General features: G+C 36.5%; 55 protein-coding genes and 1 riboswitch (2 of these 56 cut by a window edge). Of the genes, 10 read left to right on the top strand and 45 right to left on the bottom strand.

The genetic code is table 11. From position 1 onward, the window contains the following. A protein-coding gene (locus C7B89_RS03295; protein WP_048394306.1) for a GNAT family N-acetyltransferase crosses the window boundary here: on the top strand, positions 1 to 349 show its end. 455 nt of this gene lie to the left of the window's left edge; 349 of the gene's 804 nt are visible here — the last part of the coding sequence; the start codon falls outside the window, past its left edge; it ends in the stop codon at positions 347 to 349. 109 nt (positions 350 to 458) lie between these two features. Here C7B89_RS03295 and C7B89_RS03290 read toward each other — a convergent pair whose 3' ends face one another. After that, positions 459 to 1,325 carry a MurR/RpiR family transcriptional regulator gene (locus C7B89_RS03290; RefSeq protein ID WP_103118902.1) on the bottom strand — a complete coding sequence of 289 codons (867 nt, stop codon included), beginning with the start codon at positions 1,323 to 1,325 and terminating at the stop codon, positions 459 to 461. Between the two features lie 316 nt (positions 1,326 to 1,641). After that, positions 1,642 to 2,871 (bottom strand): MFS transporter, encoded by a 1,230-nt coding sequence (locus C7B89_RS03285; RefSeq protein ID WP_115673157.1) that lies wholly within the window; start codon positions 2,869 to 2,871, stop codon positions 1,642 to 1,644. 204 nt (positions 2,872 to 3,075) lie between these two features. Here C7B89_RS03285 and thrC point away from each other — a divergent pair, with 204 nt between their 5' ends. The 3 genes from thrC (at position 3,076) to C7B89_RS03270 (ending at position 5,825) form a co-directional block, all read left to right on the top strand. Then, positions 3,076 to 4,128: a threonine synthase gene (gene thrC, locus C7B89_RS03280; protein WP_004231969.1), complete on the top strand. Its 1,053-nt coding sequence runs from the start codon at positions 3,076 to 3,078 to the stop codon at positions 4,126 to 4,128. Next, entirely contained in the window at positions 4,125 to 5,039 is a 915-nt protein-coding gene (thrB, locus tag C7B89_RS03275; RefSeq protein ID WP_115673156.1) for a homoserine kinase, read from the top strand. The genes thrC and thrB overlap by 4 nt, the downstream gene beginning before the upstream one ends. 99 nt (positions 5,040 to 5,138) lie before the next feature. Continuing rightward, positions 5,139 to 5,825, top strand: a complete 687-nt coding sequence (locus C7B89_RS03270; RefSeq protein WP_115673155.1) for an MtnX-like HAD-IB family phosphatase — start codon at positions 5,139 to 5,141, stop codon at positions 5,823 to 5,825. A 55-nt stretch (positions 5,826 to 5,880) separates the two neighbouring features. Here the strand turns inward: C7B89_RS03270 and zupT are convergent, their stop codons facing one another. The 8 genes from zupT to C7B89_RS03235 all read right to left on the bottom strand — a co-directional run bounded on the left by zupT (position 5,881) and on the right by C7B89_RS03235 (position 12,998). Continuing rightward, positions 5,881 to 6,690 carry a zinc transporter ZupT gene (zupT, locus tag C7B89_RS03265; protein WP_016992734.1) on the bottom strand — a complete coding sequence of 270 codons (810 nt, stop codon included), beginning with the start codon at positions 6,688 to 6,690 and terminating at the stop codon, positions 5,881 to 5,883. A gap of 158 nt (positions 6,691 to 6,848) precedes the next feature. Further along, positions 6,849 to 7,457 (bottom strand): phosphatase PAP2 family protein, encoded by a 609-nt coding sequence (locus tag C7B89_RS03260; protein WP_048394216.1) that lies wholly within the window; start codon positions 7,455 to 7,457, stop codon positions 6,849 to 6,851. An 85-nt stretch (positions 7,458 to 7,542) separates the two neighbouring features. Then, entirely contained in the window at positions 7,543 to 7,674 is a 132-nt protein-coding gene (locus tag C7B89_RS23385) for a hypothetical protein (protein WP_255349868.1), read from the bottom strand. A gap of 39 nt (positions 7,675 to 7,713) precedes the next feature. Next, positions 7,714 to 8,613 (bottom strand): hypothetical protein, encoded by a 900-nt coding sequence (locus tag C7B89_RS03255; protein ID WP_054549610.1) that lies wholly within the window; start codon positions 8,611 to 8,613, stop codon positions 7,714 to 7,716. A 422-nt stretch (positions 8,614 to 9,035) separates the two neighbouring features. Continuing rightward, positions 9,036 to 9,647 (bottom strand): response regulator transcription factor, encoded by a 612-nt coding sequence (locus tag C7B89_RS03250; protein WP_225341057.1) that lies wholly within the window; start codon positions 9,645 to 9,647, stop codon positions 9,036 to 9,038. Continuing rightward, positions 9,631 to 11,919: a sensor histidine kinase gene (locus C7B89_RS03245; RefSeq protein ID WP_231595687.1), complete on the bottom strand. Its 2,289-nt coding sequence runs from the start codon at positions 11,917 to 11,919 to the stop codon at positions 9,631 to 9,633. Before C7B89_RS03245 ends, C7B89_RS03250 begins: the two co-directional genes overlap by 17 nt. A 5-nt stretch (positions 11,920 to 11,924) precedes the next feature. Then, positions 11,925 to 12,083, bottom strand: coding sequence for a competence pheromone ComX (gene comX, locus C7B89_RS03240; RefSeq protein WP_054549612.1), 159 nt, complete (start codon positions 12,081 to 12,083; stop codon positions 11,925 to 11,927). 12 nt (positions 12,084 to 12,095) lie between these two features. Beyond that, a complete protein-coding gene (locus C7B89_RS03235; protein ID WP_066038010.1) occupies positions 12,096 to 12,998 on the bottom strand; it encodes a polyprenyl synthetase family protein in 903 nt (300 codons plus the stop codon). Positions 12,999 to 13,338: 340 nt separating this feature from the next. Between C7B89_RS03235 and C7B89_RS03230 the strand changes: the two genes are divergently transcribed. After that, positions 13,339 to 13,884 carry a hypothetical protein gene (locus C7B89_RS03230; protein ID WP_103118905.1) on the top strand — a complete coding sequence of 182 codons (546 nt, stop codon included), beginning with the start codon at positions 13,339 to 13,341 and terminating at the stop codon, positions 13,882 to 13,884. 652 nt (positions 13,885 to 14,536) lie between these two features. Here C7B89_RS03230 and C7B89_RS03220 read toward each other — a convergent pair. The 12 genes from C7B89_RS03220 to putP form a co-directional block, all read right to left on the bottom strand. Further along, positions 14,537 to 14,851, bottom strand: coding sequence for an antibiotic biosynthesis monooxygenase family protein (locus C7B89_RS03220; RefSeq protein WP_115673153.1), 315 nt, complete (start codon positions 14,849 to 14,851; stop codon positions 14,537 to 14,539). A gap of 1 nt (position 14,852) precedes the next feature. Further along, positions 14,853 to 15,878, bottom strand: a complete 1,026-nt coding sequence (locus C7B89_RS03215) for a siderophore ABC transporter substrate-binding protein (RefSeq protein WP_054549615.1) — start codon at positions 15,876 to 15,878, stop codon at positions 14,853 to 14,855. Positions 15,879 to 15,940: 62 nt separating this feature from the next. Next, positions 15,941 to 16,702 (bottom strand): iron ABC transporter ATP-binding protein, encoded by a 762-nt coding sequence (locus C7B89_RS03210; protein ID WP_048394201.1) that lies wholly within the window; start codon positions 16,700 to 16,702, stop codon positions 15,941 to 15,943. Then, complete coding sequence (locus C7B89_RS03205) at positions 16,699 to 17,652, bottom strand: iron chelate uptake ABC transporter family permease subunit (RefSeq protein ID WP_115673152.1); 954 nt, start codon at positions 17,650 to 17,652, stop codon at positions 16,699 to 16,701. Before C7B89_RS03205 ends, C7B89_RS03210 begins: the two co-directional genes overlap by 4 nt. Continuing rightward, a complete protein-coding gene (locus C7B89_RS03200) occupies positions 17,645 to 18,595 on the bottom strand; it encodes an ABC transporter permease (protein WP_048394199.1) in 951 nt (316 codons plus the stop codon). Before C7B89_RS03200 ends, C7B89_RS03205 begins: the two co-directional genes overlap by 8 nt. Positions 18,596 to 18,879: 284 nt before the next feature. Continuing rightward, complete coding sequence (locus tag C7B89_RS03195) at positions 18,880 to 19,932, bottom strand: YkvI family membrane protein (RefSeq protein ID WP_054549616.1); 1,053 nt, start codon at positions 19,930 to 19,932, stop codon at positions 18,880 to 18,882. Positions 19,933 to 19,982: 50 nt separating this feature from the next. Further along, positions 19,983 to 21,089, bottom strand: coding sequence for an o-succinylbenzoate synthase (gene menC, locus C7B89_RS03190; protein WP_115673151.1), 1,107 nt, complete (start codon positions 21,087 to 21,089; stop codon positions 19,983 to 19,985). Positions 21,090 to 21,110: 21 nt separating this feature from the next. Then, the gene (locus C7B89_RS03185; RefSeq protein ID WP_048394192.1) at positions 21,111 to 21,935 is read right to left on the bottom strand and encodes a GNAT family N-acetyltransferase; all 825 of its coding nucleotides are present in this window, start codon (positions 21,933 to 21,935) and stop codon (positions 21,111 to 21,113) included. Then, the gene (locus C7B89_RS03180) at positions 21,935 to 23,080 is read right to left on the bottom strand and encodes a M20 peptidase aminoacylase family protein (RefSeq protein WP_115673150.1); all 1,146 of its coding nucleotides are present in this window, start codon (positions 23,078 to 23,080) and stop codon (positions 21,935 to 21,937) included. The genes C7B89_RS03185 and C7B89_RS03180 overlap by 1 nt, the downstream gene beginning before the upstream one ends. Positions 23,081 to 23,284: 204 nt before the next feature. Then, entirely contained in the window at positions 23,285 to 24,772 is a 1,488-nt protein-coding gene (locus C7B89_RS03175; RefSeq protein ID WP_048394189.1) for a peptide MFS transporter, read from the bottom strand. Positions 24,773 to 25,172: 400 nt separating this feature from the next. Continuing rightward, entirely contained in the window at positions 25,173 to 26,459 is a 1,287-nt protein-coding gene (gene hflX, locus C7B89_RS03170) for a GTPase HflX (protein ID WP_048394188.1), read from the bottom strand. 133 nt (positions 26,460 to 26,592) lie between these two features. After that, a complete protein-coding gene (gene putP / locus C7B89_RS03165; protein WP_048394185.1) occupies positions 26,593 to 28,080 on the bottom strand; it encodes a sodium/proline symporter PutP in 1,488 nt (495 codons plus the stop codon). Positions 28,081 to 28,278: 198 nt separating this feature from the next. On the opposite strand from putP, the gene C7B89_RS03160 reads away from it, so the two are divergent. Further along, positions 28,279 to 29,439 carry a class I SAM-dependent methyltransferase gene (locus C7B89_RS03160; RefSeq protein WP_115673149.1) on the top strand — a complete coding sequence of 387 codons (1,161 nt, stop codon included), beginning with the start codon at positions 28,279 to 28,281 and terminating at the stop codon, positions 29,437 to 29,439. Positions 29,440 to 29,501: 62 nt separating this feature from the next. Here C7B89_RS03160 and C7B89_RS03155 read toward each other — a convergent pair whose 3' ends face one another. Next, the gene (locus C7B89_RS03155; RefSeq protein WP_115673148.1) at positions 29,502 to 30,821 is read right to left on the bottom strand and encodes an ABC transporter permease; all 1,320 of its coding nucleotides are present in this window, start codon (positions 30,819 to 30,821) and stop codon (positions 29,502 to 29,504) included. A 1-nt stretch (position 30,822) separates the two neighbouring features. After that, the gene (locus tag C7B89_RS03150) at positions 30,823 to 31,509 is read right to left on the bottom strand and encodes an ABC transporter ATP-binding protein (protein ID WP_048394180.1); all 687 of its coding nucleotides are present in this window, start codon (positions 31,507 to 31,509) and stop codon (positions 30,823 to 30,825) included. 424 nt (positions 31,510 to 31,933) lie between these two features. Here C7B89_RS03150 and C7B89_RS03145 point away from each other — a divergent pair, with 424 nt between their 5' ends. From C7B89_RS03145 to C7B89_RS03135, 3 genes are all read left to right on the top strand, one after another. Then, positions 31,934 to 32,554: a DUF47 domain-containing protein gene (locus C7B89_RS03145; RefSeq protein WP_004231927.1), complete on the top strand. Its 621-nt coding sequence runs from the start codon at positions 31,934 to 31,936 to the stop codon at positions 32,552 to 32,554. 21 nt (positions 32,555 to 32,575) lie between these two features. Beyond that, complete coding sequence (locus C7B89_RS03140; protein ID WP_004231925.1) at positions 32,576 to 33,592, top strand: inorganic phosphate transporter; 1,017 nt, start codon at positions 32,576 to 32,578, stop codon at positions 33,590 to 33,592. A 105-nt stretch (positions 33,593 to 33,697) separates the two neighbouring features. After that, positions 33,698 to 35,809, top strand: a complete 2,112-nt coding sequence (locus tag C7B89_RS03135) for an MMPL family transporter (protein ID WP_115673147.1) — start codon at positions 33,698 to 33,700, stop codon at positions 35,807 to 35,809. A gap of 45 nt (positions 35,810 to 35,854) precedes the next feature. Here the strand turns inward: C7B89_RS03135 and C7B89_RS03130 are convergent, their stop codons facing one another. From C7B89_RS03130 to C7B89_RS03035, 20 genes are all read right to left on the bottom strand, one after another. Continuing rightward, complete coding sequence (locus C7B89_RS03130) at positions 35,855 to 36,463, bottom strand: alpha/beta hydrolase (RefSeq protein ID WP_054549621.1); 609 nt, start codon at positions 36,461 to 36,463, stop codon at positions 35,855 to 35,857. 17 nt (positions 36,464 to 36,480) lie between these two features. Next, on the bottom strand, positions 36,481 to 36,672 hold the full coding sequence (locus tag C7B89_RS03125) for a hypothetical protein (RefSeq protein ID WP_004231917.1): 192 nt from the start codon (positions 36,670 to 36,672) through the stop codon (positions 36,481 to 36,483). A 22-nt stretch (positions 36,673 to 36,694) separates the two neighbouring features. After that, positions 36,695 to 37,159 (bottom strand): hypothetical protein, encoded by a 465-nt coding sequence (locus tag C7B89_RS03120; protein WP_004231915.1) that lies wholly within the window; start codon positions 37,157 to 37,159, stop codon positions 36,695 to 36,697. Positions 37,160 to 37,293: 134 nt separating this feature from the next. Continuing rightward, a complete protein-coding gene (locus tag C7B89_RS03115) occupies positions 37,294 to 37,917 on the bottom strand; it encodes an NUDIX hydrolase (RefSeq protein WP_054549622.1) in 624 nt (207 codons plus the stop codon). Positions 37,918 to 37,928: 11 nt separating this feature from the next. Continuing rightward, on the bottom strand, positions 37,929 to 39,020 hold the full coding sequence (locus C7B89_RS03110; protein WP_048394176.1) for an AI-2E family transporter: 1,092 nt from the start codon (positions 39,018 to 39,020) through the stop codon (positions 37,929 to 37,931). Positions 39,021 to 39,185: 165 nt separating this feature from the next. Continuing rightward, a complete protein-coding gene (locus C7B89_RS03105) occupies positions 39,186 to 40,883 on the bottom strand; it encodes a M3 family oligoendopeptidase (RefSeq protein ID WP_054549623.1) in 1,698 nt (565 codons plus the stop codon). Between the two features lie 141 nt (positions 40,884 to 41,024). Continuing rightward, the gene (locus tag C7B89_RS03100) at positions 41,025 to 41,600 is read right to left on the bottom strand and encodes a YdcF family protein (RefSeq protein ID WP_054549624.1); all 576 of its coding nucleotides are present in this window, start codon (positions 41,598 to 41,600) and stop codon (positions 41,025 to 41,027) included. Positions 41,601 to 41,677: 77 nt separating this feature from the next. Next, positions 41,678 to 43,420, bottom strand: coding sequence for a methyl-accepting chemotaxis protein (locus tag C7B89_RS03095; RefSeq protein ID WP_054549625.1), 1,743 nt, complete (start codon positions 43,418 to 43,420; stop codon positions 41,678 to 41,680). Positions 43,421 to 43,637: 217 nt separating this feature from the next. Next, a complete protein-coding gene (locus C7B89_RS03090; protein WP_054549626.1) occupies positions 43,638 to 45,386 on the bottom strand; it encodes a methyl-accepting chemotaxis protein in 1,749 nt (582 codons plus the stop codon). Positions 45,387 to 45,468: 82 nt separating this feature from the next. Further along, complete coding sequence (locus tag C7B89_RS03085) at positions 45,469 to 46,764, bottom strand: arsenic transporter (RefSeq protein WP_103118911.1); 1,296 nt, start codon at positions 46,762 to 46,764, stop codon at positions 45,469 to 45,471. 64 nt (positions 46,765 to 46,828) lie between these two features. Continuing rightward, positions 46,829 to 47,548, bottom strand: a complete 720-nt coding sequence (locus C7B89_RS03080; protein ID WP_004231899.1) for a YebC/PmpR family DNA-binding transcriptional regulator — start codon at positions 47,546 to 47,548, stop codon at positions 46,829 to 46,831. A 201-nt stretch (positions 47,549 to 47,749) separates the two neighbouring features. Further along, entirely contained in the window at positions 47,750 to 48,211 is a 462-nt protein-coding gene (locus C7B89_RS03075; protein WP_066037998.1) for a low molecular weight protein-tyrosine-phosphatase, read from the bottom strand. A gap of 60 nt (positions 48,212 to 48,271) precedes the next feature. Then, complete coding sequence (locus tag C7B89_RS03070; RefSeq protein WP_048394163.1) at positions 48,272 to 48,874, bottom strand: lysophospholipid acyltransferase family protein; 603 nt, start codon at positions 48,872 to 48,874, stop codon at positions 48,272 to 48,274. A gap of 79 nt (positions 48,875 to 48,953) precedes the next feature. Then, entirely contained in the window at positions 48,954 to 49,787 is an 834-nt protein-coding gene (locus tag C7B89_RS03065) for a putative RNA methyltransferase (RefSeq protein WP_115673146.1), read from the bottom strand. Between the two features lie 2 nt (positions 49,788 to 49,789). After that, positions 49,790 to 51,157: an MATE family efflux transporter gene (locus C7B89_RS03060; RefSeq protein WP_103118914.1), complete on the bottom strand. Its 1,368-nt coding sequence runs from the start codon at positions 51,155 to 51,157 to the stop codon at positions 49,790 to 49,792. 134 nt (positions 51,158 to 51,291) lie between these two features. Next, positions 51,292 to 52,059 (bottom strand): tyrosine-protein phosphatase, encoded by a 768-nt coding sequence (locus tag C7B89_RS03055; protein ID WP_048394158.1) that lies wholly within the window; start codon positions 52,057 to 52,059, stop codon positions 51,292 to 51,294. Between the two features lie 145 nt (positions 52,060 to 52,204). Continuing rightward, positions 52,205 to 53,155 carry an ABC transporter substrate-binding protein gene (locus C7B89_RS03050; protein WP_103118915.1) on the bottom strand — a complete coding sequence of 317 codons (951 nt, stop codon included), beginning with the start codon at positions 53,153 to 53,155 and terminating at the stop codon, positions 52,205 to 52,207. Then, positions 53,139 to 53,696: a hypothetical protein gene (locus tag C7B89_RS03045; protein WP_004231886.1), complete on the bottom strand. Its 558-nt coding sequence runs from the start codon at positions 53,694 to 53,696 to the stop codon at positions 53,139 to 53,141. The genes C7B89_RS03050 and C7B89_RS03045 overlap by 17 nt, the downstream gene beginning before the upstream one ends. A 158-nt stretch (positions 53,697 to 53,854) precedes the next feature. Continuing rightward, a riboswitch (cobalamin riboswitch) is annotated at positions 53,855 to 54,052 on the bottom strand. Positions 54,053 to 54,176: 124 nt separating this feature from the next. Then, positions 54,177 to 54,722 carry a glutathione peroxidase gene (locus C7B89_RS03040; protein WP_103118917.1) on the bottom strand — a complete coding sequence of 182 codons (546 nt, stop codon included), beginning with the start codon at positions 54,720 to 54,722 and terminating at the stop codon, positions 54,177 to 54,179. A gap of 80 nt (positions 54,723 to 54,802) precedes the next feature. Further along, positions 54,803 to 55,357: a hypothetical protein gene (locus C7B89_RS03035; RefSeq protein ID WP_054549633.1), complete on the bottom strand. Its 555-nt coding sequence runs from the start codon at positions 55,355 to 55,357 to the stop codon at positions 54,803 to 54,805. Between the two features lie 90 nt (positions 55,358 to 55,447). On the opposite strand from C7B89_RS03035, the gene ytvI reads away from it, so the two are divergent. Then, on the top strand, positions 55,448 to 56,506 hold the full coding sequence (ytvI, locus tag C7B89_RS03030) for a sporulation integral membrane protein YtvI (RefSeq protein ID WP_048394150.1): 1,059 nt from the start codon (positions 55,448 to 55,450) through the stop codon (positions 56,504 to 56,506). A 162-nt stretch (positions 56,507 to 56,668) separates the two neighbouring features. On the opposite strand, the gene C7B89_RS03025 is transcribed toward ytvI, so the two are convergent. Next, a protein-coding gene (locus C7B89_RS03025) for a C40 family peptidase (protein ID WP_004231877.1) crosses the window boundary here: on the bottom strand, positions 56,669 to 57,671 show its 3' portion. It continues 152 nt past the right edge of the window; only the last 1,003 of its 1,155 coding nucleotides appear in the window; the start codon falls outside the window, past its right edge — the gene reads right to left on this strand; its stop codon occupies positions 56,669 to 56,671.

Genomic DNA, 57,671 nt, shown 5'->3' with positions numbered 1-57,671 from the left:
GCAATTAAAAAACCGTACTATACTACTTTGTGTACTAAACGGAATTTTTGCGGGTTATGCGGTTATTCATGGATATAAACAATCTAAAGCTAGACATGTTGCCTCTATTCGTTTAGCTGTGAAAGAAGAGTATCAACAAAAAGGTATTGGCTCCGCACTGATGAAAGCTGTTGAAAGTTGGTCTAAACAACATGATATTTCCCGTTTAGAGTTATCTGTTATGGAGCATAACAATGTAGCTTTACACCTCTTTACAAAGCTAGGATTTCATCAGGAGGGCATTCGAAAAAATGCCATTAAATTAAATGATACTTATATTAATGAATATAGCTTGAGTAAAATTCTATAATTCACTTTTCCTAGATGTCTAAATACTATTTGGACATCTTTTTATATAGAAAATTTCAAAAAAATACGCATAGATAGTGTGTTTCAACAACTATCTATACGTAGTTACATTAAAATACCTGCTTTTCTCTAATAGCATCTAAGAATAATACATTACTTTCTACTTGCTCATACAATTGCTGATATTTATCATAGTGGTCTTTATCCTGGCTTATCATTTCCTCTATCAACGCATGCAAAAATGAAATCAAGACTGGGGCAATGTCTAGAGAAGAATGATTCTTGGTACCGAGGGTAAATAATGCACTGGCATATTCTCGAATAGGCGAAAATGCAGAACCTGTAATGGCAATAATTTTCACTTTCTTTACCTTTGCAATTTCAACAATCGTTTTAATATCCACAATCTGTTTATCAAAAGATAGTACAATTAAAGTCGTATGTTCGCCCATACTGTTTATTTGATTCACTAAATCATCTGAGTCTAAACGAAGCTGCTTAATATTAGCACGAAGTGTTTTCAATGTATTAGATAGCCAATTTGCAACAGATGCATTGTGACGAGTACCTAGAATATATATATTGTCTGCTTCATGCATCCATTTTGAGCATTTTTGGATCTGCTGATCGTTAATCAAATGAATTGTTTCTTGAATATTTTGGCTATCTCGTTGCATCACCTTACCAAAGCTAGAATTAGTCAGCTTCTTAGCAGTATATGTAGGCTGTAGATTTGCACCTACATCTTGAGACATAATAAAGCCTCTAACTTGCTCTTGTAGTTCTACATACCCTGACAAATCCATAGCATAACAAAATCGAATCACGGTTGATTCACTTACATTAGCCAATCTGCCAACCTCTGCTGCTCCATTAGCAATCACTGTTGTGGGATTATCCATTACAAATTGTGCTACTTTACGCTGGCCCTTTGACAGCCTTACAAACCTTTTCTTTATATCTTCATGAATACTCATTCCTAACAACCTTTCTTTCAATGACCTTATCACGAACGGGAGATTGTTTCCTACTGACTCAAAATTCGATTAAAAATACAGTATCACGATTACAATTTGAATACAATGACTTTTCTGAAAAATCTTCATCGCATTAACCTGCTAATAAAACAATTTGATTTACTCTTTAACCATTTTATATTGATTTGTCATTTTAACAAATAAATCAGTAAAATCGAATAAAAATTAATAAAAGCTCATTTTTATGTATTATTTAAGCGAAATCAGACAAAAATGTCCTGGATCAATTCTTTGATCCAGGACATTCTATTTCATACTATTCTAATTCAAGCTGCTTTGTTTCCTTACCAAGGAAGATGACCCCTACAACACCGATAATAATCGCTCCACAGAAAATGGCAAAGATAAAACCTATATCATAGCCTGCCGTTAATAAAAACCCAACGAGCAACGGCCCAAAAATACCACCAATTCGTCCAACCGCTGCTGCCATACCTGCACCTGTTCCACGTATAACCGATGGATATTGTTCGGGTGTATAAGCATATAATGCTCCCCAAGCCCCCAAGTTAAAGAAAGATAAAAGCATCCCTGAAGTTAGCAATACGGCTAAAGTATCTGCATTTCCAAAAATATAAGCACTCGCTGCAGTACCAATTAGATAGGAAACAAGGACAAATTTACGCCCAAACTTTTCTATAAACCAAGCGGCTGTAAAGTAACCTGGTAATTGAGCTAAAGTCATGATCAAAACATATTTAAAGCTTGTAATCATGTCAAAGCCCTTCCCTACCATCACACTTGGCAACCATAAAAACATGCCATAATACGAAAATACAACCGTAAACCATAATAGCCACAGCATAAATGTAGAACGAGCATACTTTTTTGACCAAACCTCTTTCATATTTTGACCAATGCTCCGTTTTTTCGCTTCTTCCTTCACCGTAAATTGAGGTGAATCTGGCAAATGCCAACGAAGATAAATAGCATAAAACGCTGGAAGTGCTGTTAGTATAAGGGCTACTCGCCATCCCCATGTGGGAATAACAAAATACGAAATAAGTGCCGCTATTAACCAACCTGCTGCCCAAAAGCTTTCAAGTAATACAACCACACGACCTCTTTCTTTGGCAGCCACACTTTCAGATACAAGTGTTGAAGCTACAGGCAATTCTCCTCCTAGCCCCATCCCTACTAAAAACCGTAAAATTAAAAATGCAGTTAATGTTGTTGTAAAAGCGGATAAACCACTTGCAATAGAAAAAAGGACAAGTGTCCACATAAATATTTGCTTGCGACCTACTTTATCAGCAAACACACCAAAAAAGAGAGCTCCTACAGCCATCCCGATAGAATTTATACTACCAATCCAACCAGATTGACTTGGTGATAGTCCCCACTCAGCGGCCAATGCTGCAATGACAAAGGATAATATACCAACGTCCATTGCATCGAAGAGCCACCCAACCCCCGCTACACCCAATAACTTATTTCTGGAAATGGATTGCTGAGGTTTCTTTGTTACTACTGTATTTATTGTCATTCTAACCACCTGTCTTTACACATGACTTTACATTACAAGATTACTATACAGTTGTTTCAAGAAAGTGACAAGTACTATTCAAATTACCGAATTGTTTCGACAATTAATGAAATGGTATTGAAATAATAGTGCTATTTGCGTTAAAATGTCTTTTATACAAAAACAACTGTTCTTTCTATAAGAACAAAAGGAGATCGTTACGTTATGTGGAAAGGCCTTATTGAAGAATATAAACAATTTTTACCCGTAACTGAAAATACACCTGCTTTAACTTTAAACGAAGGCAATACGCCTCTTATACATTTAGTGAATTTATCTAAGAAACTAGGCATTGAGCTTTACGGAAAAATTGAGGGTGCAAATCCAACTGGCTCATTTAAAGACCGAGGAATGGTATTTGCTGTTGCAAAAGCTATCGAGGATGGAAGTCAATGCGTTATTTGCGCTTCTACAGGAAACACTTCCGCTGCTGCGGCTGCCTATGCAACTCGTGCAGGCATCCAATCAATCGTTGTTATTCCAAAAGGTAAAGTTGCTCTTGGAAAGCTAGCACAGGCAACAATGTACGGGGCAAAGATCATTGAAATTGACGGAAACTTTGATGATGCACTCAATATCGTTCGCCAAGTAAGTGAAACGACACCAGTTGCACTTGTTAACTCTGTAAACCCATACCGTATCGAAGGTCAAAAAACAGCTTCGTTTGAAATCGTAGATGCCTTAGGTTCAGCCCCTGATTATTTGTGTATTCCAGTTGGGAACGCAGGTAATATTACTGCATATTGGAAAGGGTTTAAAGAATATCACGCTGCAAAAAATTGTGGTCTACCAAAAATGTATGGCTTTGAAGCTGAAGGTGCTGCAGCAATCGTTAAAGGTGAGCCAATTGCTAATCCTGAGACTGTAGCAACTGCCATTCGTATTGGCAATCCTGCGAGCTGGACATTGGCAGAAGCTGCTCGAGATGAATCTGGTGGTATCATTGATTCTGTTACAGATGAAGAAATTGTAGCAGCCTACAAATTAATCGCAAGTACAGAAGGCATTTTTGTTGAGCCTGGCTCTGCTGCTTCTTTAGCAGGTGTTATGAAATCTGTTGCAAATGGAAAAATCCCTCAAGGCGCCAAAGTTGTAACAATCTTTACAGGGAATGGCCTAAAAGATCCTGATACAGCCATGAATGTATCCACTGTAGAGGTCGTATCCCTTAAAAACGATGAAGAAGAAATTCGTGCATATATTGAGGGTGTACTATGAGTAAAATGTGGCAAATCTCAGTTCCTGGAAGCACAGCCAACTTAGGTCCAGGCTTTGATTCAATAGGACTTGGCTTGTCTCTTTACTTACGGCTTTCTGTTACCTTGCAAGAACAATGGGAAATTATTCATCTTGATGATAATGGTCCTAAAGAGTTTGAGCTTGAAGAACACTTACTATACGTCATTGCTAAAAAAACTGCAGATCTATATGGTCAACAGCTACCCGCTTGTCGTGTGGAGATGGCTAGTGAACTTCCATTGGCACGTGGACTTGGCAGCAGTGCAGCAGTTATTGTTGCAGGTATTGAGCTTGCTAACCAAGTCTGTGAGCTGGAATTAACAATTCAAGATAAACTCAATCTATCTTCACAAATTGAAGGACATCCAGATAACGCAACTGCTTCAGTTTTAGGAGGATTAACGATTTCTTCGATGGATAACAATGGCATAGTCGATACATTCCACATCAATGATATCGATGCCTCCTTTGTGGTATATGTACCAGATGTTGAATTAAAAACAAGCGAATCCCGTTCTGTTTTACCAGAGCAATTTAACCGTTCCTATGCTGTTCATGCCTCAGCAAATGCAAATATGTTAGCCGCTTCTTTAATGGCGCGAGATTTTGAACGTGCTGGGCGTTATATGGAGGAAGATTTATTCCATGAACCGTTTCGTGCAAAGCTAATTCCTGCTTATGAAGAAATTCGTATGGCTGCAAAATCGAACGGTGCATATGGTACTGCTCTAAGTGGCGCTGGACCAACAATGATTTCTATTATTCCTTCTGCTATTGCCTCTGACTTCGTTGAATTAATGAAAAAGCAATTCCCAGAGCATCAAATTATTTTAACAAATGCTGATGAACATGGTGTACAAGTCAATGAATGTGTGAAACGTCTACTTTAATAGTAGGCGTTTTTTCTTGAAAGCAAGATTGGATAAAACTAATATTATAGAAGTATAGAATTAAACTTTTTATACGCGCTTTCCTAAGGAGGAATTATTTTGAAACCCATTATATTCTGTGATTTCGATGGCACGATAACAGAAACAGATAACATCTTTTCACTTATGACTGAATTTGTACCAGAAGAATCTGAGAAAATTGCTCAAGCGATGATGGAACAAACCATTTCATTTAAAGATGGGCTATCAGCAATGTTTCACCTACTTTCTACTCATCAAAAAGATGAAGTCATTCAATACCTGATGGAGTCGGCAGTCATACGTGAGGGATTTGGTGATTTTGCCCGCTATGCTCAAAACAACGATATTCCATTTTATATTGTAAGTGGCGGAGTTGATTTTTTCATCGAGCCTTTAGTTGAAAAATTTGGTCCTTTTTCAGGCATTTACTGTAATAGAGCAGATTTCTCTGGTAAACAAATAGAATTGATCTACCCAAATAGCTGCGATGAGGAATGCGCTAAATACAGCACACAAGGATGCGGCTGCTGTAAACCAAGCGTAATGCGGAAGGTTGCCAAGGAGGATCATTATAAAATTGTAATTGGTGATTCTCTATCAGATTTTGAGGCAGCTAAACTAGCAGATATTGTTTTAGCTAGAGATCATCTTATCCAACGCTGTGAAGAGCTTCATGTTCCATATAGACCTTTTACCACATTTCATGATTGTCTAAAAATAGTACAAGAGCTAGTGGAGTCAAAAAAAGCTGTTGTTACACGCTAATAGAAAAAAGAAAAAGGAGCCACTTTTACAAAGATGTCTCCCTTTTCCTACTTACTTATGCTAATAATACTAAGCTAATGGCCATGACTGCCATTCCCCCTACTAGACCATACATCGACAAATGTGTTTCATCATATCTTTGTGCAGCCGGTAGCAATTCATCTAGTGAAATAAAGACCATTATCCCTGCAACCCCAGCGAAAACGATTCCAAACATGACATCTGTTAAAAAGGGCATAAGGAGCAAAAAAGCTACTAATGCACCTACAGGCTCTGCCAATCCTGATAAAAAGGATAATTTAAAGGCTTTCCTTCGATTACCTGTTGCAAAGAAAATAGGAACAGATACAGCAATGCCTTCTGGAATATTATGAATAGCAACTGCAATGGCAATAGCAATTCCTACATTCGGATCATTAATAGCTGACATAAATGTAGCGATCCCCTCAGGAAAATTATGAATGCCAATCGCCAGGGCTGTAAAAACGCCCATCTTCATCAAATGTTCTTCATTAACCTGTGGTTTGATGGCATTAACATCCTCTACCAGCTTTACTTCATGAGGATTAGTTGCCTTCGGAATGAATTTATCAATTAAGGCAATAAACAACATCCCACCGAAAAATCCAAGGATTGTCATCCAATAGCCATTAGTTGTACCTAATGCATTGGTTAAAGCATCTTTAGCTTTCACAAATATTTCTACAAGGGATACATAAATCATCACCCCTGCTGAAAACCCCAATGCTAATGATAAAAATTTTGTATTTGTTCTTGATGTAAAAAATGCTATTAAACTACCTACACCTGTTGCAAGTCCAGCAAACAGAGTTAATCCTAATGCCAGTAAAACATTTCCGTCCATACCCTTCTTCCTTTGCTCTTTTTCTTATTGTACTCATCTTAACGTAGAAGTTTCCTATACGCAATTCTTTTTTATGAGGCAAATATCATTCTTTACAATGTCTCGGTAAAATGTAAAAAAGCAGTATCTATCATAAGAAATAGATACTGCCTGTCTTTTTATTTATGATTAGATTGAAATAAACGTTTACGCCGTTCGTACCAAATGACACAAATGATAAACCAAGTATAGCCGATGCTCCAACCAGCAAGTACATCTGTAGCAAAATGTCGAGCTCCTGCAATACGTGATAAACCAATAAGCACCATTAAAATTGTTGCCCCAAGCCATAGAAGGATTTTACGTCCTTTACTACTATTCTCCGCTAAAATATAAGCAAGTGTAAATAAATAAAGTATACCAGTCATCGAATGTCCAGATGGAAAACTAAAGGATGTCAGTTGATCCTCAATTTCAGGTCGTGGACGCTGCTCCCATTTTTTTAGTAATTGGTTCAGAACGTTGCCTGCTGCAAAAGTTAGGACAACAAATAGCATACCTCGATAATTTTTTTCCTTCCAAGCTAAATACACCATTAAAACTACTGCAACAGCAACAACAAATTTAGGCTCACCTATATAATGAAAAATCTCAATAAATCGATTACCAAAAAAAAGCTCTGCCATCTTTGCATCAAATGTATTCATCAGCTGGCTTTGATAGGTGGCTCTTAATACAATAAAGACAATTAACGTTAAAACTGCTAATGGATATGCCCATTTTTTCATTTTTTCACCTCAAAAAACATTCATGCTATGTCCTTCACATCATAACACAAATAAATCTTTTCTGAATGAAATATAGGCCTTCATTTTAAGAAAGGTATACACCATTGACCTCTTGATAAATAGTGACTGATTCTTCTTCTGGTTTGTTAAAGTAATTGGAAACGGCCAATGCAACAATGAATAAAATGGCTACTATAGGTAGTATTCTTCTAAACATCCTAAACACTCCCTTATTCTTTTACTAGTCCACATTTGACTACTTAATTAGCACTGGATCAAAAAGCCAATCTTTTGGACCAAAGTTTGCATCCTTTTCTCCTCTAACCTCACGTGAAATACCATATTTTATAATAGTTTCTCTAAATCTTTTACTAAACAAAGTCTTTCTATATAGATATCTTCCATCATGACTACACTCGGCTGAGTAGAAAACATCCCCTTTTAAGTTTTCCAAATCTTCATGATGATAAATATCAGGACCATTAATGACACCATTTAAACCACAACTGCACGGAGGTTGCTCAGTTGCAAAGTATAATTTAACCCTGTCCTTACTACACTCAGGGAGCATTTGTATAGGAATAATTTGAAAAGCTGGCTGTTTGCCTTCTTCCGGACCTTGATGGATCACCTCTAAAAGCTCATAGCCTTCTAGTTTTTCTCTTTTCATTAATGATACTAGTTCCTCAGAAGCTACCCAATAACCATTTACATGCACTAAATGACGATCTTTCATCTGCGTAGTATCGATAACTATTGGTGATAACTGCTCTTTATCCATGAGCCCACAACACTTACAATGTGTACTCAAAGAAAATAGTGTCCCCTTATCTTCTAAGAACATTTCTGGTGAATTACCTGTTGAATTTAAAGTAAATAATGGTGCTCGTTCATACTCTAAATCTGAAAATTCAAAATAAAAACGTTCTCCAATTGAAACGATTCCAAATTCACGCTCTAATGACTCATATAAAGCTGTTACCTGCTCGTATGTTACATCTTCATTTAATGTAAAAATAGGATTAAATTTAGTTTTTAAGTTTCTTTTTCTCAATTCAGGCGCACCAATAGCAATACCATGACGATTATAAACGTTAATAACTTGATCTTGACTAGTTTCATCTATGGAAAACAAATTTTCAAGTTCTACTTTCACAATACACGCCTACCTTTATAAAGTTTTATGGTGAAGTATATTGACTAGCTAGTAACATTCTACAATCTACTAACGCTACTTTATTCATAGATAGTCAGGCTGCTTATTTAATAAAATGATTTATATATTACTCACTAAAGCAAATCTACTTAACCACTGTTAATTTAAGCGTACCAGTAGTTATACCGTTATTTCAACTTCGGGTTTACGCCAATTTTCTGGCGTGATTCAGACAAGTTTTTGGCGTGATTTGGCGGTTACAAAAAAACACCGCCACTTTTTTGGCGGTGTCTATCATATTTTATAGGTAATTTAGTACAGGGATATGGTTTTATTTTACTAAGGAAATATATAGGATATTTAATTCCCATAATGCCCCCTATTAATTGAAAAATATACCAACAGTATAACATAGAAATAGTTTAGAGTAAATTCATTCTCTCTGCAAGATTTACAGCTTCTGTTCGTGAATCTACATTTAACAAAGAAAAGAGTTGAGTTAAATATCTTTCCGTTGTACGTTGAGGAATATTTAATTCAATAGCGATAGCTTTATTTGTATGGCCCTCTGCAATGAGTCTTAGAATTTTCTTTTCCTTTTCATTTAAGTGAATATCTTTAGCACCTTGCAGTTTAAATTTATCATCCAGAAAATCTAAGAAATTTTTAGGTAAAACAATTTCACCGTTTGCAATTGCCCTTACTGTTCTTAATATTTGCTCTTTCGAAGCTGTTTTAGCTAAAATACCTTCTATTTTTCTTTCTAAAATGAGTGGATAATAATCCGTAATATCATCACCTGTGTAAAGAATAACTGAAGCATTTGACTGAATAGCCTTGATATTACGGGCTAGGTTAATTCCATTTTCTAATGGCATATTGATATCTATTAGATAGATATCGTACGGTTTATTCTTTATCCTTTGAATGACACAAGTTGCATCACTTTCCGTATCGATGATAATATCTTCATTCTCTTGAAATAAATTTTTAGTTCCCTCTAACACTATAGGGTGATCATCCACTATGAGCATCGTAATCAAGTGTTTCACTCCCTTCTTTCACCATGATTCTAATAAACATCCCTTCATTGATATTCGAGTCAATAGTAAATTGTCCGTTAAACGCTTTTACACGCTCCTGCATACCTTGAATGCCCATTGATTCGGCTACTATAATGTCCTCTACATTACAGCCTACACCATCATCTTTATAAATGATTTCGAAACCATCGTTCATTTCTTTTAAATGAATTTCAACTGATGCTGCATAAGAATGCTTCAACGCATTATTAAGTAACTCTTGGAATAAACGATAAATCATTAAATTCATACGCTCATCCTCTAAATAAAGGCGGTCAATGGTGTAAATAAGCACGAAGTTAGCTCTTTCTTGAACTTTCCGAATCAATTTTTCCAAAGCTGCATTTAAACCTAATGTATCTAATAACGGTGGTTTTAGGTTTTCACAATAAGTACGTAATTCATGTAAGGATGCAACCATTTGTTTATGAATTTTCGCAAGCTTTTCTTGAATATCAGTTGTATTTTTTGCATTTACTAGAACATCCACCTCGCGGGCTATATGAAGTTGCTCCTGTAAATTGGTGTCATGTAACTCTTGAGCTAACTGGTATTTTTCTTCTTCAAATCTTAGCCATAATAGCTTATTCAGCCATGGTAACTGACCATCATCAGCTTGCTTCATATGCTTTAGTTCCTCTAGCAGTTCTTCCACCATCTTGGTATTTTCAATAAAATTATTTACATATAATAAGAGCAGTTCAAGCCATAAAAGCTCCTCATCTTTTAAATGAATCGTATTATTATGCCCTAGCACTAAAGCTCTTTTAAAATGTGCATCCTGATGGAGGAATGCTATATAAACTTTGTCAATTTTGCGTATTTCACCTAATCTGATATCTTCCATTATGTCAGGATCTATCGTAATACTTTCACCAGCTATTGGTATGAATTCATTTTTGTCATAGTTATATGTTAAGACAAAAACATCCTCTAACTCCAGATGCATGGAAACCTCATAAGCAAATTTTTCTAAAAGTTCATCAATTTTAATTGTTTTCCCAATTTTATCTACGGCTGTATATAGCTGATGAATATAGTCACCCTTTGTGGAAAATAATATTTTCCGCTTGCGATAATCGACCTTCTCTTTTACGTAAAAAAGTATGACTAATGAAGAAAATGTAAAGAAAGATACCCCTGACATAACTGTCATGGTTAAATAACGCCCTGCAATAAAATATAGTCCCACTGTAAACCATACAGTAAAGATTAAAGAGAATATAACATAATAACGTAATCTTGTAATATGGTACTCAATATCAAATAATCTCTCTGCTAATTGCGTAAAAATAAAGCTAAAGGGTATAAGCAATAAAAATAATGAGCTTATCTCAGATGAAAGTATATACGTATGAAAAAAAATTTTAGGGAGTGCATATAAAAAAAGAAATGGTAGAAACGGAATTAATATACTATTTAATAAAATCTTCAACTGAGGTGAGCTGTACTTAAAATAGCTTATTAATAAAATACTAAGGATGATCACTAGGAGAATAAAGAAAATAGCCAATATAACATTGGAAAGAATATCATTTGAAGCAGGATAAATAGTACCCATACATCCTAATACAAAAGCTATGAAAGGAAGTATATAAAAGAGCTTGATATTATTTGTAAACACCCAATTTGTTTTCACAAATGAATAATAATTTCTCAAAAAATGTAACAGTATAACTAAACATAACAGCATACTACTTCGATTTACGATAATGCCAATCGTATCCATTCTACCAGAGACACCACTACTTACATAGGCCAAAGAAACCGTTAACATAAAAAGAATTAGTAAGTCAGCTAATTTTGTATTCCTTTGTTTGAAATGTAAATAAAACGCTATAAATAATGTTAATAAATAATAACAAGCTGGAATGATTAATACATAGATAAATTGTTGAGGGATATCCAAATGCTTAATATGTATATTGATTAGATCTCCATCGGGCTTCAGTATTGTTATTTCATTAGCAGATAAAATTTTAGATTTATATCTCAGTTGATTTAATTCGTTGATGGGTTCATGATCTACAGTTAAAATTGCATCACCAACAGAAATATTTTGACCCTCTGCCCAGTCTTTATAATAAAGTTGAGAAATGACCCATTTGTCATTCTCTTCTTCTACCCCAATCTGTATATAAGGCTCGCTATAATTCACATAATTTAAATAAAAACCAATAATTAAATAGAGAATTATAGCGGGCCAAAACAACTTACTTCGCAACTTTCTTAGTTCCAAATATCACTTTCTGTATTCATTTCACCGTTAAACGCTTCTAAAATTGCTGTTTGCTCTACAGATGAAACTCCAACTAATGAGGCTTTTTGATCTTTTAATAGTGCAACTAGGCTTGGATTTTGCTCTAAATATTGGATTACATTAATCATTCTTATCTCTCCTCATTTCAATAGTTTTTGTAGGTATTCTCTACCTACCTGATTTATAGCTACATTTTCCAGGTAATTCAATGCTTTAAATTTATAGACGTTTTTTATGGTAATGGCATAACGTATCGCCCCACCATTTGTCAACGCGTCTTCTGTTGCATTATTATCCAAATCTGTAACTATATCATTATTATAATAGCTAGAAACAGATTTTGAAACATCATTTTTCTGTGATAATAGATAAATAATAGGAAGAGAATACCTTTTATTTAGCAGATCATTTTTAGGACCCCACGCCTTTAAGCTTTGAATATCATTTTTAATTTGTTGGATGATCCCTATGTATTTCCCATATTCCTCTACTTCTTGAGATATTTCTCCTTTTGCAAGTACTTCGCCAACCAAGCAACCCATCGCTGTTAATGAGCCGGATTTCAAGGTAATCATTTTTACATAGGAATCTTCATCGCGACAACTATTTAGTAAGTCTAATTGCTGTCCATTTATACTTTTTAATGCGTATTCATCAACTAGCTTTATAGCCGCTCTTTTATGTTCAAAAGAGGTTTCATCTATTGTTTTAGATGCCATGACCAGCATAGCTAAAGCAACATTTAATGATAATTCAGGTGTTTTGTTCCAACTATAGTCTGAATCTTTATCCTGTAGATCATCAATAATATCAAAAGACAGTATTAAAAGTTCAATTGCAGCAGCTACCTTGTAGATATCTGGATTTATACTACTTGAAAATGCTTCATAATGCCAAAAACACATTTTACCAAAGGAAAAACCTACTGTTGTTTTTTCTTCTTTAAAGCTTTTTAGCATTAATTTTAGCTCTGGTCCAAGTAATAGCTCATTTTCTATAAGGATGTCTAATGATTCATTGATGCGCACATCTAAATCCTTCAATAGTCCTCTCTCCTATCTGGTGTATTACTAGATATTATATAGATTAGTGGGAATTAATACTAGTCACGCAATTATATAATACATTAAATACCATTAATTCCTTTATAAAGAGATAGACCGCCAAAAAATGGCGTTATTCATACAAACCACGCCAGATTTTTGCTAATTATTACTAAAAAAATGGCGGTAGAGAACCAAGTACCGCCATTAAAGTGGCGTAAACTTACCATTGAAATGGCGCTCTAACAGATGTTACGCTTAGATTAGCAATAAAATATATTTATAAAGTCAGGATAGATTGATGAACATGAAATCTTTTTGTACTGGGAGTGACTTAAAATTGAATGAAACTGTTTTCATACTTACGGCTACTTTTTCATGTAATATCTCTGTCTCAGCTGAAGAAATTACAATTAAACAGCCTAGCAATGATCAACGACGAATTGAACAAATTATTATTCAATCTGAAGTAAAAGCCTATCAAGATACACTGGCTGCATATAAAAATATTTCACCCTATTCAAAATATATTAGTGATATTCCTGGATTTGAGGATACATTTCAACAAAAAAGAGATTATTATATTGAGCAATATGGCATTATTAGAATATCAAACGAAAGTATTTCTACTATGTCATTAGTCAATCCTTTCACTTTTGGATTAAATATAGATTCCCCTATAGTGTATGTAACGCCACATGACACAATTATTAATGCAAGAGGGCTAGTAATAGCGGCTAATGCATCTAATAATAACAATCATTCTGATAGTTTGGATGAGCTCTGTAATACCAGTATCTCAGGCTTGTCCATTAATGAGAACACCATATCCTTTAATATGGATTCGACATTTAGTAAATGGAGAAAACCATCTATTACACATTAACCTATACCCCTAGCTAAGCAGGTCACACTGATTGTGACCTGCTTTTTGAGTAATAAAACGACATCTCTACATAGTGTTGATAAACAAAGCAATCAATAGCATTTTTATAAAAGATGAAAATGAATTTCCGTTGCAGGCTACTTGCTTTCCTGTAGGCGAGCGCCGAATCGCTTCCTCCGCTACTGCTCCGTTTAAAGTTTTGCCTGTCTCGCTATTCCATGGTAGTCCAGTAGCCCACCACTATAAACCGCTTTTTAGCAAAGGTATTCAAATAAAGTGAAGGTGTTCATTACTCTTTATGAAGAGGTGTTGTCACGCATCACTTCTCCACATTGAAAATAAGAGCTTATCCCCTCTAAGAATACAGATAATGGGCGATTTTATTACTATGCTACTATGAAAAAAGTCAAGACACTTTGCAGAATGGTTGATTGGAGAGGAGCCAGCGTCACTCCTAGGGGATTTAGCGTCACTGAGGAGACCCTGGAGCGAGCGCAAGTGAGTGAAGCGGCTCATCGGACGCCCCCTGGAAAGGACGCTGGCGGATCGGAAATCAACCCCTCACCTTGCTAAAAGGGCTTTTTCTGCTAGTGACATTCTTTTTTCAACAACAAGAAAAGGTGTCTCAATCTCTTGAGACACCTTTAGATGATTAACCTTTTACATAATAAACTTCTTGTCCGCTTTCAATGATATGATCAGGCTTCGGTTTACCTGCACTTGCCTTATGGCCTGCAATATGCTCAGGACTCTTCTCCCAATTTTTCCATGCTTCTTCTGATTTCCAACGAACCATCACTAGCACTTCTTCATCACCGCGGCGAACTTTCTTTACAAGTACCTGCTTATCAATAAAGCCAGGTTGTTGTTCAAGTAATGAGGGACCGTTTGGCTTAGCACCAAAACGTTCCACAACCTTATCCGAATTCCCTTCCGTCACAACAATACGTTTAATTTGTACAAACATATTAGTTGAACGCCTTTAATACATCTTCAGCTTTTTGTGTTTCTGATTGTAAACCGCCACCTGAAAGGTACCAAATTTCTGGATCTAAGTAGAATACTTTACCGTTTTTCACAGCGTTTGTTGCACTTACAATTTCGTTTTCAATTGCAGCTTTAGTACCTGATTCACCGTTTTCATTTACAACAGCGTCACGGTCAATAACGAATAAGATATCTGGGTTTTTCTCACGCACAAATTCAAAGCTTGCATTATCACCATGTGATTCGATTTTGAAGCCACTAGCTTCAGCTACAGCTTTTACACCATATACATCATGAATCACACCGAAACGTGAACCAGGACCGAATACTGATAATGAACCTTCACTACCTAAAACGATTAACGCTTTTTCTTCTGTTGCAGTAGCCTTAGCTTTTACTTCTTCTACTTTTGCTTCATATGCAGCAATTGCATCTGCCGCTTCTTTTTCTTTACCAAAGATTTTACCAGCTAATTCTGTATTAGCTTTGAATGACTCTAAGAAGTTAGTATTATCTACACCAATGTATACTGTAGGAGCAATTTTAGATAATTCAGCATAAGCTGCTGAAGCACGACCAGAGATGAAAATAATATCTGGGTTAATTTCAGATAATTTTTCATAATCAGGCTCGAATAATGTACCTGCGTTTACATAAGTACTATCTTTAAACTTACTTAAATACGCTGGTAATGAGTCTTGTACCACTGCTGTAGGATTAACGCCTAAAGCATCTAATGTATCTAAGAAACCATTATCAAAAACGACAACTTTTTCTGGCATTTTATCAAGTGTGACTTCTTCAAATGTTGTACTACCGTCACGACCTTCAACTGTGCTACCTGGAATTGTTAGTGGATATACTGATGATTCTTCATTTTGTTCCTCAGCTGGTTTGTCAGTTGAAGTACCTTTATCATCTTCTTTTGCTTCATCTTTCGAACCGCAAGCAGCTAATACTAATAGCATCATTGCCATTAATACCGTAAGTAATTTCCATTTTTTCATTGTGAAATTTCTCCTTTAATTAAATGATTTGATAGTTAGATGTTCATCATCTGGAACTATTTTTACGAATTAAAATAAACACAAATTCGACAACCATCCTGCTCTTGAACAGGAATATCCATATCATAAATTTCCTTCAATGCATGTGAGTTAATAATGTCATTTGTAGGACCATTTTTAACAACACGGCCATCTTTTAATGCAACAATATGGTCAGAGTAAACAGAAGCAAAATTAATATCGTGTAAAACGATAACCACTGTTTTGCCTAACTCATCAACCAACTTACGTAAAATCTTCATAATCTGGACAGAATGCTTCATATCTAAATTATTTAATGGTTCGTCCAGTAAGATATATTCAGTATCTTGGGCAATAACCATTGCGATAAATGCACGCTGACGTTGACCACCTGAAAGCTCATCTAAATAATTATGTTGCATATCTTCTAAATTCATATAGCGAATAGCTTCATCCACTTTTTCTTCGTCTTCAGGTTTTAAGTGTCCTTTTGAGTAAGGGAAACGGCCAAAAGATACAAGCTCACGAATCGTTAGACGAACATTCATAAAGTTTGATTGCTTTAAAATCGATACACGTTTAGCGAAATCATCTGATTTCCAGCTACGTACATCTGCCTTATCGAGTAGTACTTCGCCAGTATCTGCATTCAGTAAACGACTCACCATAGAAAGTAGCGTGGACTTCCCTGCACCATTCGGTCCAATAAACGATGTGATTTTTCCTGAGACAATATCAACACTTACATCTTGAACGACAGGTTTTTTACCAAAAAACTTTGTAATTTCTTTGACTTGTATCATCCTGCTGACCTACTTTCTCTTAATAATAAGTAGATGAAGTAAACCCCACCCACAAAATTAATAATGACACTCAGTGTAGTAGTGAAACTAAATACACGTTCAACCATCCACTGTCCACCGACTAAAGCTACAACACTCATTACACAGGAGCCAGTAATTAAGATGGAATGCTTGTATGTTCTGAAATACTGATATGATAAATTTGCAACGATTAAACCAAAGAACGTGATCGGACCAACAAGCGCTGTTGAAACAGCAATCAAAATTGAAGCTAAAATTAACATACGTTGTACCAGCTTATCGTAAGGTACACCTAAATTTATAGCTGTGTCTCGTCCTAGAGACATGACGTCTAATTGATTCATGTGACGAGCACCGTAGATAAACGTTATTAAAATGATAACGCCTGCTAGCCAAACTAAATCTGAATTAACATTATTGAAACTTGCAAACATTTTACTTTGTAAGCCTAAAAACTCATTCGGATCTATTAATACTTGGAAGAACGTTGTAATACTTCCTAAGAACGTACCAACAATCATCCCAACAAGCAGTAAAAAATAAATCGGTCGCTTTCCTTCTTTAAACAATACTCGGTAAAAAATTAAAGCGAATAGAATCATCGCTCCAATTGCAAGCGTAAAATTATAGTAGATATTAATAACTAATATGGATGTAGAGCCAAAGAAGAAGTAGATGCATGTTTGAATTAACATATACAAAGCATCTAAACCCATGACACTTGGCGTTAAAATTCGATTATGTGTAATTGTTTGGAAAACTACTGTTGAATAGGCAATCGCTATACCCGTTAATGCCATTGCCACAACCTTTATGACACGGCGTGGAAAAGCATAGTGATAATTACCATTGAGTTCCCAAAATAAATATAGGACAACTGCTATAACAGCGAGACCTAGTAAAATGAACATTTTTGTACGATTACGCATATGCTCTCCCCCTAAACAACATGAATAGGAAGATGGCACTTCCAATTACACCAACAGTCATACTTATTGGTATTTCATAAGGGAAAATCAGTACTCGTCCTAAAATATCACAGAATAACAAGAATGACATACCAAGTAATGCTGTGTGCGGCAAGGTTTTTGCCAGATTATCACCTTTAAACAGAGAAATAATGTTCGGAATAATCAAACCAAGAAATGGAATGATACCGACTGTTAACACCACTGTCGTGGAGATAAGAGCTACCAACACCAAGCCTAAATTGACTACAAATTTATAGGATAGACCAAGATTTTTTGCAAAATCCTCTCCCATCCCAGCTACTGTAAAACGATTTGCGTAAATGTAAGCTAAAATGAGTATTGGTACACTTACGTATAACAGTTCGTAACGGCCTTTCATGATTAATGAGAAATCTCCTTGTAACCATGCAGAAATGTTTTGGATAATATTCGCCTTATATGCAAAGAATGTTGTAACAGAGGACAAAATATTCCCAAACATTAAGCCAATAAGCGGTATAAAAATCGCATCTTTAAACTTAATTCGGTTTAATATTTGCATAAATAGTAATGTGCCGGCTAAAGCAAATATGAAAGCGAAGGAAATTTTTTGGAAATACGTAACGTTCGTAAAGAACATCATGGAAATCAATACACCCAACCGTGTGGCATCTAATGTACCAGCTGTTGTTGGTGAAACGAATTTATTCCTACTTAAGCTTTGCATAATTAAACCAGCAATACTCATACCTGCACCCGCTAGCAAGATTGCAACAAGTCTAGGTACACGACTAATTAAAAATAGTCTAGCTTCTTCTGATTGGAAGTCTAATAGGTCGCTAGGCTTAATATCTACTACTCCGATAAAGAGCGACACAATAGACAGCAAAACAGTTGCTGTTAAAAGATATCTTATTTTCATAGTAATCCCCGGTAGATTTCATTTTTGTGTGTAACTCACTTATTAGTGAAAATGATTATCATTACTCACGATTTCCATTATAAGCATGATTTTATTCTCAGTCAACAAGCAAATGAGAATTATTCTCGTTTTATTAATGATTAACTAAAAAATATGCCAAATTAACGAAATATCAGCATTACCGTAAATTAATCAACAGAAATAATTCACTATTTCTACAATATTTTTATCCAAATAAAAAGGTAATTGAGAATAAAATCTATCCCTCAATTACCATTTCTATATTAGATAATTTTTTTAGTGCCTCTTAACCATGCAGAAATAATGAATATGATTAATACTAACCCAACATAGCCCATCACTGCATATAGTTTAGCTACTAGCGTTGTAAACCCTACAAGACTTGCTAGAAAACCGAGACCACCTATAAATATAACTGCAATCCTAAAGCTTGCTCTACTAGGTTCGAAAAACCTTACCATAAAGGAATATAGCATCCCTACTGCGGTATTATAAATCATTCCCAAAAGAGAAATAGTCATTAATACTCCAACAATCGGATGAATTTCATTCGCTAACGCTAGCATCGGAATGTCTAATCCAACAATGATATTCATCTTTGCTAAAAGGGAGAAATTCACAAGTAAGATTAAAGCACCTAACAAAATCCCACCAATTATACCACCCATGCCAGCTACCTTATGATTGCGTATGGATCCACACATAACAGTCAGTAAAGAGAAGCTTACCCCTACATTGAACGACATGTACAATAAAGCCGTTACCCACCAACTTTTCTCACTTATTTGAGCCTGTTGAGCAATAACAGCTTGCTCTGCAAAGGTAAAATCCATCGTTGCAATAGCATAGATAGCGATGATGGAGACAACGGTTAGTAGATAGGGGGTTGCTAGTGCAATGATATTAATGATGCTTTTCACATCCATCATGACAGTGGCTACTGTAAGCAAGATCATACAAATACTCCCTAGCCAAATAGGCAGTCCAAACATTTGCTGAAATGTTGCACCAGCGCCAGCAAACATGATGACAGCTACACCAAATAAAAAGAGTGATAGCACTAAATCCAAGACAAAGCCCATAGTATTCCCTGAAATTTGATAAATCAAATCCTTATGGGACGATGTGCGAAGCTTAGAGCTCACTTGAGCAACACACATTCCAACAATTGAGAAACCAACCATAGCTAACAATGCTCCATATATTCCTTTAAAGCCATAGCTTGTAAAATAAAGGACAATTTCCTGCCCTGATGCAAATCCTGCTCCAACGATAATCCCCACATAGGCACCACCGATTTGCAAGCTTTTTTTCAATCAGTTCTCTCCTCGTTTTCCTTATACTAAATGATCGACTAAGTACTGCCTTATTGATAGATTTCTTTGCTAATTGTTAATTTATCAATCACAGCCATATTAGGCTTAAAACCAATACCTATCGACTGGGGTACCTCAATATAGCCATCTTTGACTTTTACTTCAGGATCAATGATATCCTCGTACCAATAATGACTAGAACCTGCTGTATCGCCAGGTAAAATAAATTGGCTAAGAGACGTTAAGGCAACATTATGTGCTCGTCCAATTCCAGCCTCTAACATACCACCACACCAAACTGGAATATGGTTTGCTTTACATAGGTCATGTATTCGTATTGCTTCCGTTAAACCACCTACTCGTCCAATCTTGATGTTTATGACACCACAGCTTCCAAGTTCAATTGCTCGTCTGGCATCCTCATATGATGTGATGCTTTCATCTAAGCAAATAGGCGTTTTTAACTTTTTCTGCAATGCTGCATGATCGACAATATCATCAGTAGCTAATGGTTGTTCGATCATTAATAAATTAAAATCATCAAGCTGCTGTAGTATTTCTATATCCTCTAATGTATAAGCAGAGTTTGCATCAACCATCAAGGGTAAATTTGGAAATTCCGCACGAATTGCCTGTACTATCTCTACATCCTCTCCAGGCTTTATCTTAATCTTCACCCTTTTGTAGCCTTTTTCAATATGACCTTTTATTAATGCTATTAACTGAGCAATAGAGGGTTGGATACCCACACTGACTCCTACTTCAATACGTTGTTTTTGACCACCTAACGCCTGTGCAAGTGATTGCTTTGTTTGCTGAGCATAGATATCCCATACAGCACCCTCAATTGAAGCTTTCGCCATGCAGTTTCGCCGAATAGGTGCAAATAATGAGGTTACCTCATCTGGATGCCCAATCTTTTTATGTAACAAGATGGGTATCAAAAAATCTTGTAGCATATGCCATGTTGTCTTTAATGTTTCTTCCGTATACCATGGTGCTACAAAAGCAACAGTTTCTCCCCAACCCGTCGTCCCTGATTCATCTTTTGCTTCTATCAGAAACATTTCCTTTTCATCAACTGTGCCAAAACTCGTAGTAAATGGTGCTTTCATAGGCATTTTTAAATGCCTTAATGTAATCTTTTCTAATCTCACATTGTTCACTCCTTATCATTATTATAAAGCTAATAAGGAGCGTCTGACTAACAGATAGCTATGAACATATTCTGGATGTTTCTTCATGCGTACGATGGCATAATCTTGGTTAAATAATGTTGTTAAGATTGTGCGAATTTTATAACGCCAGTCCTCTGCAAGTTTTGGACTTTCCACTTTCATTTTCTGTAGAGATTGAGGGATCGGTAAAAGATAGGCATCTTTATAAAAGGATTGATTTAACTGAAATGTATTTTCTACATCTAGAACTGGTAATCCGTCTACTGTTAATGTCCAAGGTACAATTTCCTGTGCTACTTCTTCTAACTCATCAAGGCTATCTGCCATTTGATCACGCTCGATCCACCATTCAACGACAAGTCTATCTGAAGGTAATCCTTCATTAAAGTCATCTCGAAGTGGACCATAATAATCATTTTCATATTGATAACTAGTGGCGTTCAGTTTTAGAAATGCTAGATTCGCTAAACGCGCCTCTAATGGGTCAATTAACCAGCGGACAAGTTGAAAACCATGCTCTTTTGCATATTCTTGTTGGGCATGCTTCAATAATTCACCCACACCTTGTTCACGATATGCTTTTTCTACACCAATCATGTGCGAATGTAAGTACATTTCTCTATTCCGATAGCCAACGAAGCAATAGTTAAAGCCAATTAGCTTTTCATCTAAATACGCTCCTAATACGATTCCCCCATTTTGTACAGCAGCTAGTAATTGATGGGAGGGGATTGCTTGACTGCCCCATATTTCAGCATTTAATTTTTGGATCTCTGCAATTTCTTTCGGTGTCGTTACTTTGTGAATTCGCACTTGCTCTAACATTACGCTGACGCCTCCTTTTTATGCCCTGACTCCAAAGCTAATAAAACTGCTCTTGTAAGTATCTCCACTCCCGTGACAAGTCTTGCTTGTTTAAATTTCATTTTCGGATGATGCAAGCCTGGTGTTAATCCACAACCCAAGCCCAGCATGGTTGTTTTTAAATGCGGCCGTTGTACAGCATAATGGTGAAAATCCTCTCCTCCAGGTGTATGAACAGGCTTTCTTAAATTTGATAATCCAGCAGCCTGTATAATTGCCTGCTCCATTAAATATTGAGCACTTGTATCAACTTCAGCAGCTACGATATTGGCCACCGTACGTAATTCAATTTGTACTTTATGCAACAATTTAGAGGAATCGATCACACGCTTTACGCCTTGTGCTAAATCGTCCATCACCTTGTTTTGTTGTGCACGAATATCAATCGTAAATGAGGCATTACCTGGGATAATATTGCCCGAATCTCCCCCAGCATGGAATTTCGTCATCTTTACAGATACAGGAACCATAGGATCTGTATGAATGGTTCGCAAATCTTCGATGATTGTTGCACCTACTTCAATGGCATTAATACCTAGGTGCGGTCTTGCAGCATGAGCATCCTCTCCGATAATTTCGCCTTCAAGTAAACGAGAGGCACCATGATATAAGGCTGCACAATAAGTGCCGTCCTCTAGCTCATGAACAGGTCTTACATGGACACCAAATAAATAATCTAAGTCATCAATAACACCTTCTTCTAATACAGATAACGCTCCAGTTCCTTTTTCTTCAGCAGGTTGGAAAATAACGCGGATTGTACCATTAATAGATTGCTGTAGTTCTTTTAAAAGTAATAGTGTACCAATGGCCATCGTCATATGACCGTCATGTCCACATGAATGATTCGCACGGAAATGACCATCTACTTCTTGCCATAAGGCATCTATGTCTGTTCTTAGTCCTACTTTTGGTTTACCTTTGCCTACATCAACATATAATCCTGTGGAATTTTTAAATCGTTTAGGGGAAAAGCCTTCCTGCGTTAATAGCTCCACTATATAATTGGTGGTTTCTACTTCATGCCAGCTGATTTCTGGATTTGCATGTAAATACGTAAAAATCTCCATTAATCTTGGCCTCAAATAATCTAACTCTTCCTTCATAGATTCCAACCCCTTAAATTTTCATATTATTAAAATTATTATAACGAAAATGATAATTTTCTACATAGAAACTTATACCCACATTCAACAAAATAACTACTTACGATAATATATTTCGCTCTCAGCCTCTTAGATAGACTTTTATTTAGATACAAAAAAAGATGCAAGTACAGTTTTTTTAATAACTGTACTTGCATCTTTCATTTAATTAATACCCTTCATCGCTTTTGAAATAATTGGTGAAAGCACCAATATAATAATCCCGACTACAATAGATAAGGTACCTAAGAAACCAAAGTATGTGAATTCGCTTACAACTTCATAGACCTTAACTAATTGCGCATTAATTGCTTGTGCTGCTGCACTTGTTAAAAACCATAAAGACATCGTTTGCGCTGCGAATGCCTGTGGTGCCAATTTCGTTGTGGCAGATAGACCAACTGGTGATAATAATAACTCACCAACAACCACTAAGAAGAATGACAATACTAACCATAAAGGACTCACTAATGTATCTCCACCAGACAGGTGTGCTGGAATCATCATCACTAAGAACGATAGACCCGCAAAGAACAATGCATATGAGAACTTACGTGGTGTTGTTGGCTGCTTGTCTCCCCATTTAAGCCATAGCATCGCAAATAATGGTGCCATTGTAATAACAAATAATGGGTTCAATGACTGGAACCAAGAAGATTGAAGCTGAATACCACCAAAACTTAGCTGTGTACGCTCATCTGCATAAGTCGCTAAAATAGTTGCTCCTTGTTCTTGAATAGCCCAGAACATTACAGCTGATAAAAATAAAGGAATATAAGCAAGTAGACGAGACTTTTCATCCTTTGTTGTTTTTTTACTGCGATACATATAAATAAAGAATGCAGTTGGAATTAATACACCTAGAGCTGTGATGATTAAACTAAATACATTCATTGTTAAAGTACCAGTTTTAATACCGATAGCACCCAAGATGATAATAAGTAAAGCTGCAACTCCGAATTGCGTAAAGACTTTTTTACGTTCTTCAGGCTTTAATGGGTTGTTTACTTGTAAGCCCGCTAAGCCTAAATATTTTTTCTCTGTTAATTTATAAACAATTAAACCAATAAACATACCTAGACCCGCTAAACCAAAGCCAAGGTGGAAGCTATATTTTTGTCCAATTGTTCCGACAATAAAAGGTGCAATAAATGCTCCCATATTAATACCCATATAGAAAATAGAAAAACCTGCATCACGACGGCTATCTGTTTCAGCATAAATGTCCCCAACAATACTTGAAACGTTCGGTTTTAATAAACCAGTACCCATAACGATAAATGCCATGGAAGCAAATAACATGCTCACACCACCAGGCAATGCTAGCAGTAAATGACCAATCATAATTAACACGCCACCATAAAAAATGGTTTTTCGTGTTCCTAAAACTCGGTCGGCAATCCATCCACCTATAATTCCAGACATATAAACAAGTGAGCCGTAGATGGCCATAATAGAGTTTGCTGTTCCGCGGTCTAGACCTAAGCCCCCGTCATGTAATTCGTAATACATAAAGAAGATAAGAATTGCTCGCATACCATAGTACGAGAAACGTTCCCAAAATTCTGTGAAAAACAAAGTAAAGAGCCCTTTAGGGTGTCCAACAAAACCATTTTGTGGGACAGATTTTACAACTTCATCTTTACTAGACATACAATACCCTCTCCCAATAAAAAATTATTCTACAAAAACACAACTACCCTAATATAAGGATAAAAAAACTTTGTTTCATCATACTAAAGCGTTTTATAAACTTTAGCAAGAGTTTTAAAAAATGTTGAAAATTTGTCATTTTTCTATAAATTCTGATTGATTATTAGATAAATTATTAAATCCTTTGATATATCTAAGTTTTCTCACACTTTATACCTAAAAGATTTTTAAATTTACAATGAATTATTCTAAAATATTTAAAATTCAGATTCCTTACTTTACTTGAAAATTAATACAATTTCTTGAGTACACGTTTTACCTTTGTTCTAGATTCTACTATTCCCTCTAATCACAAAAAGCATGCCAAAAATCTTTTGGCATGCTTTGGGAAGTACATTTTTTAATTAATTACATAGTGCTGATACTTTGCGTAATCTGCTGCTTTTACTTCAAGAGACAATAATGTCCCACCCTCTTCATAGGCTGTATTAAAAACAGAGGCATTCTCATTTAAATAAGAAACAACGTTCCCATGATCATAAGGTATTAACATTTCACACGTTACGTAATGCGAGAAGATGTGTTGACGAATTAGCTGTACTAATTCTTCTAAACCAACCCCCTGCTTTGCTGAAATCCAAATATTATCTCCACTTACCACAGGATATGGAACATCTGCTATATCTGCTTTATTGTATACATAGATTGTAGGAATGTCCTCAACACCAACTGCTTTAAGTGTTTCGTTCGTTACATCCATCATAAATCCGTGCTCTGTATTCGAAACATCCACCACATGCAGTAAAAGATCCGCATCTCGCGCCTCTTCCAAAGTGGAACGAAATGCCTTCACTAAATGGTGAGGTAATTTACTAACAAAGCCTACAGTGTCTGTCAGTAAAAAGGTCTTCTTATCAGGTAGTTCAATCTGACGAACAGAAGTTTCAAGGGTAGCAAAAAGCATATCCTTCTCAAAGACTTGTTTGTGCTCTTCTTGTCCTATTTGTGTAAGCAGTTGATTCATAATCGTTGATTTCCCAGCATTTGTATAGCCTACAATCGATACAACCGGAAGAGCGTTTTTACGACGCTGTTTACGCTGCGTTTCTCTCTGTTCCTTAACGTGCTCTAGATCCTTTTTAATTTTAGCAATTTGATCTTCAATTTTTCGTCGATCCAATTCCAGCTTTGTCTCACCAGCACCACGGTTTTTAAAGCCTCCCCCAGTACCTCCACCCTGACGGCTTAAAGAGGCATGCAAACCCACTAAACGAGGTAGCATATATTGAAGCTGTGCTAATTCCACCTGCATTTGGGCTTCACGTGTTTTTGCGCGCCTTCCAAAAATATCTAAAATAAGCATTGTTCGATCAATGACCTTCGTTGCTAAATCACGTTCCAAATTACGGATTTGCGAAGGAGACAGTTCATCATTAAAAATCACGAGGTTTGCTTGTGCTTCTTCATAAAAACTTTTGATTTCTTCTATTTTACCTGTACCCACATAATGGGAAGGTGTCACACGTTCCAAATTTTGCGTGACAGTCCCAACCACTTCTACATGCAAGGCCTCAGCTAAATTTTGTAACTCTTCCATAGAATAGTCAAAGTGCTCATCATTTCGTAAATTCACGCCAACTAGTATGGCCTTTTCAATTAATACATCAACTTCCTTAATTCTATCCATTAGAAACCTCCCACCAAAGCTTGGTGTCGCTACGACAAATTTTCTTCATCTTACCATAATATACCCTTTTTCGTATTTGAAGATCATCGTTAACTTTCCTAAAAAATGCGCCTCATGTAAAGGCGCATCTCAACTATTTTCTTTCTTCTTTTAGCAGGGCTTCTGAGCGTGTGAACTCTTCTTCAATTTCTTTATTTGGTTTATATGTCAGTATACTGACAACAACCGCAACAATTAAACAAACAATGAAGCCAGGAACAATTTCGTACAACGTACTTGATAAAGCATCTACTTTACCCCAAATAAACGCAGTTGCAGCCCCTGTTACCATTCCGCTAAGTGCTCCGTAGTTTGTTAGCTTTCTCCAATATAAAGAAAGTAAAATAACAGGTCCGAAGGCTGCACCGAATCCTGCCCAAGCAAAGCCAACTAAGCTTAAGATAGAACTATCTGGATTCCACGCTAGGATTGCTGCAATAATTGCAACAACTAATACAGCCATACGCCCAACAAAAACGTAATGCTTATCGTCTGCTGTTTTATTAAATAATGCTTTATAAATATCCTCTACAAGTGCTGAAGAAGTTACGATTAATTGAGAAGAAATTGTACTCATAACAGCTGCTAAAATAGCCGCCAGCATAATACCTGCTATAAATGGATGGAATAAAATCTGACCAAGTACAATAAATACTGTTTCAGCGTCTTTTAGCTCACCAGCATTTTGCTGATAATAGGCTACACCAACCAAGGCAGTTCCAATAGCTCCAAATAAGCTTAACATCATCCAGCCAATACCAATGCGTCGTGCTTGCTTCGTTTCTTTAACGGAACTAATCGCCATAAAGCGGACGATAATATGAGGCTGTCCAAAATAGCCTAATCCCCAAGCAACTGAAGAAATGATCCCTGCTGCTGTCGCAGTGGCTGGTAATAAATTTAGAAGATCTGGATCAACAGATTTAATAGATGAAATGGTTTCACCTATACCACCTGTTACAAATAAACCAAATAGCGGTACCATAATAAGTGCTAAAAACATAATAAGACCTTGTAAGAAGTCTGTATAACTTACCGCTAAAAATCCGCCAAAAAGAGTGTATGCTACAACTACAGCTGACACAATTAATAAGCCTGTATGGTATTCATAACCAAATGAACTATCGAAAAACTTGCCCCCTGCTACCATTCCTGACGATACATAAAATGTAAAGAATATGAGGATGATGATACCTGAAGCAATTCTAATAAGCTTCGTATGATCACGTAATCGATTATCCAAATAACTTGGAATAGTAATGGAATCATTTGTAACCTGTGTATATACCCGTAAACGTGGTGCCACAAGTAGCCAGTTTAGGTAAGCTCCTATTGTTAATCCAATTGCAATCCAAGCCTCCACAAGACCTGATAAAAATATCGCACCTGGTAAGCCCATTAGGAGCCAGCCAGACATATCCGCAGCACCCGCACTTAGCGCAGTAACCGCTGGACCTAAGGAACGACCGCCAAGCATATAATCTGTTAAATTAGATGTTTTAACAAATGCATACCAGCCAATTGCTAGCATGGCGATCATATAAATAACAATCGCTAATAATTGATACATGTTATCCGACATATTTTCTCCTCCTTATTAATCCTTAGTATCACCAATTTAAAAAGAATTACTGTATTTAAGATACCACGAATATACAATTCCACCTATAAATACTCGGAATTTTTATTAAATTTATTCCGAATACCAAAGATGCCATTGTCTTTTATAAAATGTGTTAAACTAGTGCCATCTATAACACAATAAAGTAGGCGAAAATGTATGACATTTGAAGAAATGAAAGCTCTGCTCACTGAGCAAATTTTGCAACAAAAGCTTGTGACAGCTACAATCAGTCAACCACGTATGAAATCAAATGAAATAAAACGTATAAAATTAAAACCATTAATGTTAAAAAATCAGTACCATATACAAATTGAATACCAATATGAACGGATTTTAAAACATGAAAATATTCTATTGGCTCATTTACCTTCCAAGCTTGACGCGTTTTTTGAGGAGTATCGTCAAGCTCATATTGATTTCGTAGATGAAACGGTACAAGTACAATTATCAAAAAAGAACAAAGTCCTTTGGAAATCAGATAAAACAGCTTCACCTAAACAAGTCCATCTAAGCCATAATCGTAAAAAAAATTATTTACTATCTGATGATCAACCCTATCCATTTTTAATTCGACTGGGGGTACAAACAGAAGAAGGAAAGGTTAAGAAACAAAAGTATGATAAATTTAAACAGATTAACCGCTTCATTGAATTTATAGATGATGCCTTAACCTATTTACCTCAGGATCGACAGGTGAGGATTTTAGATTTTGGTTCAGGAAAATCCTACTTAACCTTTGCTTTGTATCATTATTTAAAAATTGAAAAAGGCTTAGACATTCGTGTTACTGGTTTAGATTTAAAAAAAGAGGTTATTGAAGAGTGCTCAAGAATAGCACAGGATCTAGGCTATGATCAGCTAGAATTTCTTGTAGGAGATATCAATGATTATAATGATGAAAGTGCTGTGGATATGGTGGTGACACTCCATGCATGTGATGTAGCGACAGATATGGCCTTGGCTCGTGCTGTGAAATGGGGAGCAAGTGTCATTCTAAGTGTGCCTTGCTGTCAGCATGAGTTAAATCGTCAACTAAATACAACTGCTCTCGATATTATGTTGCAACATGGACTTGTTCGAGAGCGATTTGCGGCACTTGCTACAGATGCTATTCGAGCTGAAATTTTATCGCTTGTTGGCTATGAGGCACAGCTTTTAGAGTTTATCGATATGGAGAATACACCTAAAAACATATTAATTCGAGCCTATCAAACAGGTAAAAAACCAAATGAAGAGCAACGTGCCAGCTATGATGCCTTCTTAAAATTATTGAATGCAACACCATTTTTAGCGAATGAGTTAAAAGAGTATTTATAACATACAGATGTACTTCAATCCAAATAAAAGGCGATCCAATGTTGATTGGACCGCCTTTTTTATTATAACTCTTGTCGTAAAGCTTGAATAACGTCGATTTTTGTTGCTTTACGTGCTGGGCGATAACCTGAAATCATCGCTACACCAACACTAATGGCTGCTGCAATAATGACTAGTTGCCATGGAATAAGAGAAAATGTTATATCATTTGTTGCAAAAGCTTCCTCCCCTGTTGCCGCCTTAAGAATTAATGGTAATGCTGCATTAGCCGCAAAGCTAATAGCATACGAGATGACAACCGCAATTAGCGTACCAAAAATACCGATAAATGTGCTTTCCATTAAAAATAACCGTTGTATAAGCTTCGGACTTGCCCCAATTGCCTTTAATACACCAATTTCACGTGTTCGCTCTGTGACAGCCATTGTCATTGTATTAAAAATACCAATGGAAGCAATCAACACAGCAATTGTACCAACAAAGATTAAGCCAATTTTTAAGACAAGGAAAAATACATTCATTTGATCTAGTTGCTCTGTTACTGAATATACGCTATAGCCCTTATCTTTTAACTTCTCTAAAATCGGCTTTACGTTTTCTAATGTATCCGCATAAATATTAAATTCAGAGTAAAACAGCTCATCCTCTGCCATGTTACTGTCTGTAGATAAATTTTCAACCCATACTGCTTTTTGCTCTTTGTCCATATGAATAGCGTTATCAACCATCCAATCATAAGAAGGTTTCTCCATTACGCCAACAATTGTATAGCTCATTTTTTGCTTTTCATCATTTGTACCCGTGTGAGGAACTAAGGACAGATCTATGTTCTTTCCAATCAATGATTCTTTATAGCCCTCTTCACTACCATCATAATACGTACCCTCAGCTTCAGCCTTTTTACTTTTTTCCGCAATGACATCACGTTCTCTTTCATTCAATAATGTTTGAGCAAAATGATACCCTACAACAATTTCATTAGATTTCGTTGGATAACGCCCTTTTGCAAGCTTTCCATTTACCTGTTCAAAGTCCTGCATATCTGACAATATTAAATTAGAAGTAGTATCACGATCTTCAAAAAATGATTGTGCGGTAGCATTGACACTAATTGTTTCAAGCACCGTTTCTACATGTTCCATTTTTTTAATTTCTTGTACTTGTTCTTCAGTTAATTGCTTATCGCCATATACTTGAATTTTTGTAACTGTTTCGTTTGAAAGAATTTCATTACGTAAAGATTCCTGTAAACCAAAACCAACGGATGCTAGCACGATTAAAAAGGCACAGCCCATCGTTGCAGCTAGTATCGTCATAAACACACGCAGCTTATTTTTCTTGATATGCTGTGTTACAAAATCTAATTGATCCTTAAATAACATGTTAAGCTTCCTCCTTTACAAGTTCTCCATCGTACATGCGGAAGCGTCTATGTGCGATAGTAGCTACTTCTTCATCGTGCGTGATAATGACAAAAGTTAGCCCTAATTCACGATTTAAACTTTGAATAAGCAATAAGATATCCTGCTCGGTTTCTGAATCGAGACTCCCTGTTGGCTCATCAGCAAGTAATATAGGAGGATTCGTAATAAGGGCTCGTGCAATGCTGACACGCTGTTGCTGTCCACCTGACAATTCATTGGGATAATGGTCTGCTACTTCTGTCAAACCAACCTTGTCCATTAATTTCTTCACTTTTTCTTTGCGCATAGCCTTACGCAAACCCTGTAGCTTTAAAGGTAATTCGATATTTTCAAAAGCAGTTAAACCAGGCATCAATTGAAAGTTTTGAAAAATAAAACCGAATTGACGTAAACGGAAGGCAGCACTTTCTGTTTCAGTTAGATGTGCTGTTTCCTTTCCATTTACTTTAATAGAGCCCTGTTCAGCCTTCATAAAACCAGCTAGAACTTGTAATAAGGTCGATTTTCCTGAGCCACTTTTACCTACAATGGCAACAATTTCTCCTTTATGGACCTCGAAGTTCACACCTTTCAATACCGGCACTTGCTTTTCCTTCCCTCGTTTTCCAATTAAAAATGTATGTTGTAAGTTTTCAACCTGAATCATTAGTTAATAAACGCTCCTTTCCTATTCATTTTCCATTGTAGTAAACAATTCTTAATAAAGAGGGAGGATAAAAATGAAGATATTCTTAAGAATAAGAAGTACTCTTCTGGTTATCAAATGAATTTACAATACCTTTACAATTCGAATGCGCTATTTTTATTACCTTCTATTATCTTTCGTGTCTTAATCTGTACTAATAAGTCACCATTACAGAAGAATAGCCATTTATAACAAGGTTTTATCTGTACTCATAAAAATAAATACAGCTGGATTACCTTATATTTTGTGAACGAATTGTATATTACAGCAATGTAAATTTTCATGTCGATTAGTAAATTTTTATGTAGATAAATTAAAGATTTTGTTATGATAGTAAAGTTTAGAGGTCGATTAATTTATTTATATCCAGGAGGATTCGATTCACATGCTTAACTCAAAAAAACAAGACCCTTTCTTTATTGCATTGCATAAAATTGCTGAAAATATGAGAGAGGCTGTACATTACGCAAATGATTTTCGTATTAACAGTGTAGCTGACCTAAAAGAGATTAGCATTACAATGAAAAATTATGAAACTGCTGGTGATAAGCTTATTCATGAACTGATTGTCATGTTAAACAAATCATTCATGACACCTATTGAACGTGAGGATATTTTAGAGCTCGCCATTCGTATGGATGATGTTTTAGATGGAACAGAACACTGTATTGCACACTTTGAAATGTTTTCGCTCACTGAGATTGATGAATCTATGCGCATTTTCTTAGGGTTTATTTCAAAAAGTGCTGATGAAATAGTCAAAGCGACAGAAGAGTTAAAGAAAAAGAATCTAATTGGCATGCGTCCACACGCAATTCTTATTAAAGACTATGAACGTGAATGTGATGAGGTACAACGTACTTCTATTAAGAAGTTATTTTTAAATGAAAAAGATCCAATCCGCCTCATTAAATTTAAGGATATTTATGAACAACTTGAAGATATCGCTGATCATTGTCAAAACGTAGCAAATACTATGGAAACAATTATCATGCGTAACGCATAATTAGGAGATGGGCACTTTACAATGAACACAATCATTATATTAACCGTACTGGTCGTCATCTTTGCCCTAACATTTGACTTTATCAATGGCTTCCATGATACAGCAAATGCTATTGCAACTTCGGTTTCTACTAGAGCATTGCCGCCACGCACGGCAATCATTATGGCGGCAACTATGAACTTTATTGGTGCTATCACCTTTGTAGGGGTTGCAAAAGCTCTAACAAAAGATATTGTAGATCCTTTTGCATTAAATGCTTTTGAAGGAGACACAACTGGCTCAGTCGTTATTTTAGCTGCATTAATTTCAGCTATAATTTGGAATTTATTGACATGGTATTTCGGTATTCCGTCAAGTTCTTCACACACATTGATTGGGTCTATTGCCGGTGCTGCAATCGCATCCGCTGGTTTTAATGTGTTAAACTATGGCGGCTTTACTAAAATCATCATGGCTTTAGTGTTTTCACCTTTACTTGCTATTTGTGCAGGCTTTATTATGATGACTCTTTTTAAATTATGGTTTAAAAATTTAAATTTATATAGGACGAATAAAGGTTTCCGTACAATGCAAATTTTTACTGCTGCCATCCAATCGTTCACCCATGGTACAAATGATGCGCAAAAAGCGATGGGGATTATGACGATGGCGTTAATCGCTGGTGGTTTGCACACTGGAGATGAAATACCTTTCTGGGTGCGTGCTGCTGCAGCTACAGCAATGGGGCTAGGTACGTCAATTGGTGGTTATAAAATCATTAAAACGGTTGGCGGTAAGATTATGAAAATCCGCCCTGTTAATGGTGTTGCGGCAGATTTAGCATCTGCTACTGTTATTTTTGGCGCTACGCTAATCCACTTACCAGTTTCAACAACACATGTCATTTCTTCCTCCATTATGGGTGTCGGTTCAGCACAGCGTGTGCGTGGTGTAAACTGGGGTATGGCTCGAAAGATTGTTACTACTTGGGTGATTACAATGCCAATTTCTGCCGTTATGGCATCTGTTATTTATTTCATATTATCATTATTCTTTTAATAGTAAGACTCCTGTCCAAAAAGTGGATGGGAGTCTTTACTTTGTCACACGACAAAATGTGACACATCCTTTACACTAATTGAAAAGGGGGATGTATAATCAACTATGAAAACTTTTTCAGCTTTTATTACAGCACATGCGAAAGCAATCGTAGTCATATGGCTTATTATTTTTCTAGCAATGGCGTACTTTGCTTTACAGCTTCCAGGCAAACTTCAAGGTGATGGTTTCTTTGTCGAAGCAGATCATACCTATGTTACCAACGAGCTAGCAGAAAAATTTGATTTACCATCTAATACGATTTTTGTTGTCTTTGATCCAGCTGAAGATCAGAAAATTGAAGACACTTTAAAAAAATTAGATAACATAAAAGAGATTCATTCTATTCAATCACCTTTAGAAGACTCCTCTTTACGGAAAGATGGTATTGCCTATGCTATGGTTCACATAAAGAACGATGTAGAAAACCTTCCTGACATTGTTGAGGAATTCCGTTCATTAATTGAAAAAGACGGAATTAGTATCACTGGAGGGCCTGTTATTTCTGCTGACATAAATACTGCTAGTCAAAAGGATTTGGCATCAGCTGAGGCCATTGGATTGCCAATTGCCATCGTGGTTCTCTTATTAGCGTTCGGTACAGTTGTTGCTTCTATTTTGCCAATCGTCATTGGTGTTGTGACAGTGGTTACCGCCTTTGGTATGATGACACTGCTCAGTGCTAATGTAAATCTATCTATTTTCGTCTTAAATATTGTTCCAATGCTTGGGCTGGCTTTAAGTATTGATTTTGCGTTGCTGTTTATTAATCGTTACAGAGAAGAACGCACACATACTTCTATTGCTCAAGCCATTCAAACTGCTATTCAGACAGCAGGTCGTTCTATCATTTTCTCCGCAGTCTGTGTCATGATTGGCTTAGGTGCGATGATTGTCATTGATGTAGAAATTTTTCATAATATCGCCCTAGGAGGCACTATAGTCGTCCTGTTAGCCGTTCTTTCTGGCTTAACATTACTTCCTGCCACTATGATGCTATTAGGAGATAGACTTAATAAATGGCGCTTAATACGCGTTAAACCAGGTGGGGCAAATCGTTGGCGTGGCTTTGCAGGTTTTGTCATGAAACATCCAGTAGCTATAGTGATTTCAGCATTATTATTACTAGGCATCGGCATGATCCCTTTAAAGGATATCCAATTAACCATTCCACAGGTGGACTCCTTACCTACGAAATATGATGCTCGTGCAGCATACGATAAATTAGATGAAACGTTTGGACTAGGTGAATCTTCTACATTATATTTGTTGGCTGAACGAAAAGATGGCTGGGAGGATACTGAGGGTAGAGAGCTAATTTATACTATTCAAGAAAAGCTATTAAAGGACCCATTAGTGACTAATGTTTCAACTATTTATACAGCTGCTAACATTCAAACACCAGAGGAGCTTTCTGCTTCTTTAGCTATTCCACAGGTTGCTGAACAATTAAAACCTGTTATTAATTCATTTTCAAAGGATACACAGCTATTTGTTCCAATTACAATTGATGCAGCAGGTTCTTCCTCTAAAGCTCAAAAATTTGCCCGAACATGGATGGACAAAGACCTGGGCGTGGATTTTGCACTTGGTGGACCAGCTAAATTCAACCAAGAAATCTTTGATGAAATTGCTAATAAAATTGTTTTAGCTATAGCAATTATTATCGTTTCTACATTCTTTATTTTAATGTTGGCATTCCGTTCTATCTTAATTCCGTTAAAGGCAATAATCATGAACATTATTGGGCTTTCATCTGCATTCGGGATACTCGTTTATATTTTCCAATATGGTCATTTTGGTATTGAAGCAAGCTCCATCGTGCTAATCATTCCAGTTATTGTTTTTTGTCTTGTATTTGGCTTAAGTATGGACTACGAAGTCTTTTTAATTTCTCGTATCCAAGAGGAATATTTAAAGGGCTCCGATAATACGCGTGCAACAATTGATGGCTTAACATCCACTAGCCGAATAATTACATCTGCAGCGCTTATCATGATTGTTATTACAGGTGCATTTGCCTTCACAGATGTAATGCCTGTAAAGCAAATTGGTGTGGGTATCGCTATTGCTGTTGCCATTGATGCAACAATTATTCGTCTTATGCTTGTGCCTAGTCTTATGAAGCTGTTTGGTGATTGGAACTGGTGGCTTCCTTTCTCAAAGAAAAGTAAATAACATAAAGAAAATCCGCCTCCCTTATAAAAGAGGTGGATTTTTCAATTAAGCGTAGATGCTTTTATACCATTCTTTTGCAGCTTGTACTTCCGGCATTGTTAGTTGATGACCAAAATTAAACCATTTCGTCGTTACTGTTGCGCCTGCAGAACTTAAAAGGGTTTCTAAATCCTCAGATTCCTGTGCTGTACACATCGGATCATTCGTACCCGCACCGATAAACACAGGTGTTGGAGAAAGTTGCGGTAATTCAATACCACGTCTTGGTACCATTGGGTGATGCAAAATAGCTCCTGCTAACGCATCATCGTAGTGGAATAATAAGCTTGCTGCAATATTAGCACCATTCGAATATCCTATTGCTACAATTCGTTGGCGATCAAAGCCATATTGCTGTGCTGACGTCTTTAAAAATTCATGAAGCTCCTTTGTACGAAAGATTAAATCCTCAATATCAAAGACACCTTCGGCTAATCGGCGGAAAAATCGTGGCATTCCATGCTCAAGTACATTTCCGCGAACACTTAAAATATTGGCTGTTTCATCTATTTCTTTTGCCAGCCCAATAAGACTTTCCTCATTACCACCTGTACCATGTAGCAATAATAATGTCGGCTTCGTTTCGTCTGTACCTTTATAAAAAATATGTTGCACTGACAGTCACCTCTCAATTATCTTGAATTCGAGATAATTGTAGCCTGTGGCAAAATTAAATTCAAGCTCTTTGACTTATTAATTTCACGATTTTCACGATTTGGCTGTTCTTCGTGATTTTTATAAAAATTAGTAATGGTATAAACTGAAAATAAACATGCCGCAATCACAACAACAATAACAATTCCCACTAATTTTTTTCCGTTCATCTATCATGATCCCCCGTATTTCTTATTTCTTTGTACGAAAGCCTTCTTCTAGTAAATATTCCTTTGCTGCCTCATACGTACCAAATGCCTCTTCCAGATTGTCTCCATGATACACGTTCCACGAACGTTGCTCAAAAGCTAGCTGTAACTGACTACCATCGCGACTATGCCAAATCTCTACAATTGGCTCCTGCTCTTCTACTTCTTCAGATAAATATTGGATTGCGTCTTCAATAATTTCACGAAGTTGTTGTTCATCGTAATCGCGGATATTTACTAATCCTTTATCATTAGCCTCATTCTCATAGCGTAATAAATCTCCTACAAAGACAAAGCCATTGCCGTTTGGATGTAATTTCTCAACTACAATCGTCTTTTCGTAAAGACTGTCCATGTAATGATAATTTAGGCGCTTTAAAGAAATTTCTTTTTTTGTTAGCTCAGAAAACGATTCAATAATCGCTTGTTTTTGTTCAAATGTTAGCATATAAAAAATGCTCCTTTTCTTTACAATCTATCTAACAGTATAACTCATTTTTTCCTATTATATCGTGTCGTTTGTAAATCATTTTTGCGCAAGAAAATAGGACAAGCTAATATTATAGCTTATCCTATTTAAACTTATGAGGTTTGATTAAATATTTTTTCACGTGTGAATTTTATCACCTGTGCAACATACAATTCCCGATAAGGAACAAATTGTGCAGTACCTACTGGTCTGACAATTCTCACACGTTGACCATCAGGGAAATATTCATACCCTTCAATATTAAGTGTCGTCGTTTCTCCCAAGAAGAAAGCCTCCGCCTCAATTAGCCTCGCTCTAACTACACCCGATACTTCTTCATACTGCAAAGCAAAGGAATCCCAATCATGCTTGAAAGGATATATGTAGACATGGCAAAATTCATTGTCGATCATATTTTCAGAAACGATACTACAAGATGTCATGCCCATTTTGACAACTTCATGGACATCAATATTAAGTCCCAATTCTTCTTTTACTTCTCGAATGCCTGACTCTACTGTCTCAATCGCTAAAAGATGTCCTGCTGCTGTAATATCGAGTAACCCTGGATAATCCTTTTTCTGTGAACTACGTACTTGAAAATAAATATAGTCTTCATTTACAAGCCAGCAATGAAAAGTCTCATGCCAAAGCCCCTTTTCATGCACTTCCGCTCTCGTAGCTGTCCCAATTTGCTCATGCTGTTCATTAAATACCTTTACAATTTCTTGTTCCATTGTTTCGACTCCTATACTGACTTCGTCGCTTTTTTCTTAATTGCATTACGTTGATCATAAATATTGGATACGATAACCTTTAAGACTGCATAAAATGGTACAGCGATAATAATACCAATAAAACCTGCTATATTACCTGCCGCTAAAATAATTGTAATAACGGTAAGGGGGTGGATATCAAGTGATTTCCCCATGACATTAGGTGTAATAAAGTTGCTGTCTATTTGCTGAGCAACCAGCGTCACAACCGAAACCCACACCACTAAAATTGGATCTTGAATAACTGCCACAATCAGGGCTGGCGCAAAGGCAATCCAAGGCCCGATAAATGGAATCATATTCATAAAGAATGCAAAAATCACTAGTAATAACGAATAGTCTAATCCGATAATTAAATAGCCTACATACATTATTAGTGCTAATAAAAAACTAATTTGCAGTTGGCCCTGAATGTAGGTACGTAATACATCATCAATTTCACTTAACGTTTTCTTTACCCATTGCTGACGTTCACCACTGAAATATTTATAGATGGATGGAGCAAACTTCTCATGATCCTTCAGCATAAAAATAAAGAAGAACGGAATTAAAATGGCTAATAACGACACAGATACAATGGATTGTAAAAAGGACACAAAACCTTTACTCGCCACTACTGCAATATCTTGAACCGAATTCGCCATTTTTTCGATAACATCATTTAATTGCTCAGGGAAGTTATCCTTATTTTGCGTTACATAGTCTGTTAATTGCTGGATGCTCGTACTAATACTCGTACTAATCATAGGGGCATTTTTCACTAATTTATTGACCTGCTCGGCAATCGGGTTACCAATAATCCAGCCAAAAATACCTACCATTGCTATTAGTCCGAACACAATCGTCAATATACTTCCCCATCGAGGAAATCTACGTTTTTCTAAAAATCTCTGAATTGGTTCCGTCACATAATAGAGAACACCACCAAGTAGTAAAGGCACAAAAATGGCTTTTAATATGATGACAAGCGGTGAAAAAATCCAATGAATTTCTATAAAATATTTAATGATTAATAGTGTAAGTAGTATCCCTACCCCTACTTGAAACCAAACTTTCCTTGTCACTTTCTTTCACTTCCTTTAATAGCAGTTACTGAAAATACTACTGATATATTAACCATTTCGCAAGTATCCTAGTATTTTTTTACAGAACTCCTCTGACAAACTAAAAAATTCGCTCACTTCCCCAATAATAGTTATCGTGGAAGTGAAACGAATTTAAGTCATCAATTATAGAGAAGAATCATCTATGGAATTTAAGAATGTCTCAATTTCTCCAATAACCGATTCAACACAGCCATCCTCAAATGGCGAGATTAAACCTGCCTCTTTTACAAGCTTTGTAAAGGACATAGAGCCACCTAAACCACAAAGATGAATATAGTCTTTCCAAGCCGCTTCAAATTCTTCACGTGAACGTTTCCAGAATTGGAAGGCACAAATTTGCGCTAACGTGTAATCAATGTAGTAGAACGGACTTGCATAGATGTGAGCTTGACGTTGCCAAATGCCCCCAGCCTCTAGGTAGCTGTTATGATCATAGTCACGGTGTGGTAAATACGTTTCCTCAATTTTTTTCCATGCAGCTTTACGTTCAGCAGGAGTCATTGTTGGATTTTCATAAATAACATGCTGGAACTCATCTACTGCCACACCATATGGTAAGAATAAAAGACCACTACTTAAATGTGTAAATTTATATTTCTCTGTATCACCTTCAAAGAACAGCTCCATCCAAGGCCAAGTAAAGAATTCCATACTCATCGAGTGAATTTCACAAGATTCGTAGGTAGGCCATAAATACTCAGGAATGCCAATGTTACGACTTGAATAAACTTGGAAAGCATGTCCAGCTTCATGTGTTAATACATCGATGTCACCTGAAGTACCGTTAAAATTTGAGAAAATGAATGGGGAATGATAGTTTTCAATAAACGTACAATAACCGCCACTTTCTTTCCCTTTCTTCGCTACAAGATCCATTAAGTCATGGTCAATCATGAAATTAAAGAACTCTCCTGTTTCAGGTGAAAGTTCCTCATACATTTTTTTACCGTTTGCTACAATCCACTCAGGATTCCCTTTTGGTGTAGCATTACCTGATAAGAAGTTAAGTGCTTCATCATAAAATTTGAAATCTTCAATGCCAATTCGCTTTGCCTGACGCTCGTAAAGCTTCGTTGCAACAGGCACAATTAAATCACGTACCTGATCACGGAATTTTTTAACCATATCAGCATTGTAATCAATCCGATTCATACGAATATAGCCTAGGTCAACATAGTTGTTATAGCCGAGTTTAATCGCAATTTCATGGCGTACCTTGACAAGTTCATCATATAAACGATCGAATTCATCTTCATGCTGTGCAAAGAAGCCAAAGCGAGCATCCGTTGCTGCCTTACGTGTTTCTCGATCCGTTGACTCTGCAAACGGACCAAGTTGAGCGAGTGTTAATGTTTCCCCATTAAAGTCAATTTGTGCAGATGCAACAAGCTTATTGTACTCAGAAACAAGTCTGTTTTCTTTTTGCATCAAATCAATAACTTCTGGTGAGAAGCCTTTAATTTGATAAGTTGCTAGATCAAATAATTGTTGTCCCCATTTTTCTTCTAATTGCTCACGAAATGGTGAATCAATTAGAGCTTTATAGTATTCCGTCGTTACTTCTTCTAGCTCAGGACCTACTTCATCGAAATAATCACGTTCTGCTTGATAAAATTCATCGTTCGTATCGATTGAAGCACGAATATATACTAAATTAGCCATTGTCGCAAAGTCATTACTAATTGCATTGTGCTTTTCAATGATATTACTTTGCTCGTCCATCGATTGTGCTTGTTTAAATTGCTCAATGAGTGCTAACTGCTGCTCTTTCATTGATGCCACATTTGGACGGCTGTATTGATATTCTTTAAACGTTGTCATTAAAGTCCCCTCTTTCTGTCCTATACCCCGTAATATTTCTATTATATGCCAAATAGAATCTATTAAGAAACAATTATCTCTTTTCTGTTCCATGATTTTTTTGAGAAAGAAGCGGTTCCTAAATATAATGGCGTTGTTGTTTTAATAGCCCACAATATATGTTTTTAATAACGCAGCTCTTTCTCTTATTCTTAATTTTGCCTCTACTGATTTGGGTGTTCTTGCCGATAGAACATCTACTTCAAAATCTAACGATTCAGCAAGATATTTTGCACGTTTCAAATGAAAGTCATTTGAAACGATGGTAATTTTCTTTGTTTCTTGTGGTAATAATTCTTTAGAGAATACTAAATTTTCATAAGTAGATGTAGATTGATCTTCTATGATAATTCTCGCGGCATCGATGCCATGCTGTTCCAAATAGTCTTGCATTACAGATGCCTCTGTACGATCTTCATCAGGTCCTTGTCCACCTGACACAATGACCTTAACATGTGGGTATTTTGTTAAGTATGGAACAGCCACCTCTAATCTACTTTTTAATGAAAGCGATGGTACACCACCTGGCCTTACTTTTGCTCCCAATATAATCATATAATCAGCTGAACCATTGGCATTCGGTTCCATACCCTGATCAATTTCTTTTCCCAGCCAAATATAAAGAACGATTCCAATACTGATTAAAATAACACCAATTGTCATCAGCCACCTTCTCACAAATCATTCCTCCTTTACCTTTTATTAACGATGATAAAAAGAAAAGGATGCTTGTTAAGCAAGCACCCTGAAAGATATTATCTCAATATAAATCGTTTAATAGACTCCTGTAAGGCAGATATTTCATCAGTTAAATCATTGGAAGATTCGCTAACGAGTTGTATTGCGCGTTGTTGCTCATCTACAGATGCTGTTACCTCTTCAGACGCAGCAGCATTCTTTTCACTAATCATCGCAATGCTTTCAATCGATTGCATAATCGTATTCTTAGAGCTATTTAAATATTCTACGCTATCTGTTGTATCGCCTATAATGGCTATGATTTTTTCAACAGCTAATTTAATTTCTTTAAAGGATGATTCTGTTACCATGACAGAATCATTTTGTTGACTTACAATGATATGGGTTTTCTGCATTTCTCCATTGACTAAGTTTGTTTCACTTTCAATGCCTTTTAGCGTCGTGCGTACTAGCTCAGTTGCTACAGAGGTTTGATCAGCAAGTTTACGTACCTCTTCCGCGACAACTGCGAATCCTTTACCATGTTCACCCGCTCTTGCTGCTTCAATAGAGGCATTAAGTGCAAGTAAATTCGTTTGATCTGAAATCTCCGTAATCGTCCCCACGATGCCTTCAATTTCACGTACCTTGACAATTAGACTACCAAATACAGACTGAATATTCTGAACGAGAGTTGAAGACTCCCGCGACTTATCCTTTAAGCTTTCTAAATTGACTAGGCCTTCTTCATTTGATTTTTTCATATGCTGTGAGGCATCTAACATTAATTCATTTTTATCATGCAATCCTTCTATTTGCTGCGCAAACTCGATAGCCGTTCGGTTTGTATCCTCTGCATCAGATGCTTGCTTGACTGCACCCTTGGATACTTCATTGATTGCTTTGACGATTTCATCACCATAGGCATTTGTCTCTTCAGCTACTGCGGTTAAATTTGCTGAAGTTGATTGTATTTCTACAATCGCTTCCTCCACATCTGAAATAAGTGTTTTAAGTTGTTGTACCATTTCATTAAAGCCATCATTTAACTGTCCTATTTCATCCGAGCGCTGTAAATGCTCAATTTCAACCGTTAAATTCCCTTTTGCTACTTCACGTACACGTTTAGATAATTTTTGAACTGGTAATGCCAGATGTCTTGATACAAGAATGACAACGATTGTCCCAATAATTATGGCACCTACTAATGTCAAACCAATTACTAGCAATAAAGAATTCGCCTCTGCATTAAAATCCTGCATATATGTACCTGATGCAATAATCCATCCCCAATGTGGATCTTTCTCAGAATAAATAATTTTATCCGCTAAGACATCCTGACCTGGTAGTTCAAATTCATATTGTGTAAAACCACCACCATCAAGTGCCTTTTCAGTTACTTCTCGAATAAAGTAATTGCCACTGCTATCTTGATCATTCCAAAGATTATCTCCTTCTCGTGTTGGATGTGTTGTTAATGTTCCCTTATCATCCAACACATAGATATAGCCATATTCCCCTAAATCACCCGGATAATTAATAGGCCGTTTTCCTTCGCTATCTTTCGGACCAAGAAATGCTTCTCTTACTCGTTCCTGTGCAACCTCTAAGGGTATGTCACCCTTTTCAACACTCTCGTTTGCGAGCTCGATTAATTGCAAAGCAGATTCAACACTATTGTAAAGTACCTGTTCTCCTATATCCTCCATCCCATTCTTAGCCTTACCATAACTAACTATACCAATTATTAAACTTGGAATAATTAGTAGTGCCAATGAAATAATAATCAATTTCCCCTGTATTGAACGTAAAAACTTCATACTTTAGCCCCCCCTATTTTCTTCGTTCAACAATATATTACTTTATATTATGTTATGGTTTGAAAGTTTTCACAATGGGTAAAGCACAAATTATTTTCTTATTTCCCTTAATATGGTTTGTTTTATGCTAATCTCCAGTTAAATTTTTAAATGCCAAAAATAAAAAGAACTATTTCTCCACAAGACATAAGCTTATAGAGAAATAGTTCTAAACTAATCATAATTTAAATGTATTAATCGTTTCTATAACCTCTTTCGATGTTTGATCTAATATTGTTACAACTTCATTTAATTCAGAAACCATCGTTACTTGTAAATCTGAGGCAGTTGCTACTTCCTTTGTTCCTAGGACACTATGCTTCGCAATAGCATTCATCTGTTCGGTAGTAGCTAATACTTCCTCAGAGCCTGCTGACATTTCTTCAATGACAGCAGAGTCATCTTGAATTTTATTATTCACCTCAAGGACAGATTGCAATATTTTCTCTAGACTTTCACCTATGTGTTGCACTGCTTTATTGCCTGCCTGTACATCTATGGTACTACTAGCCATCTCTTGTAACGCTCGATCAGTAATTTTCTTAAAGCTTTCTAAATGCATGTGTATTTCGTCAGCAGATGCTTTAGACATCTCTGCAAGTTTACGAACTTCATCTGCCACGACCGCAAATCCTTTACCAGCTTCTCCTGCTCTAGCTGCTTCTATTGCCGCGTTTAAAGCTAGTAGGTTGGTTTGATCCGCAATACTCGTAATGATGGTCACCATCTCTTCAATTGATCGGAACTTATCACCCATTTCCTCGACATGATTAGCCGTACGTAAAACAGAAGATTCTACGTTTTGAATTTGAGATACAACTTCTTGAGAATGACTAACACTTGTTTCCACAAGTCCCGTCATTGCTGATGATGACTCTGCAATTTCTGAAGTTGTATCAGCCAGTCGTTGAATACCAATCGACATCTCATTCATAGTTAATACAACCTCTTGATTATTTTGCTGCTGTTGCTCACTACCAGCAGCAATTTCAATAATTCGATCTGCAATTTGAGCGTTTGATTCTTCCACATGCTGAGAAGTCTCATCAATTTTTTGAACAACATTTTGTAAAGCAAATGTGCGTTGTTGAATCGTATGGAAAGTTTCTTTTAATTTTTGTAGTGATTCTCTGAAGGATTGTGCAAATATTGTAATTTCATTTGCTCCTTTTAGCTGGATTTTCTCCACTGCTATCGTTGCCTTAGCAATATCACCTTGAGCAAAACTTTGTGCTGCATCACCTAAATGTGCAAGAGGTTTTAACGCTCCATTAATATAACGATATAGGATGAACATAACAATACCTGTTAAAGCTAATATGACAATAATTAATGCAGGTAAAATAGCCGTTAATACGGCATTCGCAACATTGCTTACCTCTGTTGCTTCTATATCGACCCCAACAAAGGCAACAGTATTCCCTGCCTCATCCTTTAATGGAACAGTACCAGATAAATAATCTCCAAAATCACTATGTAAAATAGCGGAATAATAACTTCCTGTATTCTTTACCTTTTCAATATCCTTGTAGTATGTGGTGGAGGACTCATCTCCTATAGCTCCAGCATTTTCTTGATCATCTGCTGGCATACCGTCCACTAAAAAACGTACCTTTTTATCTTCCTGTGGTACTGCGAAAGTATAGGCATAGAGAACACCATTTATTTCACGTAATTCGTTGAGCTCTTCTCGAAGTCGCCAATATAACTCAGATTCTTTTGGTTCCTTTGAGAGTTGTTCATATTCAGCAGCATTTAGATGTTTTGCAATATTCTCAGCAACTGCAACTGCCTGTGTTCCCATGGTTTTATTAACAGATGATTTTGCTGTGTAGATAGTTGTTATAACGAAAAAAGATAACAAAGCCACTAACATTACCAATGACATTAACACTATTTTATTGCTTAATTTGCCTGTCGCTCGCATACTTTCCTCCTTTAATATACTGATATACTAATATCTTAATAGTTCCTATTGTACTATTTTTTCAACTATTTCGACAATAAATCTATGATATTAAGCATATCCAAATAATTAATGCAATTAAAGTGACGAACAGTGTCGGGATGGTAAGAATAACACCGATTTTAAAATATTGTCCCCAGCTAATTTTAATGCCTTTCTGGGCTAATATATGAAGCCATAGCAATGTTGCCAGTGAACCAATCGGTGTCATTTTTGGACCTAAATTCGTACCAATTATATTTGCATAAATCAGTCCCTCTTTCATCATGCCCGATGCGCTGGTTTCTGAAATCGCCAAAGCATCTATCATAACAGTAGGTAAATTGTTCATGACAGCAGACAAAATGGCAGCGACAAATCCCATTGTCATCGTTGCTACTACGAAGCCCTGTTGTATAGCAAGTTCAAATAAATTTGCTAACATTCCTGTCATCCCTACATTTTTTAACCCATAGACAACCACATACATGCCAATTGAGAAGAACACAATACTCCATGGCGCTCCTTTTACAACTCTTTTTGTATCTACCACAGAGCTACGCTGTGCTAGCCATAAGAATATTGCAGCGACCCCACATAAAATAAAAGATACAGGGATGTGTAAAACCTCACCAGCTACGAAGCCCACTAATAGAATCCCAATTACATACCAAGCGATCGAAAATAATTTGGGATCTCGGATTGCCTGACTTGGTTGCTCAACGGCCTCAAGAGAATAATGTTGTGGTATGGAACGGCGAAAAACAATGTAAAGTACTACTATACTTGCCACTAACGAAAAGAAATTCGGTACAAGCATATGAACTGCATAATCTATAAAGCCTATATCGAAAAAGTCAGCGGATACGATATTCGTTAAATTGCTAATAACGAACGGTAACGAGGTTGTATCTGCTATAAATCCACTTGCAATAATAAATGGAAAGATCATTTTTTCACTCAAGTTCAGTTTTCTCACCATCGCTAAAACGATCGGCGTTAGAATTAAAGCACCCCCATCGTTCGCAAACAAAGCCGATACAACAGCTCCAAGGCAACTAATATAAACAAATAAGCGAATTCCACTTCCCTTTGCAAGTCGTGCCATATGTAGAGCAGCCCATTCGAAAAAGCCAATTTCATCTAAGATGAGTGAAATTAAAATAATACCAATAAATGATAGCGTTGCATTCCAAACAATCCCCGTTACCTCTAACACATCCTGCCAGGTTACTACACCTATTAATAGCGCAATAGCTGCTCCTATACAGGCTGACCAGCCAATTGATAGTTTTCGTGGTTGCACTATGACAAAAAATAATGTGACTAAAAATAAAATAATGGCTAAAGCAGTCTGCATCGTTTTCCTCCCTAATTAAAAACCAGTAGCTTAAATGCTACTGGTTTACTCATTTTGTTAATATTTATTCGCCTAAATCTGCATTGTGGAAAACATTTTGTACATCTTCTAAATCTTCTAATGCATCAATTAGTTTTTCAAACTTCGCTACATCGTCGCCAGTTAAAGTCACTTCTGTTTGAGGCAACATAGAAAGCTCTGCTACTGTAAATTCTTCTACGCCCGCAGCCTTTAATGCTTCTTGTGTCGCAAAGAATTGGTCTGGCTCTGCATAAATAATTACCGCTTCTTCCTCTTCTAGAATATCGCGAGCATCAATATCAGCTTCCATTAAAATCTCTAGTACTTCATCAGCGGTTTTACCTTCTAAGCCAATAACTGCTGTTGAATCGAACATATAAGCTACAGATCCACTGACACCCATATTGCCGTTATTTTTACCAAATGCTGCACGTACATCTGATGCTGTACGATTTACATTGTTTGTTAAAGCATCCACGATAATCATTGTGCCGGCTGGTCCAAAGCCTTCATAACGTAATTCATCAAAGCTTTCATCACCGCCACCTTTTGCTTTATCAATGGCTTTTTCTATAATATGTTTTGGAACACTGTATGTTTTTGCGCGTTCAAGCACTACTTTAAGTGCACGGTTTGACTCTGGATCTGGTTCGCCTGATTTAGCTGCCACATAAATTTCTCGCCCAAATTTTGCATTAATACGGCTTGTGCTTTGATCTTTAGACGCTTTCTTTTCTTTAATATTGTTCCACTTACGACCCATTGTTTCCACTCTCTTTCAAAAGATAAATTTATAAAAATAATAGATACACAGTTGTATATCTGTAAATGGTAATTAAATACTTATCGTATCTTTACTCTGCAAATAATAACACAATGATGCTTACAAAGCTAGATATACCAATGTTTAAGGTAGCATTTTTCTAAAAAAATGGCTGTTAAAATTTACGATTTTAGCGCCATCTTACAACAGCTCTTGTTTAATTTTTGCTAGCAATGCCCGACAGCCTTCTTGCACCAATTCATAGGTTTCCTGAAAATCACCTGTATAATAAGGATCCGGGACATCCTTACGATGCGCTGTTAAATCTAAAAAACGAAAAATCTTTGGCGAGTTTGGATTGCCTAGTATTGTGCGGATATTACGAATATTGCTTTCATCCATTCCAATAATATAAGCAAACTTTTCAAAATCAGACTTTTGTAATTGTCGACCTTGCATATCTATTGTAGAAATACCATATTCCCTAAGCTTATCCTGTGTACCTCTATGTGGAGGTTCGCCAATATGCCATGAGCTAGTAGCAGCGGAATCCACTTCAATTTTATCTTCTAAATGCTCTTTCTTCACCATGTCGCGCATGACCGCCTCAGCCATGGGTGAGCGACAGATATTACCTAAACATACGAAAAGTACTCGAATCATTTTATTTTCCTCCTACAACAAAGCACTCAAAATCAATTTGATTCTGAGTGCCGTTTGCTTTTATTTTACGGGAATACGTTTCTGTAGTTCTTCTGTTAGAGCAACTAATTCATGCTCAAGGTGTTGAGTAAACTGCTCACGACCTTCTTTACCCTTGCCTGTTACATAAAAAGGCTCACCATAAATTAAATAGCCTTTGCCTCGCTTCATTACATCACCCACATTACGTGCACCAACATAAGCAGCTGGAACAATTTGCGCCTTTGCCAACTGTGCAATGGTAATAGCCCCTTGTTTTAAATCTGTTCCTTCTGCACTACGTGTCCCAGAGGGGAAAATCCCTACAATTTTACCTTCCTTCAATAACTGCGAAGGAATTTTAATCACGCTTGGTCCAGGATTATCACGGTCTACCGGAAAAGCATTTAAATGCTTAACAAGCCAGCCAAGCCCTTTCATTTCAAATAATTGCTTCTTCGCCATAAAGTGAATTTCACGAGGGTACATGGCTACACCAAGGTTTAAAATATCCACATAGCCAGTATGTGTACAAGCTATAATAAACCCACCCTCTTTCGGCAAGTTTTCTTCTCCGTATACACGAGCCTTTGAACCCATTAATTTTAATATTACTTTGACAACATTTGCTGCTAGTTTATACACTGTTACATTCCTACCTTATTCAATAGTTATTCCCATTGTAATCGAAAAGACCAGTATACTGCAATTGCAGGTGACCAACTTAAACCTTCCCTACTAATAGATCCACATCAATCGTGATTTGATTTAGTTCAACGGCTGTTTGTTCTGCTTTATGCCACCCCATTGGTGTCATCTCTAATAGCGCGGGTACTAGCCCTTCTGAAAGCGGTAAAGTATACGTTACGCGTTCTACGTTTACCTCACGAAAACTATCTTGAAAACGAGCTACAATTTGTTCATTAGAGTAAGTTTCCTTGTTTGAATCTGCATATAATTGAGCACGCAGTTCCCGCAAATAACCACTTTGCGGTACAACCTTCACAAGACAGCCATTCGGTGTAAGAAGTCGTTTAAACTCCTCATAATTTGCTGGCGATAATATATTTAAAATGGCATCGAAACTCGCTTGAGCAAATGGACTTTTAGCTAAATCCCCTACACACCAAATTTGTTGAGGATAATGACGTGCTGCAGCCAAAATGCCCTCCTTCGCTATGTCAATTCCAACGCCAATACCATGATCTCTATCATTCATAATGCGAGCTAAATGTGAGCCCTCTCCACAACCAGTATCGAGCACCGTTTTTGCAGAGCTTATAAGCTCACCGATTCGGGCTTCTACAGCATCATAAATCCCACTATCAATAACAGCCTTGCGGGATTCAAAAAGGCTCTTACTATATTTAGAAGCGGCGTTATGTGTCAGCATATTGACATAGCCTTGTTTCGCAATATCAAAGGAATGGTTAGAAGTACAAACCAATCTCCCCTGCTCATAGACATGCATTGATTGCTGACAGATTGGACAAGCAAAAAGGGTGATATGTTGATCCATTAATGCCGCCCCGATAGCACGTTTCGATAATGCGCCCATTTCTATGCCTCCTTTTTGTCGTTCGGTGATACAAGAGCATAACGCTCCCATTTACGACTTTTCCATCTAAAGTATACGATAATTGCCCGCACCCATTCATCTGCTGAAATGGCTAGCCAAATTCCGACCAAGCCCCAATCCAATACAAAGACAAATAAATAGCCAAGCGGCAGGCTCATGCAAACCATTGATAGAAAACCAATTTTCACAGGGAATCTAGCATCCCCAGAAGCGCGTAAAGAGTTAATGACAACGATATTCATTGTGCGACCAGTCTCTAGCAAAATACTTAATGCTAACACGGATGCCCCAATCTTAATGACTTCTGGATTATCAGTAAATACCTGCATAAGTGGCTTACGGAATAGCGTAACGACTGCGACCATAATAATCGTAAAAGCAAATGCTGCACGAACACTTTTCCATAGCTGATGATACGCCTCATCTTTTTCTCCTGCACCTACATGACGACCAATAATAATGGCTGTTCCTGTACCAATGGCAATTGCAAATAAATACGTAAACATCGAAATATTCATAGCATATTGTCGTGCTGCTAGTGTTTCTGCTCCTAAGTAAGTCGCATAATATAAAAAGATGATTTGGCAAAATTGATAAAGTACCTGTTCAAACGCAGATGGTAAACCAATGTTTAATATTTTTCTCACATATTCCTTTGAATACTCAAAAAAATATTGTAACTTTACGCGCACTTCCATTACCTGATACAGCAACCAGAAAAATACTAGGACGGCTAATCCGCGACTAATGACAGAGGAAATAGCCGCTCCTTTCACACCAAGCTCTGGTAAACCTAAATTCCCAAAAATAAGACCGTAGTTTAGCACAACATGTAAGACGTTCATGCCAAGCGAAACGTACATAGTTTGTTTTGTCCAACCATGTACACGAATAATTGCAGCGAGTGCATTAATAATAGCCTGTAGGAAAATAAAACTCCCAATGATGGCTAAGTAACTTTGTGCATAGTGGAGTACTTCTCCCTGCAAGTTCATCATTGTCATTAAATGTCTCGCAAAGAAGAAAAATAAAATACTCATTAAAAGCCCAACGACCAAATTCATCGTGACCGCTAACGCCGAGATCTTGGCCGCTTCAAAAAAGCGTTTGGAGCCTAAATACTGAGAAACAACAATAGATGCACCATTGCCCACTACCTCCAGAATCAAGATGGCAATATGGATATATTGATTGGCTGCACCTACTCCTGATACAGCATTATCTGATAAAGCACTGAGCATAAAAGTATCGGCTAGTCCCATCAACATAAATAGAAAAACTTCTAAGAAGATTGGCCATGTTAAATGGAATAGACTTAACTTATTTGTCTCTTTAATTGTGTCTGCCAATACTTTCACTTCTCCTATTTTTTCTTAAAAATCTATTGTATCTTATCACAAATATTCAGACTGTAAAGAGATTTATAGGAAGACAGTGCTTCCACATAAAAAATCCCTTTCACATCGTGTGAAAGGGCTCATTTTTAAATTAAGCAATAAGATTGTAATTGCTCTCGTTTTTCAATTGTTAGGCCAAATTCCTGCTCTAAAAACCCAGTCTTAGAACCATAGCGACGATCCATCGCATCCAATGCTGCTTGTAAATAGTCTTCACGGGCGGACATTAATGCATAAAATTGCTGTAGTTCTTGCTCATTATACTGATGCTGAATAGCCTGAGCCATTCGTTCTACCATTGGACGTAAATGTATATTAGTATCTAAATAATCCTCCATGATAGTCTCCACGGGTACATCTAAAGCTAGTAAAATAAGTGCTCCTCCAATACCCGTTCGGTCCTTACCAACTGCGCAATGATGTACAAGACCTAGATTATTAGGATTTTGAATCGTTTGCATTAACTCTTTAAATGAAAGATTGTTAAAAGGCATTTGTGCATAAAAATCCCGAAACATCTCAGGGCTTACCACTTTATAGAAATCTCTACCACCAGCATTGGTTGGCATTTCAAAAGCATGATTACCCTTCGCTGGGATTTGTATATATTGAGCATGCGAGAACACTGGGTTAGGATTATGATACGCCTCATTGTTATCGCGATAATCAAAAATGGTCTTAATCCCTAACGTTTCAAATAGCTCTTTATCCGACAGTGTCATTTTTCCAAGGGCAGCTGAGCGGTAAAATAAACCGTTCTTTACCCTACGCCCATCTTTTGTTTTATATCCACCCATGTCTCGGAAATTATAGACTGCTTCAAATGGAATTACCTTTGTCTCTAATTGCTCCAATCACTACACCTCCTAAGATTATCAAGCATACTTACTTTTATTTTAAAGAACAAACTACATTAATTCCAATTTTCACGCTAGGTAATAATTTAAACCACATAAAAAATGCTAGCTGAATGGCTGACAGCTAGCATGGAAACATTTCTTATTTAAATAACTCTGGGTACACAGCCTTCGCTACTAATTCTACAGCTTCACCAATACGCGGACCAGGTCGATTAGAGATATCTGTATCAATGGACAATACCGCTTTGTTTTGAATAGCTTTCACAGTATTCCAACCATCTCGTCCAAGAATTTCTCCTATTGGATCTTCTGTATAGTTTACTGTTGTTAAAATAACATCTGGATTTTTCGCAATAACATCTTCCTCATTCACTTTTGCCCAGCTATTCAAGTCAGAAAAAACATTATTAACATTAGCTGCATCTAATATTTCTTGCTGGAAAGTGCTAGAGCCTGCTGTATATATATCTGGCTTAGGGCTAACCTCTAAATAAACATTTTTCGGCGTTTTTACATCCTTCACCTTCGTTTGTACTTCAGCAATTTTCGCTTTAATCTCTTCGTTTAATTTATTTCCTTTATCAGGAACATCCATCACAGCAGCAATTTGTTCGATATCTCCATAAACATCGTCGAAAGTAGTCGCAGATTGAATAACAAACACTTTAATTCCTGCGTCCTCAAGCGGCTTTAGGGCATCCTTATCACCGATTGTATAAGCAATGACAACATCTGGCTTTAACGCTATAATTCTTTCACTGTTAAAGTTCGTAGTATCAGAGACACGTTCAATTTTTTGTGCTTCCTCTGGGTAAGTATCGTACTCAGTTGCTCCTACAATTTTATCGCCAACACCTAAAGCAAACAAAATTTCAGTATTACTTGGTTGTAAAGATACAACTGTTTTTGGTACTTCTTTAAACTCTATTTCCACTCCACGGTCATCTGTCACTTTATAGCTTGTTTTCTCTGCTTGTTGTGTATCTTGCGAAGCATCTTTATTTTTTGTATCTTCAGCAGTGCCACAGCCTGCTAATACCAGTGCAAGTAAGAGCACTGATAGCCATTGGAAATTAAATACTTTTTTCATTGTTATTCTCCTTTTTCTTTTTCATTGGGTAGGATTTACTAATAAACGGTATTTCCGCTATTCCAGCTTGCTGATTCATAAAAACAGCCATGACAAAACATACATTAGCTAATAAACCAAGGTAATCGAAAAGAATAGCTGGAACCTCTCGTTCTTCTGATACTTTGTGTAAAGTACGATATGATTTTTTTGCCTCACTGCGACAAAGATGTAAGGCTGCAGCAGCCTCTGTTCCTTGAGGTAAAACAAAACTTTGAATCTCTTCCTTCACATGGCGAACGTAAAAATCATAACGTTCACTTAACCAAGATAAATCCTCTTCAGTTACTGCTAATTTCCCACGTACTGAGCCATTCACATGATAAGCCATAGGTAACATAAGCAATAAATCCTCAGCAACAACTTGAACATCCTCTTTTTTTACCGCAGCTAATGCAACTCCTAGATGTGTTGTCAGGCTATCTGTTCGAATTTCAAAATCGACCGTTGAAGCTTTCTCACGCATAAATGGATAACAAGAATAACGGGCATCTTTTTTCACTTGCTTCCCCCCTATTTTCTATAATGAAAAATTCTTATTTGAAAGGCATAAAAAAGTCGCTCCTTTTTGCAAAGGAACGACAAAAATAACATAATGAGCCATCAAACTGGACAAAGCCTATGTATTTGCCGTATATCCTCCTAGCTTCCGAGAAGTTTTTATACGTTCAAATAAAGGTCGGTCTCCTGGCTTGTACAGTTCGTCACATGAAACGAATGTGTTATAAAGGACCTTCCCATCTTCTTTGAGACAGTGGTAAATCTTTATAATGGCTGCACTTACAGTTGCGGAAACAGCTCCGGTTTTTCACCGGATTCCCGATTATGCTAATTAGCACCTTTATTCTGCAAGAATATTTCATTTGTAAAGCAGTTTATCATATATGCTTCAGAAAAAATAGCTGTACACAGTTTTAAAATATAGCATTATTTCTACTTGAAGAGAAAACCCTAACAAATTTTTACATTATTAAGAAATTTACTATAATAGTGTTTCAATTGCTTTTTCAATATCGAGCTGTGAATCTGTTGGTTCAAAGCGTGCGACGGTCTTACCATTAGCATCTACTAGAAATTTTGTAAAGTTCCAGCGAATATTACGACCATCTAAAAAGCTTGGGGCAAGTTGAACAATTGCTTCTGCCAACATTTTCTCCTGCATACTTGCCTTCCCAAACTCTCGGTAATCCACTTCATGCTTTAAATAATTAAAGAGTGGATGGGTAGCCTCTCCATTTACCTGTACAAGCTCAAAAATCGGGAATGTGACCCCATAGTTTACCTTGCATAGATGCTTAGTTTCCTCCCCATCTTCAGGATTTTGATGGCCAAATTGATCACAAGGGAATCCAAGAACTACAAAATTCTCTTTTCCATATCTATCATACATTTTCTGTAAGTCTTCAAATTGATATGTAAATCGGCATTGGTTTGCCGTGTTAACAATTAACATTGTTTTTCCACGATATGTTTCCATCGATAAAATTTCGCCATTAGGCTTCCGAACTAGATAATTATAAATGCTCATGCATAATCCCCTTTTTTCATTCATTATAGTTGACTATTCTATCGTTCATCAAAGAATTTGCACAAAAAAACACCACCTCGCTACTTTGAACGGATGGCTGACTTATACTTCTTTTTATATTTAGCATCTTGTTCTTCATTAATTAAACGATGGGCAATATCTAATAATTTCGAGTCATTTGTTTGATCATATAACTTTTTAAATGACATTATAATATCCTGACGAATAAGAGATGGCTGTTTTTCATCTATACATGTTTGAAATCTTTTAGCTAGATACGATACAACCAAATCTCTTTGTACTGGACCCGCCTGTCCAATTTTCCAAATTGCTTGTAATGCATGCCTTGCCGTAGCAGATTGTTCATCGTAAGTCACAGCCCAAATCTTTAAAAAATCCTCCAAGACCCTTTCTTCTGGATCACTTTTTGCAGCTAAAGCGCATAAAATTTGTGCAGCACGTGCACGAGAATAACCATTATTGTATGTAAGAGCTTTTATTAGCTGTTCCCAAACTGCATATGTCCAATCTACGGGTTCTTGCATAATTTTTATTAATTCCTCGTAAGATTCATATTGAATATCGCGATCATGCTCTGTTAGATTACTAAAAAGTTGCAAAATCTCTTTTTCCATAATTCATCCCTACCTTTATTGTTTCAGAACGTAATAAAATTTGATTTATGGTACACTTAACTTAATTTTTTTCGCAAAGAAGGTGAGTTTATGAATAAATTTAATGCTAGGAAATTGATTTTTCGGTTGATTGTGATAATATCACTACTTCTAGCTGCCTATTTTGTTATCCCAGTGTCCATGCCTTTAATACTTGCTGGGATTAGTGCATTTTTCTTAGAACCAATTGTCATGTTCTTTAAACGGAAATGGAAAATGTCACGGAAAATAGCAGTTGCTTTTATTTACATAGTGAGTGTTATTGTTATATCTATTATTTGTTATCTTTCTATTACACAAATAATGACACAAATAATTTTACTATCTAAGCAAGCTCCCTATTATATTTCCAAGCTATCAGATATGTGGCTTCATATGCAAGAAAATATTTCTAAATACACAGAAGACTTTCCACCTGAAGTAAGTGCTTCGCTTCAAAAAACCACTATGGATTTCATAAAGAAAGTCGAAGAATCCTTTTTAAGCTTCTTTAATTATAGCAAAGTTTCTGCCTTCTTTTCAGAGATACCCAGCCTATTTATCAGTCTTCTCGTTTATATGATTGCGCTATTCCTATTTATGCTTGATTTGCCTAAGTTAAAGCAAATCACTTATAAATATTTAAAGCCCAATACAGCAAAGAAGATAAAAATTATTTTAAATCGCTTAAAAGATGCAACATTTGGCTATATGAAGGCTCACTTATTTGTAAGCTTTATTATTGGAGGCGTCACACTCATTGGACTGCTATTAATCCAACCGAAATATGCAGTAACAATGACGATTATTATCTGGTTAATAGATATTGTACCATTCCTAGGCTCTATCATTATTCTAGCGCCATGGGGACTTTACCACCTGTTGATGGGAAACACCTCTATAGCTGTAAAATTATTCATCTTAGCTGCTATTTTACTTATTATTCGTCGAGTAGTCGAGCCTAAATTAATGGGAGACCATATCGGTTTATCCACTTTACCAACATTAATTTCCATGTTCATAGGTCTACAGTTATTTGGTATTATCGGTTTACTTGTCGGCCCATTCGTTATTATTTTCTTTATTGCCTTGAAAGAGACAGGTGTCATCAAAGTAAATTTTAAAATTTAATATCAATTTAATATGCAGGAAAGTCTCTTTTCAAGAATAGAAGTAGTCGTCTTGTTTCTTTTGAAAGAATAGCATTCCAAAAACAAAAAAGGTCATCTTTGTATATTTTTCTCTACAAAGATGACCTTTTTCTTATCTCAACCGTCTATATATTAGTGAGGCCTATTGAATACGTCCAAAGCCTACTAAGTATTGATTCCACCAATCAAGTGATTCAATTACGACACCATTGTTTTGAGCGTCGATCATTGTGTTATTACCTAAATAAATACCTACGTGAGCTACACCTGAACCATAGCTGAAGAACACTAAGTCCCCAACGCGTGCTTCACCTGCTGAAATGCGTTGTGTTGCTAAATATTGTTGTGATGCTGTACGAGGTAAAGAAACACCCGCTTGCTTATATGACCATTGTACAAGACCTGAACAGTCAAAACCTGTCGATGGGTTGCTACCACCCCAAACATAAGGACGTCCTAGGAATTGTTTAGCTGTTGAAATGGCATCTCCTGAAGAAACAGTGCCAGCTCCTGACCCAACAATAATTTTTTGTGGTTCGCCTCCACCATTATTCTGAGTTGCTTGTATAACTGGTGTAGCTGCTTGAAGTGCACGTAAACGAGCTGCCTCTTCTTCAGCTGCTTTACGCTCTGCTTCTAAACGTTCTTCTTCTTGTTTCGTTGCAATTTCAGCTTTTAATGCAAGTGATTTCGCTTCGTTCTCAGCTTTCTTCACTTCCATTTCGCTTTCTTTTTGCTGAAGCTCTTGGAATTGTTTTTGAAGTTCCTTTTGTTTTTCATCTAATGTAGCTTTTTGTTGCTCTAAGCTTGCTTTATCTGCTTCCTGTTGATCCACTAATTCTTGGTCAGCATCCATTAATGTTTTTACCGCTACGACACGATCCATTAAATCTGCAAAGCTTTTTGCCTCAAGCACTACATTTAAATAAACACCTACAGTGTTGTCTTGCGCTTGATATGCAGCCATACGCTCACTTAAAATTTTTGAACGTTGCTCGATACGTTTTTGTGTTTCAACAATACTAGCATCCACTTCTTTAATATCTGCTTGTACTTGTTTAAATACCTTTACTTTTGCGTCGATCTCTTGTTGTAGTTTCGTTAGTTCTTCTTGTAATTTTTTAATTTGTGCATCTATTTCAGCC

It is taken from the genome of Lysinibacillus capsici (genome assembly GCF_003367505.1).
Lineage (GTDB): Bacteria > Bacillota > Bacilli > Bacillales_A > Planococcaceae > Lysinibacillus > Lysinibacillus capsici.
Note: the sequence above shows the minus strand (reverse complement) of the source record. Positions and strands in the feature narration are given on the sequence as shown.

Excerpts from the sequence above, each read along its gene's own strand:
- C7B89_RS03160 (WP_115673149.1), top strand. The coding sequence starts at position 28,279 with ATGACATTTGAAGAAATGAAAGCTCTGCTCACTGAGCAAATTTTGCAA.
- C7B89_RS03150 (WP_048394180.1), bottom strand. The coding sequence starts at position 31,509 with ATGATTCAGGTTGAAAACTTACAACATACATTTTTAATTGGAAAACGA.
- C7B89_RS03090 (WP_054549626.1), bottom strand. The coding sequence starts at position 45,386 with ATGCGAGCGACAGGCAAATTAAGCAATAAAATAGTGTTAATGTCATTG.
- C7B89_RS03175 (WP_048394189.1), bottom strand. The coding sequence starts at position 24,772 with ATGTCTAGTAAAGATGAAGTTGTAAAATCTGTCCCACAAAATGGTTTT.
- C7B89_RS03215 (WP_054549615.1), bottom strand. The coding sequence starts at position 15,878 with ATGAAAAAATGGAAATTACTTACGGTATTAATGGCAATGATGCTATTA.
- ytvI (WP_048394150.1), top strand. The coding sequence starts at position 55,448 with ATGAATAAATTTAATGCTAGGAAATTGATTTTTCGGTTGATTGTGATA.
- thrB (WP_115673156.1), top strand. The coding sequence starts at position 4,125 with ATGAGTAAAATGTGGCAAATCTCAGTTCCTGGAAGCACAGCCAACTTA.
- C7B89_RS03200 (WP_048394199.1), bottom strand. The coding sequence starts at position 18,595 with ATGAAAATAAGATATCTTTTAACAGCAACTGTTTTGCTGTCTATTGTG.
- C7B89_RS23385 (WP_255349868.1), bottom strand. The coding sequence starts at position 7,674 with ATGTTTAGAAGAATACTACCTATAGTAGCCATTTTATTCATTGTTGCA.
- C7B89_RS03220 (WP_115673153.1), bottom strand. The coding sequence starts at position 14,851 with ATGTTTGTACAAATTAAACGTATTGTTGTGACGGAAGGGAATTCGGAT.
- C7B89_RS03145 (WP_004231927.1), top strand. The coding sequence starts at position 31,934 with ATGCTTAACTCAAAAAAACAAGACCCTTTCTTTATTGCATTGCATAAA.
- C7B89_RS03125 (WP_004231917.1), bottom strand. The coding sequence starts at position 36,672 with ATGAACGGAAAAAAATTAGTGGGAATTGTTATTGTTGTTGTGATTGCG.
- C7B89_RS03285 (WP_115673157.1), bottom strand. The coding sequence starts at position 2,871 with ATGACAATAAATACAGTAGTAACAAAGAAACCTCAGCAATCCATTTCC.
- C7B89_RS03035 (WP_054549633.1), bottom strand. The coding sequence starts at position 55,357 with ATGGAAAAAGAGATTTTGCAACTTTTTAGTAATCTAACAGAGCATGAT.
- hflX (WP_048394188.1), bottom strand. The coding sequence starts at position 26,459 with ATGGATAGAATTAAGGAAGTTGATGTATTAATTGAAAAGGCCATACTA.
- C7B89_RS03180 (WP_115673150.1), bottom strand. The coding sequence starts at position 23,080 with ATGAAGGAAGAGTTAGATTATTTGAGGCCAAGATTAATGGAGATTTTT.
- C7B89_RS03085 (WP_103118911.1), bottom strand. The coding sequence starts at position 46,764 with ATGCAGACTGCTTTAGCCATTATTTTATTTTTAGTCACATTATTTTTT.
- thrC (WP_004231969.1), top strand. The coding sequence starts at position 3,076 with ATGTGGAAAGGCCTTATTGAAGAATATAAACAATTTTTACCCGTAACT.
- C7B89_RS03135 (WP_115673147.1), top strand. The coding sequence starts at position 33,698 with ATGAAAACTTTTTCAGCTTTTATTACAGCACATGCGAAAGCAATCGTA.
- C7B89_RS03105 (WP_054549623.1), bottom strand. The coding sequence starts at position 40,883 with ATGACAACGTTTAAAGAATATCAATACAGCCGTCCAAATGTGGCATCA.
- putP (WP_048394185.1), bottom strand. The coding sequence starts at position 28,080 with ATGTCGGATAACATGTATCAATTATTAGCGATTGTTATTTATATGATC.
- C7B89_RS03260 (WP_048394216.1), bottom strand. The coding sequence starts at position 7,457 with ATGAAAAAATGGGCATATCCATTAGCAGTTTTAACGTTAATTGTCTTT.
- C7B89_RS03205 (WP_115673152.1), bottom strand. The coding sequence starts at position 17,652 with ATGCGTAATCGTACAAAAATGTTCATTTTACTAGGTCTCGCTGTTATA.
- C7B89_RS03095 (WP_054549625.1), bottom strand. The coding sequence starts at position 43,420 with ATGAAGTTTTTACGTTCAATACAGGGGAAATTGATTATTATTTCATTG.
- comX (WP_054549612.1), bottom strand. The coding sequence starts at position 12,083 with ATGATTAATGTAATCCAATATTTAGAGCAAAATCCAAGCCTAGTTGCA.
- C7B89_RS03080 (WP_004231899.1), bottom strand. The coding sequence starts at position 47,548 with ATGGGTCGTAAGTGGAACAATATTAAAGAAAAGAAAGCGTCTAAAGAT.
- C7B89_RS03120 (WP_004231915.1), bottom strand. The coding sequence starts at position 37,159 with ATGCTAACATTTGAACAAAAACAAGCGATTATTGAATCGTTTTCTGAG.
- C7B89_RS03065 (WP_115673146.1), bottom strand. The coding sequence starts at position 49,787 with ATGGGCGCATTATCGAAACGTGCTATCGGGGCGGCATTAATGGATCAA.
- C7B89_RS03075 (WP_066037998.1), bottom strand. The coding sequence starts at position 48,211 with ATGATTCGAGTACTTTTCGTATGTTTAGGTAATATCTGTCGCTCACCC.
- C7B89_RS03290 (WP_103118902.1), bottom strand. The coding sequence starts at position 1,325 with ATGAGTATTCATGAAGATATAAAGAAAAGGTTTGTAAGGCTGTCAAAG.
- C7B89_RS03115 (WP_054549622.1), bottom strand. The coding sequence starts at position 37,917 with ATGGAACAAGAAATTGTAAAGGTATTTAATGAACAGCATGAGCAAATT.
- C7B89_RS03185 (WP_048394192.1), bottom strand. The coding sequence starts at position 21,935 with ATGTTAGAGCAAGTGCGAATTCACAAAGTAACGACACCGAAAGAAATT.
- C7B89_RS03250 (WP_225341057.1), bottom strand. The coding sequence starts at position 9,647 with ATGCTCATAGTGGATGATCACCCTATAGTGTTAGAGGGAACTAAAAAT.
- C7B89_RS03050 (WP_103118915.1), bottom strand. The coding sequence starts at position 53,155 with ATGAAAAAAGTATTTAATTTCCAATGGCTATCAGTGCTCTTACTTGCA.
- C7B89_RS03155 (WP_115673148.1), bottom strand. The coding sequence starts at position 30,821 with ATGTTATTTAAGGATCAATTAGATTTTGTAACACAGCATATCAAGAAA.
- C7B89_RS03140 (WP_004231925.1), top strand. The coding sequence starts at position 32,576 with ATGAACACAATCATTATATTAACCGTACTGGTCGTCATCTTTGCCCTA.
- C7B89_RS03210 (WP_048394201.1), bottom strand. The coding sequence starts at position 16,702 with ATGATACAAGTCAAAGAAATTACAAAGTTTTTTGGTAAAAAACCTGTC.
- zupT (WP_016992734.1), bottom strand. The coding sequence starts at position 6,690 with ATGGACGGAAATGTTTTACTGGCATTAGGATTAACTCTGTTTGCTGGA.
- C7B89_RS03040 (WP_103118917.1), bottom strand. The coding sequence starts at position 54,722 with ATGAGCATTTATAATTATCTAGTTCGGAAGCCTAATGGCGAAATTTTA.